Origin of the sequence: Leisingera sp. JC11, from assembly GCF_040704725.1 — a bacterium.
Classification (GTDB): Bacteria; Pseudomonadota; Alphaproteobacteria; order Rhodobacterales; family Rhodobacteraceae; genus Leisingera.
This window is the reverse complement of record NZ_JBFCVS010000020.1, coordinates 1-56,453: the sequence shown is the minus strand read 5'-3', so window position 1 is coordinate 56,453 and position 56,453 is coordinate 1. Positions and strand designations below refer to the sequence as shown.

General features: G+C 64.4%; 49 protein-coding genes (1 of these 49 running past the window's edge). 34 read left to right on the top strand and 15 right to left on the bottom strand.

The features are described from left to right. The 16 genes from AB1A62_RS18335 to nqrF all read left to right on the top strand — a co-directional run. Positions 1-923, top strand: partial view of a glycine betaine/L-proline ABC transporter ATP-binding protein gene (locus tag AB1A62_RS18335; protein WP_366662924.1) — the 3' portion only. Its footprint begins 160 nt before the window's first position; 923 of the gene's 1,083 nt are visible here — the last part of the coding sequence; the start codon falls outside the window, past its left edge; its stop codon occupies positions 921-923. Between the two features lie 12 nt (positions 924-935). Continuing rightward, entirely contained in the window at positions 936-1,871 is a 936-nt protein-coding gene (locus tag AB1A62_RS18330; protein WP_366662923.1) for a proline/glycine betaine ABC transporter permease, read from the top strand. Between the two features lie 39 nt (positions 1,872-1,910). After that, a complete protein-coding gene (gene proX / locus AB1A62_RS18325; RefSeq protein WP_366662922.1) occupies positions 1,911-2,900 on the top strand; it encodes a glycine betaine/L-proline ABC transporter substrate-binding protein ProX in 990 nt (329 codons plus the stop codon). Positions 2,901-2,976: 76 nt separating this feature from the next. Beyond that, positions 2,977-3,927, top strand: coding sequence for a GlxA family transcriptional regulator (locus AB1A62_RS18320; protein ID WP_366662921.1), 951 nt, complete (start codon positions 2,977-2,979; stop codon positions 3,925-3,927). Positions 3,928-4,059: 132 nt separating this feature from the next. Continuing rightward, on the top strand, positions 4,060-4,974 hold the full coding sequence (locus AB1A62_RS18315; RefSeq protein WP_366662920.1) for a LysR substrate-binding domain-containing protein: 915 nt from the start codon (positions 4,060-4,062) through the stop codon (positions 4,972-4,974). 95 nt (positions 4,975-5,069) lie between these two features. Further along, positions 5,070-6,224 (top strand): aromatic ring-hydroxylating dioxygenase subunit alpha, encoded by a 1,155-nt coding sequence (locus tag AB1A62_RS18310; protein WP_366662919.1) that lies wholly within the window; start codon positions 5,070-5,072, stop codon positions 6,222-6,224. After that, entirely contained in the window at positions 6,221-7,672 is a 1,452-nt protein-coding gene (locus AB1A62_RS18305) for an aldehyde dehydrogenase family protein (protein WP_366662918.1), read from the top strand. The genes AB1A62_RS18310 and AB1A62_RS18305 overlap by 4 nt, the downstream gene beginning before the upstream one ends. A 3-nt stretch (positions 7,673-7,675) precedes the next feature. Continuing rightward, positions 7,676-7,915 (top strand): hypothetical protein, encoded by a 240-nt coding sequence (locus AB1A62_RS18300; protein ID WP_366662917.1) that lies wholly within the window; start codon positions 7,676-7,678, stop codon positions 7,913-7,915. A 199-nt stretch (positions 7,916-8,114) separates the two neighbouring features. Continuing rightward, on the top strand, positions 8,115-9,209 hold the full coding sequence (locus tag AB1A62_RS18295; protein ID WP_366662916.1) for an alcohol dehydrogenase family protein: 1,095 nt from the start codon (positions 8,115-8,117) through the stop codon (positions 9,207-9,209). Then, positions 9,206-10,330 carry a mandelate racemase/muconate lactonizing enzyme family protein gene (locus tag AB1A62_RS18290; protein WP_366662914.1) on the top strand — a complete coding sequence of 375 codons (1,125 nt, stop codon included), beginning with the start codon at positions 9,206-9,208 and terminating at the stop codon, positions 10,328-10,330. Before AB1A62_RS18295 ends, AB1A62_RS18290 begins: the two co-directional genes overlap by 4 nt. Before the next feature lie 357 nt (positions 10,331-10,687). After that, on the top strand, positions 10,688-12,031 hold the full coding sequence (locus tag AB1A62_RS18285; protein ID WP_366662913.1) for a Na(+)-translocating NADH-quinone reductase subunit A: 1,344 nt from the start codon (positions 10,688-10,690) through the stop codon (positions 12,029-12,031). 5 nt (positions 12,032-12,036) lie between these two features. Next, on the top strand, positions 12,037-13,245 hold the full coding sequence (locus tag AB1A62_RS18280; protein ID WP_366662912.1) for an NADH:ubiquinone reductase (Na(+)-transporting) subunit B: 1,209 nt from the start codon (positions 12,037-12,039) through the stop codon (positions 13,243-13,245). Further along, complete coding sequence (locus AB1A62_RS18275) at positions 13,238-14,041, top strand: Na(+)-translocating NADH-quinone reductase subunit C (protein ID WP_366662911.1); 804 nt, start codon at positions 13,238-13,240, stop codon at positions 14,039-14,041. Before AB1A62_RS18280 ends, AB1A62_RS18275 begins: the two co-directional genes overlap by 8 nt. Then, complete coding sequence (locus AB1A62_RS18270) at positions 14,041-14,694, top strand: NADH:ubiquinone reductase (Na(+)-transporting) subunit D (RefSeq protein WP_222505390.1); 654 nt, start codon at positions 14,041-14,043, stop codon at positions 14,692-14,694. Before AB1A62_RS18275 ends, AB1A62_RS18270 begins: the two co-directional genes overlap by 1 nt. Continuing rightward, positions 14,694-15,302: an NADH:ubiquinone reductase (Na(+)-transporting) subunit E gene (gene nqrE, locus AB1A62_RS18265; RefSeq protein ID WP_019296950.1), complete on the top strand. Its 609-nt coding sequence runs from the start codon at positions 14,694-14,696 to the stop codon at positions 15,300-15,302. Before AB1A62_RS18270 ends, nqrE begins: the two co-directional genes overlap by 1 nt. A gap of 16 nt (positions 15,303-15,318) precedes the next feature. After that, on the top strand, positions 15,319-16,542 hold the full coding sequence (nqrF, locus tag AB1A62_RS18260; protein WP_366662910.1) for an NADH:ubiquinone reductase (Na(+)-transporting) subunit F: 1,224 nt from the start codon (positions 15,319-15,321) through the stop codon (positions 16,540-16,542). Positions 16,543-16,679: 137 nt separating this feature from the next. On the opposite strand, the gene AB1A62_RS18255 is transcribed toward nqrF, so the two are convergent. Beyond that, complete coding sequence (locus tag AB1A62_RS18255) at positions 16,680-17,258, bottom strand: YceI family protein (RefSeq protein ID WP_366662909.1); 579 nt, start codon at positions 17,256-17,258, stop codon at positions 16,680-16,682. Here AB1A62_RS18255 and AB1A62_RS18250 point away from each other — a divergent pair. After that, positions 17,257-17,403: a hypothetical protein gene (locus AB1A62_RS18250; RefSeq protein WP_366662908.1), complete on the top strand. Its 147-nt coding sequence runs from the start codon at positions 17,257-17,259 to the stop codon at positions 17,401-17,403. The two genes, AB1A62_RS18255 and AB1A62_RS18250, sit on opposite strands and share 2 nt — an antisense overlap. Positions 17,404-17,410: 7 nt before the next feature. Beyond that, positions 17,411-17,854 carry a MarR family winged helix-turn-helix transcriptional regulator gene (locus tag AB1A62_RS18245; RefSeq protein ID WP_366662907.1) on the top strand — a complete coding sequence of 148 codons (444 nt, stop codon included), beginning with the start codon at positions 17,411-17,413 and terminating at the stop codon, positions 17,852-17,854. Positions 17,855-17,880: 26 nt separating this feature from the next. Here AB1A62_RS18245 and AB1A62_RS18240 read toward each other — a convergent pair whose 3' ends face one another. Then, positions 17,881-18,405, bottom strand: a complete 525-nt coding sequence (locus AB1A62_RS18240; RefSeq protein WP_366662906.1) for a CBS domain-containing protein — start codon at positions 18,403-18,405, stop codon at positions 17,881-17,883. A gap of 112 nt (positions 18,406-18,517) precedes the next feature. On the opposite strand from AB1A62_RS18240, the gene AB1A62_RS18235 reads away from it, so the two are divergent. The 3 genes from AB1A62_RS18235 (at position 18,518) to nqrM (ending at position 20,122) form a co-directional block, all read left to right on the top strand. Continuing rightward, a complete protein-coding gene (locus tag AB1A62_RS18235; RefSeq protein ID WP_366662905.1) occupies positions 18,518-18,706 on the top strand; it encodes a hypothetical protein in 189 nt (62 codons plus the stop codon). 101 nt (positions 18,707-18,807) lie between these two features. Beyond that, complete coding sequence (locus tag AB1A62_RS18230; protein ID WP_366662904.1) at positions 18,808-19,842, top strand: FAD:protein FMN transferase; 1,035 nt, start codon at positions 18,808-18,810, stop codon at positions 19,840-19,842. A 34-nt stretch (positions 19,843-19,876) separates the two neighbouring features. After that, entirely contained in the window at positions 19,877-20,122 is a 246-nt protein-coding gene (gene nqrM, locus AB1A62_RS18225; RefSeq protein ID WP_366662903.1) for a (Na+)-NQR maturation NqrM, read from the top strand. A gap of 34 nt (positions 20,123-20,156) precedes the next feature. On the opposite strand, the gene AB1A62_RS18220 is transcribed toward nqrM, so the two are convergent. Further along, on the bottom strand, positions 20,157-21,566 hold the full coding sequence (locus AB1A62_RS18220) for an efflux transporter outer membrane subunit (RefSeq protein WP_366662902.1): 1,410 nt from the start codon (positions 21,564-21,566) through the stop codon (positions 20,157-20,159). 283 nt (positions 21,567-21,849) lie between these two features. Between AB1A62_RS18220 and AB1A62_RS18215 the strand changes: the two genes are divergently transcribed. From AB1A62_RS18215 to AB1A62_RS18195, 5 genes are all read left to right on the top strand, one after another. Further along, a complete protein-coding gene (locus tag AB1A62_RS18215) occupies positions 21,850-23,298 on the top strand; it encodes an aldehyde dehydrogenase family protein (protein WP_366662901.1) in 1,449 nt (482 codons plus the stop codon). Positions 23,299-23,533: 235 nt separating this feature from the next. After that, entirely contained in the window at positions 23,534-25,645 is a 2,112-nt protein-coding gene (locus AB1A62_RS18210) for a hydantoinase/oxoprolinase family protein (RefSeq protein ID WP_366662900.1), read from the top strand. Beyond that, positions 25,645-27,294, top strand: coding sequence for a hydantoinase B/oxoprolinase family protein (locus AB1A62_RS18205; RefSeq protein ID WP_366662898.1), 1,650 nt, complete (start codon positions 25,645-25,647; stop codon positions 27,292-27,294). The genes AB1A62_RS18210 and AB1A62_RS18205 overlap by 1 nt, the downstream gene beginning before the upstream one ends. Further along, on the top strand, positions 27,291-28,358 hold the full coding sequence (locus AB1A62_RS18200; RefSeq protein WP_366662897.1) for a histidinol-phosphate transaminase: 1,068 nt from the start codon (positions 27,291-27,293) through the stop codon (positions 28,356-28,358). Before AB1A62_RS18205 ends, AB1A62_RS18200 begins: the two co-directional genes overlap by 4 nt. Further along, the gene (locus AB1A62_RS18195) at positions 28,355-29,095 is read left to right on the top strand and encodes an Asp/Glu racemase (RefSeq protein WP_366662896.1); all 741 of its coding nucleotides are present in this window, start codon (positions 28,355-28,357) and stop codon (positions 29,093-29,095) included. The genes AB1A62_RS18200 and AB1A62_RS18195 overlap by 4 nt, the downstream gene beginning before the upstream one ends. A gap of 153 nt (positions 29,096-29,248) precedes the next feature. On the opposite strand, the gene AB1A62_RS18190 is transcribed toward AB1A62_RS18195, so the two are convergent. After that, positions 29,249-30,787: a trimethylamine methyltransferase family protein gene (locus AB1A62_RS18190; RefSeq protein WP_366662895.1), complete on the bottom strand. Its 1,539-nt coding sequence runs from the start codon at positions 30,785-30,787 to the stop codon at positions 29,249-29,251. Positions 30,788-30,816: 29 nt separating this feature from the next. Beyond that, entirely contained in the window at positions 30,817-32,169 is a 1,353-nt protein-coding gene (locus AB1A62_RS18185) for an MmgE/PrpD family protein (protein WP_366662894.1), read from the bottom strand. Positions 32,170-32,379: 210 nt separating this feature from the next. On the opposite strand from AB1A62_RS18185, the gene AB1A62_RS18180 reads away from it, so the two are divergent. From AB1A62_RS18180 to AB1A62_RS18170, 3 genes are all read left to right on the top strand, one after another. Beyond that, positions 32,380-33,267 (top strand): LysR substrate-binding domain-containing protein, encoded by an 888-nt coding sequence (locus tag AB1A62_RS18180; protein ID WP_366662893.1) that lies wholly within the window; start codon positions 32,380-32,382, stop codon positions 33,265-33,267. An 80-nt stretch (positions 33,268-33,347) separates the two neighbouring features. Further along, on the top strand, positions 33,348-33,572 hold the full coding sequence (locus tag AB1A62_RS18175) for a transcriptional regulator/antitoxin MazE (protein ID WP_366662892.1): 225 nt from the start codon (positions 33,348-33,350) through the stop codon (positions 33,570-33,572). After that, positions 33,569-33,955 carry a type II toxin-antitoxin system death-on-curing family toxin gene (locus AB1A62_RS18170; protein ID WP_366662891.1) on the top strand — a complete coding sequence of 129 codons (387 nt, stop codon included), beginning with the start codon at positions 33,569-33,571 and terminating at the stop codon, positions 33,953-33,955. Before AB1A62_RS18175 ends, AB1A62_RS18170 begins: the two co-directional genes overlap by 4 nt. 36 nt (positions 33,956-33,991) lie before the next feature. Here the strand turns inward: AB1A62_RS18170 and AB1A62_RS18165 are convergent, their stop codons facing one another. The 6 genes from AB1A62_RS18165 to AB1A62_RS18140 all read right to left on the bottom strand — a co-directional run bounded on the left by AB1A62_RS18165 (position 33,992) and on the right by AB1A62_RS18140 (position 43,270). Beyond that, entirely contained in the window at positions 33,992-36,409 is a 2,418-nt protein-coding gene (locus AB1A62_RS18165) for an FAD-dependent oxidoreductase (protein WP_366662890.1), read from the bottom strand. Positions 36,410-36,553: 144 nt separating this feature from the next. Then, positions 36,554-37,807, bottom strand: coding sequence for an aminotransferase class V-fold PLP-dependent enzyme (locus AB1A62_RS18160; protein ID WP_366662889.1), 1,254 nt, complete (start codon positions 37,805-37,807; stop codon positions 36,554-36,556). A 119-nt stretch (positions 37,808-37,926) separates the two neighbouring features. Next, a complete protein-coding gene (locus AB1A62_RS18155) occupies positions 37,927-38,655 on the bottom strand; it encodes an aspartate/glutamate racemase family protein (RefSeq protein ID WP_366662888.1) in 729 nt (242 codons plus the stop codon). Further along, on the bottom strand, positions 38,652-39,917 hold the full coding sequence (locus AB1A62_RS18150) for an FAD-dependent oxidoreductase (RefSeq protein WP_366662887.1): 1,266 nt from the start codon (positions 39,915-39,917) through the stop codon (positions 38,652-38,654). Before AB1A62_RS18150 ends, AB1A62_RS18155 begins: the two co-directional genes overlap by 4 nt. Further along, complete coding sequence (locus AB1A62_RS18145; RefSeq protein WP_366662886.1) at positions 39,914-42,139, bottom strand: TRAP transporter permease; 2,226 nt, start codon at positions 42,137-42,139, stop codon at positions 39,914-39,916. Before AB1A62_RS18145 ends, AB1A62_RS18150 begins: the two co-directional genes overlap by 4 nt. 120 nt (positions 42,140-42,259) lie before the next feature. Further along, positions 42,260-43,270, bottom strand: coding sequence for a TAXI family TRAP transporter solute-binding subunit (locus AB1A62_RS18140; protein ID WP_366662885.1), 1,011 nt, complete (start codon positions 43,268-43,270; stop codon positions 42,260-42,262). Between the two features lie 151 nt (positions 43,271-43,421). Between AB1A62_RS18140 and AB1A62_RS18135 the strand changes: the two genes are divergently transcribed. From AB1A62_RS18135 to AB1A62_RS18125, 3 genes are all read left to right on the top strand, one after another. After that, a complete protein-coding gene (locus tag AB1A62_RS18135) occupies positions 43,422-44,345 on the top strand; it encodes a LysR family transcriptional regulator (RefSeq protein ID WP_366662884.1) in 924 nt (307 codons plus the stop codon). 132 nt (positions 44,346-44,477) lie between these two features. Continuing rightward, positions 44,478-46,169 (top strand): thiamine pyrophosphate-binding protein, encoded by a 1,692-nt coding sequence (locus AB1A62_RS18130; protein WP_366662883.1) that lies wholly within the window; start codon positions 44,478-44,480, stop codon positions 46,167-46,169. Between the two features lie 115 nt (positions 46,170-46,284). Beyond that, a complete protein-coding gene (locus tag AB1A62_RS18125; protein ID WP_366662882.1) occupies positions 46,285-47,400 on the top strand; it encodes a cystathionine gamma-lyase in 1,116 nt (371 codons plus the stop codon). Positions 47,401-47,450: 50 nt separating this feature from the next. Here AB1A62_RS18125 and AB1A62_RS18120 read toward each other — a convergent pair whose 3' ends face one another. Beyond that, positions 47,451-48,341, bottom strand: coding sequence for a LysR substrate-binding domain-containing protein (locus AB1A62_RS18120; protein WP_366662881.1), 891 nt, complete (start codon positions 48,339-48,341; stop codon positions 47,451-47,453). Between the two features lie 104 nt (positions 48,342-48,445). On the opposite strand from AB1A62_RS18120, the gene AB1A62_RS18115 reads away from it, so the two are divergent. Further along, positions 48,446-50,104, top strand: a complete 1,659-nt coding sequence (locus AB1A62_RS18115; protein WP_366662880.1) for a GMC family oxidoreductase N-terminal domain-containing protein — start codon at positions 48,446-48,448, stop codon at positions 50,102-50,104. Positions 50,105-50,117: 13 nt separating this feature from the next. Continuing rightward, on the top strand, positions 50,118-51,326 hold the full coding sequence (locus AB1A62_RS18110) for a mandelate racemase/muconate lactonizing enzyme family protein (RefSeq protein WP_366662879.1): 1,209 nt from the start codon (positions 50,118-50,120) through the stop codon (positions 51,324-51,326). 15 nt (positions 51,327-51,341) lie between these two features. Here AB1A62_RS18110 and AB1A62_RS18105 read toward each other — a convergent pair whose 3' ends face one another. The 3 genes from AB1A62_RS18105 to AB1A62_RS18095 form a co-directional block, all read right to left on the bottom strand. After that, positions 51,342-52,913 (bottom strand): trimethylamine methyltransferase family protein, encoded by a 1,572-nt coding sequence (locus tag AB1A62_RS18105; protein ID WP_366662878.1) that lies wholly within the window; start codon positions 52,911-52,913, stop codon positions 51,342-51,344. Between the two features lie 70 nt (positions 52,914-52,983). Further along, the gene (locus AB1A62_RS18100) at positions 52,984-54,183 is read right to left on the bottom strand and encodes an aromatic ring-hydroxylating dioxygenase subunit alpha (RefSeq protein WP_366662877.1); all 1,200 of its coding nucleotides are present in this window, start codon (positions 54,181-54,183) and stop codon (positions 52,984-52,986) included. Next, a complete protein-coding gene (locus AB1A62_RS18095; RefSeq protein WP_366662876.1) occupies positions 54,183-56,258 on the bottom strand; it encodes an FAD-dependent oxidoreductase in 2,076 nt (691 codons plus the stop codon). The genes AB1A62_RS18100 and AB1A62_RS18095 overlap by 1 nt, the downstream gene beginning before the upstream one ends. Positions 56,259-56,453: the final 195 nt, after the last annotated feature.

Genomic DNA, 56,453 nt, shown 5'->3' with positions numbered 1-56,453 from the left:
CCTTTACCGTCGGGCGGGGTGAGATCTTCTGCATTATGGGGCTGTCCGGATCTGGCAAATCGACCTTGATTCGCCATGTGAACCGGCTGATCGAACCGACCTCAGGCCAGCTGTTCATCGAAGGCCAGGATGTGAATCAGCTGTCCGCGAAGGATCTGCGCGAGGTGCGCGCCGAGAAAATCGGCATGGTGTTCCAGAACATGGCGCTGATGCCGCACCGCACGGTGCTGGAGAACGTTTCCTTCAGCCAGGAGGTGCGCGGCCATGATGCGCGCGAACGCCGCGAGAACGCGATGCGCGCCATCGACGCGGTCGACCTCAACGGCTGGGACCAGAAATACCCGGACGAACTGTCGGGCGGGATGCAGCAGCGGGTCGGCCTCGCCCGCGCCATTGCCGCCGATCCCTCGATCCTGCTGATGGATGAACCCTTCTCGGCGCTCGACCCGCTGATCCGCCGCCAGCTGCAGGACAAGTTCATGTCGCTGTCTGCAGAGATGAAGAAGACCACCCTGTTCATCACCCACGACCTGGACGAGGCGATCCGCATCGGCGACCGCATCGCCATCATGAAGGATGGCGCTCTGGTGCAGGTCGGCACGCCTGAGGACATCGTGACCAACCCGGCGGACGACTATGTCGCCGATTTCGTCGCGGGCATTTCCAAGCTGGAGCTGATTTCCGCGGGCAAGATCATGGAGCCGGTCGCTTCCTTCGAGCAGCGGCAGGGGCCGATCGACCTGGGCAGCTGGCCGGAGGCGCATCCCGATCATTCGCTCGACGATCTGGTCAACCTGTCCATCGCCACCCAGCACCCGGTGGTGGTCAAGGCCGACGGCAGGCCCATCGGCATTGTCACCAAGAACGCCCTGCTGCGCGGCATCCAAGGCCATGCCGACGACGCGGCCAGCCTGAAGCACTGAGGAGGCAAGACCATGGCAGAGAACACCTACAGCATCCTCGACCCGTTTTCCGCGGTTGATCTGGGGCTCGCGGAATCGGCGGACGGGGTCAAGCAGTGGGCAATTGCCAACCGCGCGCTGATCCAGCCGGTGAAGAAATTCTTCAACGAGATGATCGTCGGCATCGACACCGCGCTGAATGCGGTGCCGCCGCTGGTGATGCTGGCGATCCTGATCCTGATCGCCTGGCAGGCCGCGGGCCGCCGGGTGGCGATCCTGGTCGGCGTTTCGATGTTTGCGCTCGGCTTTCTGTCGCCCAACGCCTGGGGGCTGGCGATGACCACCCTGGCGATTGTGGTCTCGGCGGTGATCCTGTGCTTCGTCATCGGCCTGCCGCTGGGGGTGCTGGCTGGCAAGAACGACCGGTTCGAGGCGGCGATGCGGCCGGTGCTGGACACCATGCAGACGATCCCGGCCTTTGTGTACCTGGTGCCCGTGGTCATGCTGATCGGCATCGGCAACGTGTCGGGCGTGATCGTGACGATCATCTTTGCGCTGCCGCCGCTGATCCGCCTCACCAGCTTGGGCATCCGCGGCGTCAATGCCTCGGTGGTGGAGGCCGCGCGCGCCTTTGGCGCCAGCCCGCGCCAGATCCTGTTCAAGGTCGAGCTGCCGCTGGCCACGCCGACCATCCTGGCCGGCGTCAACCAGACCATCATGCTGTCGCTGTCGATGGTGGTGATCGCCTCTATGATCTCGGTCAAGGGGCTGGGCAACGAGGTGCTGCGCGCCATGGGCCGGCTCGATGCGGGCAAGGCGCTCGTCGGCGGCCTTGGCATCGTGATCCTGGCCATCGTACTGGACCGCATCACCCAGGGCATGGGCCAGTCGGGCCGCGACCGCGGCCACCGCCACTGGTGGCAGGGCGGCCCCGTCGGCGCGGTGCTGCGCCTGGCCGGCAAAAACTGACTTTCTCTTTCATCTGAACACCCAAGGGAGGACTTACTTATGTTCAGGAAAACCGCTCTGGCTGCGCTGGCAGCCTCCACCATGCTGGCGGGCACTGCGTTTGCCAGCGAGAAACCCGGCGAAGGCGTCACCGTCCGCCCGGTGATCCAGTCCTATCTGGAGGAGTTCTTCCAGCACCGCATCCTGTTCCGCGCGCTGGAGGATCTGGGCTATGAGGTCGCCGAGCCGCAGGAAGTCGAGGCGCAGACCGTGCACCTGGCGCTGGGAACCGGCGATGCCGATTTCACCGCGGTGCATTGGAACACCCTGCACCACACCTTCTTCGAGGAATCCGGCGGCGACGCGGTTCTTGAAAAGGTCGGCACCCTGATCGAGGGCGCGCTGCAGGGCTATCTGATCAACAAATCCGCCTATGACGCGGGTATTCAGAACCTGGGCGACCTGACCGACCCGGAAAACGCCAAGCTGTTCGACGCCGATGGCGACGGCAAGGCCGATCTGGCCGGCTGCGTGCCGGGATGGGGCTGCGAGCGGGTGATCGAGCATCAGCTGTCCGAGTTCGGTCTGCGCGACACCGTGAACCACAACCAGGGCGCCTATAACGCCATCATCGCCGACACCATCGCCCGCAACGCGGCCGGCGAAAACGTGCTCTACTACACCTGGACGCCTTACTGGGTCTCCGGCGCGCTGGTGCCGGGCAAGGACGTGGAGTTCCTGGCGGTGCCTTACTCGTCGCTGCCTGATGGCGCCACCGCCGACACTACTTTTGACGGCAAGGACCTGGGCTTTGCGGTCGACAGCATCCGGATTGTTGCCACGGATGAGTTTCTGGCCGCCAACCCGGCTGCGGCCAAGCTGTTCGAGCTGGCCAAGATCGACATCAACGACATCTCGGCCCAGAACAAGCTGATCGCCGACGGCGAGGACAGCTCGGACGATATCGACCGCCACGTTGATGCCTGGATCGAGGCAAACCGCGAAACCTACGACAGCTGGCTGGACGCGGCCCGCGCGGCGGCGGAATAATAGCAGCCAATACCTGTGCCACCGGGCTGCGCGGGGTGAACCCCTCGCGCAGCTCAATCCATTCTGAGGGCAAGCCATGACCAAGACGCAGCATTTTGCCTTTCTCCTGGTGGAGGAATTCTCGCATCTGGCGTTTTCCTGCGCGGTGGAACCGCTGCGGATCGCCAATCTCGTCAGCGGCAAGGATCTCTATGACTGGTCGTTCGGATCGGAGAACGGCGAGACCGCGACTTGCTCCAACGGCTCGGTGACGCTGGTGCACTACGGGTTTGACGCGATCCCGAAATGCGACCGGCTGTTTGCCCTGTCGGGCATCCATATGCGCAACCACGTGACCAAGCCGCTGTTGGCGGCGCTGCGCCGGGAGAAGGCGCGGGGGATTTCCGTCGGCGCGCTGTGCTCCGGCGCCTGGGTGCTGGCAGAGGCCGGGTTTCTCAATGGCATGCAGGCGGCGATCCACTGGGAATACCACGACAGCTTCATGGAGGCGTTCCCGGAGGTGAACCTGGTGCGCAGCGTGTTTGTGGCGGATGAAAAGCATGTGACCGCTTCCGGCGGCACCGCCACGGCGGACCTGATGCTGCACCTGATCGAGCGGGAGCACGGGTATGATCTGGCCGTCGCGGTGGCCGACCAGATGGTCTATAACGCGGTGCGCAACGCCACCGCAGAGCAGCGGGTGTCGCTGCAGTCGCGCAACGGTATGCGCAATGCCCACCTGGCCCGCGCCATCCAGATGATGCACGACCACATCAGCGACCCGGTGTCGCCCTCGGTGATCGCCGAGGAGATCGGCATCTCCACCCGCCAGCTGGAGCGGCTGTTCGGCAAATACCTCAATACCTCGCCCAAGAAATACTCGATGGAGATGCGGCTGGAGCGCGCCCGCAATCTGCTGATCCAGACCGAGGCTTCGGTGACAGACGTGGCGCTGTCCTGCGGCTTTGACAGCCCGGGCCATTTTTCGCGGGTCTACAAGGCGGCCTTCAACGTGACCCCGATGCTGCAGCGCGGACGGATTGATTGAGCAGCCGGGAACCGGTGCGGTTTCCGGCCGAGCAGACGGCGGATACCTGAAATTTTCGCTCTGGCCATCAAAGGCGCATTTCCCATATTGAAATGAGGATCGCTCATCCGAGCCGCCAGCCAGGAGCCGCAGATGTCCCGCCGCCACTACAACCTGCCGCCGCTCACCACCCTGGCCGCGTTCGAGGCCGCGGCCCGGCACCTGAGCTTCAAGAACGCGGCGCAGGAATTGTCCGTGACGCCCGGCGCCGTCAGCCATCAGGTGAAGGCGCTGGAGGCGGAGCTGCAGGCGCCGCTTTTCCAGCGCAAGCACCGCGGCGTGGAGCTGACGGAGGAAGGCGAGGCGCTGTTTGAAACCCTGGCGTCCTCGTTCTCCAAGATTTCCCTCAGCCTCAAGACCATTCGCGACCGTCAGACAGGCGACACCGTGACCATCGGCTCCACCTCCGCCGTTGCCTCGCTTTGGCTGTCGCCCTCGGTGGTGCGCTTCTGGCGGCAGCATCCGGATGTGAACGTCAACCAGATCGTCAACGACCGGCCGCTGCGCAGCATGCCGGATGTGGATTTCTACATCCGTTACGGGCGCGAGCGGGATACCCGGCTGGAGCAGACAGAGCTGTACCGCGACCACCTGGTGCCGGTCGGCAATGCGGATCTGGCGGAGAAACTCACCGGCTGCCCCTTGGAGGAACTGGCCCAGCAGCGGCTGTTGCATCTTGAGTCCGACGACAGGAGCTGGACCACCTGGACCGACTGGTTCCAGCAGCTGGGCTATGACGGCCCCATTGCGCCCGGCGTGCGGGTGAACAACTATTCGGTGGCGCTGCAGGCAGCGCAGGACGGGGCAGGGCTGGCTCTGGGCTGGCAGCGGCTGCTGAATCCGTTGCTGACAACAGGTCAGCTGGTGCCGATCGGCCCGCATGTGCTGGCGGCGCCGCACGGGTTCCACCTGGTGGGCCGGCCGGATGCGGATCTGTCGGAATCCGCCCGTTTGCTTCGCAATTGGGTGATTGACGAGGTCAATCGCAGCTCGGGTGAATCCAGCTAACCCCAGCGCGAAAATTCCTGATATTGAGTGAATCTGCTCTCTCCCTTCAATGGCGCAAAACGCGCACATCTTTTTCCAGCTTGGAGAGACCCCAGATGAACAAGCATGACACGCTTGCCCCGGTGATGGCTCCGGTCAATGTTGCCAACGGCCTGCCGAACGCCCATTACATCGATCCCGCCGTCTTTGCCGAAGAAAAACGCTCGGTTCTGTTCAAGAACTGGTCGGGCATCGGCTTTGGCAAGGACGTGCCGGAGCCGGGCTATGCCAAGCCGGTGGATTTCCTGGGCATGCCGCTGCTGATCGTGCGCGACAAGGACGGCGAGATCGGCGTCTTTCAGAACACCTGCCGCCACCGCGGCATGATCCTGGTCGAGAAGGCCGGCAAGATCCGCGGCGCCATCCGCTGCGCTTATCACAGCTGGTGCTATGGCCTCGATGGCCGCCTGGTCTCCACCCCGCACGTCGGCGGCCCCGGCAACAACAAGCATGAAGACATCAAGCTGGATGAGCTGGGCCTGGTGCGCATCCGCTCTTATGTCTGGCGCGACGTGGTGTTTGTGAACGTCGACGGCACCGCGCCGGAGTTCGAGGAGGCCCACGCCGACCTGCTGGAACGCTGGAAGGAATTCAACACCCCGGTGCATCACGGCGGCGAAGGCTCCGGCTTCAAGCTGGAGGTGAAAACCAACTGGAAGCTGGCGGTCGAGAACTACTGCGAAAGCTACCACCTGCCGTGGGTGCATCCGGGCCTGAACAGCTATTCCCGGCTGGAAGACCATTACAACATCGAGGTGCCGGGCAAGTATTCCGGCCAGGGCACCCTGGTCTACCGCCAGCTGAAGGGCGAAAACGGCGAGCTGTTCCCGGATTTCGAGGGGCTCAGCAGCAAGTGGGACGAAGGCGGCGAATACACCGCCGTCTACCCGAACGTCCTGCTGGGCGTGCAGCGCGACCATGCCTTTGCGATCATCCTGGAGCCGGTCGACACCGAGAACACCGTTGAGCACATCGAGCTCTATTATTCCAAATCCCCGGAAGAGACCCCGGAGCTTGACGGCCTGCGCACCGAGAACGCCAAACTGTGGAAGACCGTGTTCGAGGAAGACGTCTTTGTCGTTGAGGGCATGCAGAAGGGCCGCCATGGCGAGCTGTTCGACGGCGGCCGGTTCTCGCCGGCGATGGACGGGCCGACCCACAACTTCCACGCCTGGGTGGCCGATCAGGTGACCAAAGGCCGCGAGGCATGAGTTCTTTCCTGAAAGACGGGCTGGCCAGGAATTTCCTGGCCGGTGCCTGGGTCGAAGGCGACGGCGGCGCGCGCATCGCGGTCGAGGATCCGGGTAACGGCAGCCATGTGGCCGACTGCGCGCTGGCGGGCGAGGAAACCCTCGCCAAGGCGCTGGACGCGGCGCGGGCGAGTTTCGAGCGCGGCGACCTGGCCGCGATGAAGCCCGCCAAGCGCGGCCAGCTGATGCAGCGCATCGCGGCAGAGATCCGTGGCATTGCCGACGAGGGCGCGGAACTGCTGTGCCTCGAAAGCGGCAAGAGCCTCAGCGCCGCGCATGACGAGTTTGAGGAGGCCGCGCAGTATTTCGAATACTACGGCGGCATGGCCGACAAGATCGAAGGCAAGTCGATCCCGCTCGGCCCCGACTACGCCGATTACACAGTCTATGAGCCCTACGGGGTTTCTGCCCAGATCGTGCCGTGGAACTTCCCGGTGTCGATCGCTGCACGGTCCTTGGCCCCTGCGATGGCGGCGGGCAATTCGGTAATCATCAAATCGCCGGAACTGGATCCGATGGCGCTGGCGATGCTGGGCGTGGCGCTGGAACGCGCCGAGGTCCCCGCGGGGACGGTCTCGATCCTGAACGGCATCGGCTCTGAACTGGGCGCGCGGCTGGTCGAAAGCCCGGCGGTGGATCAGATCGTCTTTACCGGCTCGGTGCCGACCGGCCAGGCCATCCTGCGCGCCGCCGCCAACCCGGTGACGCCCGCGCTGATGGAGCTTGGCGGCAAGTCCGCTGCGGTGGCCTTCGAGGACGCCAATCTGGACACGCTGATGTCCTCCCTGCAAAGCGGCATCTTTTATAACGCCGGTCAGGTCTGCTCGGCCATGTCGCGTGTGCTGGTGCACCGCTCGATTTATGACGAGGCGGTCGAACGTGCCGCTGCGCTGGCAAACGGCCTTAGCGTCGGTCACGGGCTGGAAAACCCCGGCCTGACCCCGGTGATCTCTGCCCGGCAGCTGGATGGCATCGAGACCCTGACCGCCACTGCCCGCCAAAGCGGCGCCCGCGCGGCATCCGGCGGTGCCCGGCTGGAGCGGGAAGGCTATTTCATGGCGCCGACCATTCTGGCGGATGTGGACCCCGCATCCCGTGTCGCGCAGGAGGAGATTTTCGGCCCCGTCACCTGCTTCACGCCCTTCGACACCGAAGCCGAGGCGATTGCCATGGCCAACGGCACCGAGTTCGGGCTGGTGGCGGGTGTCTTCACCCGCGATCTGGCACGGGCGCACCGGGTGGCGAACCGTCTGCGGGCGGGGCAGGTGTTCGTGAACGAATGGTTTGCGGGCGGCATTTCCACCCCGTTCGGCGGGGTCGGCAAATCCGGTTTTGGCCGCGAAAAGGGACTGGAGGCGCTCTATAACTATGTGCGCACCAAGAACATCGCGATCTCGCTGAAAGGCTGACGGATGGAGCGCGCAGATCTCGACCGGGCGCTTCTGCAGGCGCATGAGGACAAGGACAGCGCAGAGCTGGTCCGGCTTTACACGCTGGCCGGTGACATGGCCGAAGAGGCGGGCAGTATTGATGCCGCCTGCTTCTACCTGACCCACGCATTCGTATTTGCGCTGGAGGCCGGACTGCCGGAAGCGAAAGAGCTGAACCGCCGTCTTGCGGAGCGGGGCCGGGCGCATCCGCTGGAGCTCTGACACAAGTTTCAGGCTGTTGTCCCCGCGGGGGCAGTGGTCTGTTATGGCCGGCAGGGGAGGGCCGGCCAATCTGATTACCGGCACATGCCGCGTTCGCTACCGTTCACGCGGCATGTGCCAGAATTTTTGATTTCGCATGTTCAGGGAGCCCAAAACCGGATTCCGTTTGCGGGCAGCATGCTTGGAGGGAGAAAGACTCATGATCCCCAGCAAAATGGCGGCGGTCCTGCTGACCGGCCACGGCGGCATCGAGAAACTGGAATACCGCACCGACGTGCCGGTGCCGCAGCCCGGACCGGGCGAGGTGCTGATCCGCGTTGCGGCGGCGGGCATCAACAACACCGATATCAATACCCGCATCGGCTGGTACTCCAAGGCGGTCGACGCCGACACCAATGCGGGCGGCGCCAGCGGCTTTGACAGTGTGAACGATGATGACGCCAGCTGGTCCGGCAAGCCGCTGGAGTTCCCCCGCATTCAAGGCGCGGACGCCTGCGGGCATATCGCAGCAGTGGGGGAGGGCGTCGATGCCTCCCGCATCGGCGAGCGGGTGCTGGTGCGCAACATGCTGCGGACCTATGTCGACTACCGGCCCTATGAATGCTGGACTTTCGGCAGCGAATGCGACGGCGGCTTTGCGCAGTTTGCGGTGGCCCCTGCGCGCGAAACCCATGCGGTGAATTGCGATTGGTCCGATGCCGAGCTGGCCTCGATCCCCTGCGCCTATTCCACGGCGGAAAACATGCTGCACCGGGTCGGCCTGGGCGCGGAGACCGTGCTGATTTCCGGTGCCTCCGGCGGCGTGGGCTCTGCTGCCGTGCAACTGGCCAAGCGCCGTGGCGCCACGGTGATTGCGTTGTCCTCTGCCGCCAAGGCGGATGAGGTGCTGGCGCTTGGTGCCGACCGGGTGGTGGACCGTAACGCGGATCTGGTCAAAGAACTGGGCGAAGGCTCCATCGACGTGGTGGTCGATCTGGTCGCGGGTCCGCAGTGGCCGTCGTTTCTGGACGTGCTGCGCCGGGGCGGGCGATACACCACCGCCGGCGCCATCGCCGGGCCGATTTCAGAGATCGACGTGCGCACGCTCTACCTCAAGGATCTGACGCTGATGGGCTGCACCTTCCAGGAGGATGAGGTGTTCGCCAATCTGGTCTCCTACATCGAGGCTGGGGAAATCCGCCCGCTGGTGGCCAAGACCTATCCGCTGAGCGAGATTGCCGCCGCGCAGGAGGATTTCCTGAGCAAGAAGCACACCGGCAAGCTGGTGCTGATGATCCCGGAGGTTTCCGAATGAAGATCAGGAAGATCGAGCTGTACCAGCTGGATCTGCCCTATTCCGGCGGCGTCTACATGCTGTCGGGCGGGCGGGAGTACCGCAGCTTTGACGCGTCCTTCGTGCGCATCACCACTGACACGGGCCTCGAGGGCTGGGGTGAAAGCACCCCGTTCGGCTCCACCTACATCGCCTCGCACGCCCTGGGCGCGCGGGCGGGTATTGCCGAGATTGCGCCCTATCTGCTGGGCCGCGATCCGCGGCAGATGGACCGGATCAATGAGGCGATGGATGAGGCGCTCTTGGGCCATAACCATGCCAAGTCTGCAATTGATCTGGCCTGCTGGGACCTGTTCGGCAAATCGGTCAACATGCCGGTTTGCGAGCTGCTGGGCGGTTCGACGGGCAAGCGCCTGCCGGTGATCTCCTCAATCTATGCTGGAACACCGGAGGACATGCGCGCCCGCGTCGCGCAGCACCGGGAGATGGGCTATCTCGGCCATTCGGTGAAAATCGGCGCGCTTGATGCCGAAGGCGGCCCGGCGCTGGACGCCGAGCGCATCCGTGCCTCGCTGGCCGACCGGCAGCCGGGCGAGTTCTTCCTGGTTGATGCCAATGGCGGGCTGACGCCAGAGACTGCGCTGCGCATGCTGCGGATGCTGCCCGAGGGGCTGGACTTCGTGCTGGAGGCGCCCTGCAAAACCTGGCGCGAGACCATGTCGCTGCGCACGCGCTGCAACGTGCCGATCATCCTGGATGAGCTGGTGCAGCAGGATGAGGACATCGCCCTGATGCTGGTGGAGGATGTGGCCGACGGCATCGGCCTCAAGATCTCCAAGGCCGGCGGGCTGACCCACGGGCGGCGGCACCGGGACATGTGCCTGGCCGCGGGCGCGACCGTCAGCGTGCAGGATACCGTTGGGTCTGTGGTCGCGTTCTCCGCCATCGCCCATCTGGGCGCCACGGTGCCTGAGCGCTCCTTGCGCTGCATTCTGGACTGCCGCGATATGGTGACGCTGAAAACGGCGGAATTCGATGCGCCGGTCAAGGACGGGGGTGTACTGGTTCCGGATGCGCCGGGGCTGGGCATCACCGTTGATCGGGATCTGATGGGCGAACCGCAGGCCGTCTGGGACGCCTGACTAAGCAGTATTTGGTAGAATCAGTTTCAACGGCCTGTTGAGACTGACAGGCAGACTGGCCCGCCTAGGCGGCGCCTGCGGGAACGGAGTTGCCGTTTCCGCCTGTCCGCTTTGACGGTTTCCCGGAGGCCGTGAGCGCCAACAGTCTGATAAAAGCGCGCAGTGCACAGGAAATTGGAGGACGGGCCGGGTGGCGGCCTTGCTATTCGGTGCCGAATTTGATTCGAGTGCGCCGGAAATCAGGACAGGCTGTGCGGATGTGCGGAAAACGGCATTTTGTGCGTTTTCTTTGCCGCCGCTGCCGGAACGGGGTAAGAACCGCCTCGGGATTCGGCGTTGGAGGGACGTAGCGCAAATATGAAGACATTCAACTTGAGAAAGGGGCTGGATCTGCCGGTGACAGGCGCACCGGAGCAGGTGATCCACGACGGTCCCGCCATCACCTCGGTGGCCGTGCTGGGCCCCGACTTTGTGGGCCTCAAGCCCCGCATGCTGGTGCAGGAAGGCGAGGAGGTCCGCCGCGGAACTCCGCTGTTCTGCCACAAGGATGCCGAGGCCGCTATGATGGTTGCGCCGATGACCGGCAAGGTCGTGGCGATCAACCGCGGCGCCCGCCGGGTGCTGGAAAGCGTGGTGATCGAAGTTTCGGACGCTGCCGACAAGGGCGCCGACTTCTCTGCCACCGGCAACGCGGACACTGCTGAAGGGCTGGCCGAGAAGCTGTGCGCCGCGGGTCTCTGGACCGCCTTCCGCACCCGTCCCTATTCCAAGATGCCGCAGCCGGGGTCCAAGCCCGCCGCGATCTTTGTGACCGCGATGGACAGCGAGCCGCTGGCCGCTGATGCCGCCGTGATCATCAATGATGCGGCCGAGGCGTTTGAGGCGGGCCTGAAAGCCGTGACGCTGCTGACCGACGGCACCACCTTCCTGTGCCAGAAGACGGGCGACAGCATTCCGGGTGCGAACCTTGCCGGTGTCGAGGCTGCAGGTTTCTCCGGCCCGCATCCCTCGGGCCTGGCTGGCACCCACATCCATTTCCTGCATCCCGTCCGCGCGGACGATCAGGTCTGGACCGTGTCCTATCAGGACGTGATCGCCATCGGCCGCCTGCTGATGACCGGCCACCTGGACCCCTCCACAGTGGTTGCCATTGCCGGTCCCGCTGCGCGCGCACCCCGTCTGGTCCGCACCGTCATGGGTGCCTCCACCGATGAGCTGACCCGCGGCGAGATTGCTGCCGATGCTCCGGTCCGGGTGATCTCCGGCTCGATCCTGTCAGGCCGGCAGGCGGCTGGTGCGCTGGCCTTCCTTGGCCGCTTCGCCCGCCAGGTGGCGATCATCGAGGAAGACCGCAAGCAGATCCCGCTGGGCTGGATCCGTCCGATGGGCGGAAAATACGCGGTGCAGCCGGTGCTGGGCTCGGCGCTCAGCCGCAAGCTGTTTGCCCTGACCAGCAACCTCAACGGCGGCCGCCGGGCGATGGTGCCCACCGGCACCTTTGAGCGGCTGATGCCGCAGGACTACCTGCCGACGCAGCTGCTGCGCGCGCTGCTGGTGATGGACACCGACACCGCACAGGCGCTGGGTGCGCTGGAGCTGGACGAAGAGGACATGGGCCTCGTCGGCTTTGCCTGCCCGGCCAAGTACGAATACGGGCTGGCGCTGCGCGACTGCCTGACCAAGATTGAAAAGGAGGGCTGAGCCGGATGGGATTGCGCAGCTTCTTTGACAGGATCGAGCCGCATTTCGAGAAGGGGGGCAAATACGAAAAGCTCTTCCCCGTCTACGAGATGGTGGAGTCCTTCCTGTATACCCCGAAAACCGTCACCACCGTGGCGCCGCATGCCCGCTCATATGTCGATATGAAGCGGATCATGACCTATGTGGTGATCGCCACCATCCCCTGCATCCTGTGGGGCATGTGGAACACCGGCTATCAGGCCAACTCGGCAATTGCCGCGCTGGGGGCTGATGCGGCCACCGGCTGGCGGATTGCGCTCTTGCAGATGTTCGGGATTTCACTGGATGCGGCAAGCCCGATGGCCAATATCGCGCACGGGTTCCTGTATTTCCTGCCGATCTACATCGTGACGCTGGTTGCGGGCGGTATTTTCGAAGTCATCTTTGCCACCGTCCGCGGCCATGAGGTGAACGAGGGCTTCCTTGTGACCTCGATGCTTTACACGCTGATCATGCCGGCCTCCGCGCCGCTGTGGCAGGTGGCGCTTGGCATCATCTTCGGCGTGGTGATCGGTAAGGAAGTCTTTGGCGGAACCGGCAAGAATTTCCTGAACCCGGCGCTGGTGGGCCGTGCGTTCCTGTATTTCGCCTATCCGGCGAACATGTCGGGCGACGCTGTCTGGACCCCGGTTGACGGCTTTTCCGGCGCGACCGCGCTGGGTGTGACTGCCGCCGAGGGCGTGCAGGCGCTGGCCGCCAAGGGCATCGAATGGTCGGACGCGTTCTTTGGCACCATCCAGGGCAGCTTCGGCGAGACCTCGACGCTGGCCTGCGCCATCGGCCTGGGCTTCCTGCTGTTCACCAAAATCGCCAACTGGCGCCTGATCGTCGGCTGCCTTGTTGGCATGATTGCCTTCTCGATGCTCTTGAACCTGATCGGCTCCGAGACCAACCCGATGTTTGCGATGCCGTGGTACTGGCACCTGGTGCTGGGCGGCTATGCCTTCGGCCTGGTGTTCATGGTGACCGAGCCGGTTTCGGCGTCGCACACCAACGCAGGCCGCTACATCTACGGTGCCCTCATCGGCGTGATGGTGGTGCTGATCCGGGTGCTGAACCCTGCCTTCCCCGAAGGCATGATGCTGGCGATCCTGTTCGGCAACGTCTTTGCGCCGCTGATCGACTACTTTGTCGTGCAGGCCAACATCAAACGGAGGGCGCGCCGCCATGGCTGATACCCAAAGCAAGGGCCTGATTGGCCGCTTCCTCGCCGCATCGCCGGACTCGGTCGGCAAGACCTTGTTCATCGCTGTTGCCGTTTGCCTGGTGGCTTCGATGATCGTGTCCACCGCCGCGGTGTCCCTGCGCCCGGTGCAGGAGATCAACAAGAAACGGGACAAGCAGCTGAACGTTCTTCAGGTCGCGGGCCTTTACGAGCCGGGCCAGAACGTGGCCGAAGCCTTTGCCGCCTTTGAGCCGCAGGTGCTGGATCTGGAAACCGGACAGTTCACCGACCAGTTCGACGCCGCCAGCTTTGATGATCTGGCCGCCGCGCAGGACCCGGAGCTGAGCCGCGCGCTGGACAATGACCCTGCGGGCATTGGCCGCCAGTCGCGCTACAAGACCGTGTACCTGCTGCGCGAGGAAAACGGCGATCTGGACAAGGTGATCCTGCCGATCCACGGCTATGGCCTGTGGTCCACCCTCTACGGCTTTATCGCGGTTGAGGAAAACGGCAACGACATCTTCGGCCTGCAGTTCTATCAGCACGGCGAAACCCCGGGCCTGGGCGCCGAGGTGGACAACCCGCGCTGGAAGTCCCTGTGGAGCGGCAAGAAACTGCATGACGAAGGCGGCGAGCTGCAGATCAGCGTTGCCAAGGCACAAGGCCCGGCCGGGCCGGAGCATCACATCGATGCGCTGGCCGGTGCGACGCTGACCTCTGTCGGCGTGGACAACCTGGTGAAATTCTGGATGGGCGAAGAGGGCTACGCACCCTTCCTGGCCGCCCTTAAAGCGGGAGAGCTCTAATGGCGCAGACCAAGAAAGACATGCTGGTCGACCCATTGGTCGACAACAACCCGATCACGCTGCAGGTTCTGGGCATCTGCTCGGCGCTGGCGGTGACCTCCTCGCTGCAGGTGGCTTTTGTGATGACCCTGGCGGTAACATTTGTGACCGCATTCTCATCGATGTTCATCTCGATCCTGCGGAACCAGATCCCCAGCTCGATCCGGATCATCGTGCAGATGGTGATCATCGCCTCGCTGGTGATCCTGGTGGACCAGGTGCTGAAAGCTTATGCCTTTGAGATCTCCAAGACCCTGTCGGTCTTTGTCGGCCTGATCATTACCAACTGTATCGTGATGGGCCGCGCCGAGGCGTTTGCCATGAGCAATCCGCCGGTGGCGTCGTTCATCGACGGCCTTGGCAACGGCATGGGCTATGGCCTGATCCTGATGCTGGTCGGCATCATCCGCGAGCTGTTCGGCTCCGGCTCCCTGTTCGGCATCACAATCCTGGAAACCGTGAACAACGGCGGCTGGTATGTGCCCAACGGCATGCTGCTGCTGCCGCCCTCGGCGTTCTTCGTGATCGGCCTGCTGATCTGGGGTTTCCGCACCTGGAAGCCGAACCAGGTCGAAGAGCGTGAATATAAAATCCAGAATGTGGAGGCGCACTGATGGAAGGGCTGATTTCACTCGCCGTTAAGGCCATCTTTGTCGAGAACCTCGCGCTCTCCTTCTTCCTGGGCATGTGCACCTTCATCGCGGTGTCCAAGAAGATTTCCACCGCGCTGGGTCTGGGGATTTCGGTGATGCTGGTGCAGGCCATCACCGTGCCGACCAACAACCTGCTGCTGACCTACCTCTTGAAGCCGGGCGCGCTGGCCTGGGCGGGCTTCCCGGATGTGGATCTGACCTTCCTCGGCCTGATCTCCTATATCGGGGTGATCGCGGCGATGGTGCAGATCCTGGAGATGATCCTCGATAAGTATTTCCCGCCGCTCTACAACGCGCTGGGGGTGTTCCTGCCGCTGATCACGGTGAACTGCGCCATCCTCGGCGGCTCGCTGTTCATGGTGGAACGGGACTACAACTTCGCGGAAGCCACCACTTACGGCCTCTCCTCCGGCTTTGGCTGGGCGCTGGCGATCACCGCGATGGCGGGCGTGCGCGAGAAGCTGAAGTATTCCGACGTGCCGGACGGCCTGCAGGGCCTGGGCATCACCTTTATCACCGCGGGTCTGATGGCGATGGCCTTCATGTCCTTCAGCGGCGTCAAACTGTAAGGGAGCGTCTGAAGTTATGGAAACTTTCTCGCTCGGCGTTGTCCTGTTCACGTTGATCGTGCTGGCGCTGGTGGCCATCATTCTGGCTGCCCGCTCCCGCCTGGTCGCGTCCGGCAACGTCAACATCACCATCAACGGTGAAAAAACTATCTCGGTGCCCGCGGGCGGCAAGCTGCTGCAAACGCTGGCGGCAGAGAAACTGTTCGTCCCCTCCGCCTGCGGCGGCGGCGGCACCTGCGCCCAGTGCCGGGTGAAAGTGCATTCCGGCGGCGGCTCGATCCTGCCGACCGAGGAAAGCCACATCACCAAGCGCGAAGCTGCCTGCGGCGACCGCCTGTCCTGCCAGGTTGCGGTCAAGCAGGACATGGAAGTCGAGGTCCCCGAAGAGGTCTTCGGCGTCAAGAAGTGGCGCTGCAAGGTGCGGTCCAACGACAACGTGGCGACCTTCATCAAGGCGCTGGTGCTGGAACTGCCCGAAGGCGAGGACGTGAATTTCCGCGCCGGCGGCTACATCCAGATCGAGGCGCCCGCGCACCAGCTGGCCTATACCGACTTCGACATCCAGGAGGAGTACCGCGAGGATTGGGACCGCTTCAATCTGTGGCAGTACAAATCCGTCGTGGATGAGCCGGTCGAGCGCGCCTATTCGATGGCGAACTACCCGGACGAGAAGGGCATCATCATGCTGAACGTCCGCGTCGCCTCGCCGCCGCCGGGCAGCACCGATATTCCGGCAGGCAAGATGTCGTCTTACATCTTCAACCTGAAGCCGGGCGACGAGGTCACCATCTCGGGCCCGTTCGGCGAATTCTTCGCCCGCGAGACCGAGAAGGAAATGGTGTTCATCGGCGGCGGTGCCGGCATGGCGCCGATGCGCTCCCACATCTTCGACCAGCTGAAACGGCTGGAGAACCGCAACCGCAAGATCAGCTTCTGGTACGGTGCGCGCTCGAAGAAGGAGATGTTCTTTGTCGAGGACTTCGATCAGCTGGCCGAGGAGTTCGACAACTTCGAATGGCACGTCGCCCTGTCCGACGCGCAGCCGGAGGATGACTGGAAAGGCTACACCGGCTTCATCCACAACGTTCTGTACGAGGAATACCTCAAGAACCACCCGGCGCCGGAAGACTGCGAATTCTACATGTGCGGCCCGCCGATCATGAACCAGTCGGTGATCAACATGCTCTTGGATCTTGGCGTGGACCGCGAGGACATCATGCTGGACGACTTCGGCGGCTGAGCCGGAGCACAGAACGGAAAATCAGAAGCCCCGGATGGAAACATCCGGGGCTTTCTTGTGTCTTCCGGCCGGCGCAGGGAAGGGGGGTGCCATCCGTGCACCCGCTGTGCACCGGCTGTGCACCGGACGGCGGGCGCTTACTGCGCTTTCATCTCGGTGACGATCCGGATGCTGATCGGGCCGGTTGAGAACCCGCCCACGCCAAAGGCCTGGTGGTCGATGGTGGTGGTGGCCTCAAACGCGGCCCAGTCGCCCTTGTTGTAGTCGAAAAAGGCACCCATAGGGTGCTCTCCCAAGTGCGTCAGGGTCGTTTCCAGCACAACCGGCTGCGTTGTGCCGTGAATGGTCAGGTCGCCGGTGACGTTGGCCGTGTTTTCGCCGGTTCTTTCCACGCTGGTGCTGACAAAAGTGATTTCCGGGTAAGTGGCTGTTTCAAGGAAATTCGCACTGGCAAGGTCATCGTCCAGCGGTCCGAAACCAGTGGCAAGACTGTCCGTTTGGATTGTCACGTTCAGGGACGCCGCTTCCGGGTTTTCCGGGTCGAGTTCCAAGGTGCCGTCCACTTGGGTGAATTCACCGCTTTGAACCGATACCCCTGCATGGCTCCAGCTGAAGTGGACCTCGGTATGGCCCTGGTCGGATTTGTAGGTTGCGGCCAAGGCGGCGGGGGCTGCCAGCAATGCGGCGGCTGCGAGGGGAGCAATCTTGATCATCATGGCAATTTTCCTGTCGGATGGTGTTGAGGCCAGTAAAGGCTCTAGCAGTGCGCGGATGCAGTTGATCCGGGATGGATGCTATGACATCTATTTCGTTGCATCCACTGGCGATGGCGGAACCGCCGCTCTGCTCACCAACTCGTGAAGACTGAATGACACCAAACAAACGCGAAACCGCAATCTGGATTCTGCTGAACCGCGCGCACCGGCAAACCCACCGGGACATGGAGGCGAAGCTGCGGGAGGCGGGGCTGCCAAGCCTGCGCTGGTACGACGTGCTGTGGGGGATCGAAATGGCCGGGGAGGACGGCGTGCGGGCCTATGAGCTGACCCGCAACCTGCTGTTCGAGCAATCCAACCTGTCGCGCATACTGGCCCAGATGGTGGCCAGGGGGCTGGTCCGCGAAACCGTGTTCGAACAGGACCGCCGCGGCAAGCTGCTGCATCTGACCGAAGCCGGCGCCGCCTTGCGCTTGCAGATGTGGGAGTTCTACGGCGCCGCGATCAAACAGGCAATGGCGCCGCTGGCGGCAGCGGAGGACCTGGAAGTCTTTCTGGATCTGCTTAAGGACACTGGCGGCGGCCCGTTCCCGTAACAGGCCGCCGTGGTTGGAGACCCGGCCTAGCCGACGATCATCTGTTTCATGCGCAGGGCTTCGTATTCCAGCTCCTTCAACCGGAAGTTCACCACGTCGCCGACGGTGATCATGCCGCAAAGGTGGCCGTCCTTCTCCACCGGCAGGTGACGGAAGCGGCCTTCGTTCATCACCTTGGCGACGTCGATCAGCAGGTCGTCAGGCGCGCAGGTCTGCACCTCGCGGGTCATGATGTCCTCGACCAGCTGCGGCAGGGTGTGGCCCGGCGTTTCCGCCAGCCGCCGCACGATGTCGCGTTCCGACAGGATGCCCTGCAGCGCGCCGTTCTGGTCGGTCACCACCAGCGCGCCGATGCGCTTCTCCTTCAGCGCCTCCACCGCGTGGCCGACCGTATCATTCGGGCGGATCGAGAAGATCGCATCGCCTTTGGCCTCCAGCAGCTTGGCGACAGTGGACTGTTCATGCGACAAATTCGACTCGGCCGACTGGCTGTGGCTTTCCTGCCCGGCCTTGTCGCCCCGGGTGGGAGGCTGGTATGAGAACGGTGCCATGCGCGGGGTCTCCTCCTGTATCCTGCATCAGGTCATACCCCCATCTTAGCGGCGGAATATGATCCGGGAAGGGGCGAAATGACGCGAGCGCTAACAACGGCGGGAAAACAACATGTTCGAAACCCTCTACCTGACCCCCGTGACCGGCGCGCTGACCGTGTTCCTGGTGGTGGTCTGCGGCCATCTGTACCGCCAGAACTGGAAGAGTGAAGCGCCGAATGCGCGGCTCAGAGCCTGGCTCTACGGGGTGCCCGCCGCGGTTGGCCTTCTGGCGCTGGCCTTTCTTCCGCTGAAGTTCTGAGGCCTGACGCCGCGCGCGGTTTGACGCAGTTTGACTCTGGCGCGGTGCAGGGGCATAGCTGCGCCAGTTTTGCCGCCGGAGGTTGCCGAATGCTCAGCCAGATGCCCAGAAAGTTCCTGCTTGCCCTGACCCTGCCCGCGGTGCTGGCGGTGTCCGGCTGCTGGTTCGGAAGCGCACCGGAAGAGGTGCGGTTGTCGGGCGAAACCATGGGCACCACCTACAGTGTGATCGCCATTGGCGAGGATCTGGACCAGGAAACCCTGGGCACCACGGTGGAAGGCACCCTGGCGGCGGTCAATGCCAAGATGTCGAACTGGGACCCGGCGTCGGAGGTCTCCACCTTCTCAGCCGAGCGCAGCACTGCGCCGGTGCGGGTGTCGCCGGAGTTTGCCCATGTGCTGGCGGCGGCGAATGATGTGCACGCAAAGACCGGCGGCAAGTTCGATGTGACCCTCGGCCCGCTGATCGAGCTGTGGGGCTTTGGACCGCGTGAACCCGAGGACCCGGTGCCGTCGGAGGAGGCTATTTCTGCCGCTCTGGAGGGCGTTGGGCAGGCGCGGCTGCTGGTGCTGGATGCTGAAGCCGGAACCCTGAAGAAATCCGCCCCGGAGACTGGTATCAACCTGTCGGCGATTGCCAAGGGCTACGGCGTCGATGCTGTGGCAGAAGCGCTGCAGGGCTTGGGGATCGAGAATTACATGGTGGAGATCGGCGGCGATCTGGTCACCAAGGGCGAAAACGCCAAGGGCGAGGCCTGGCGCATCGGCATCGAGAAACCCGACGCGGCGGCGCAGACCGTGCAGCTGATCGTGCCGGTCAGCAATCATGGCTTGGCGACCTCGGGCGATTACCGCAATTACTTCGAGCATGAGGGCAAACGCTATTCCCATATCCTTGATCCGGTGGCCGGGCGGCCCGTGACCCATGCCACCACCTCTGTCACGGTGATTGCGGAAAACGCGATGCTGGCGGACGCCTGGGCCACCGCAATGCTGGTTCTGGGCAGCGAAACCGGGCTGAAGCTTGCGGAAGAGCATAAACTTGCCGTGTTTTTCATTGATCGGGACGTGCAAGCCGGCGCGGATGCCTATATGACAGCGGCTAGCAGCGCCTTTGAGGCGCTGACCGGAAACTGAAGCACGCGCCAAGCCATCCTGCGAGGGACCACCCATGAGCACCTTTCTTCTGGCCTTCATCCTGCTGCTGATCGTCACCCTGGGCATGTCGCTGGGGGTCATTCTGATGGGCAAGAAGATCAAGGGCAGCTGCGGCGGCCTGAATGCAATTTCCGGTGCCGACAAATGCGTGGTCTGCTCCAAGGACATCGACCCCGACAGCCCGCTGCGCGACAAGCTGCAGTGCAAGCGCGCCCGCAAGATGGTCGAGCAGATGGAGCGCGAGGCGCAGCGGGCCTGACCGCGGCCTGCAGCGTTCGCGCCGCAGGCTTTTCCTAGTCCGGTTTCTTGACCAGAACCACCGCGCTTTCCGGATCCTGATGCGGTGCCCAGCCCTTGCCCATTGAAATCTGCAGGCGCGCCCAGGCCAGCGCCAGGTCGCGCCGGGCTGTGATCAGGTTCAGCTCGTTGTCGCGCAGGGCTTCTTCGGTGTTCAAGAGGTCGAACAGGGTGATTTCATTGGCCTTGAAGGTTTCGCGCGCCAGATCGGCGACCTTGGTTCCCAGATTGACTGCCCGCGCCTGGGCAGCGGTGCGTTCGCGGGCGGCGCGCAGGTTGCTTTGCTGCGACTGGACCTCTTCAACCGCAGTGCGCACCGCAGCGCGGTAGTCGTATTCGGTGGCCTTGGCCTCGGCAATTGCGCTCTGGTGGAAAGCGCGCAGCACCGGCCGGTTGAACAGCGGCAGATTCAGGGCCGGGCCGATGGAATAGAGGTCGTCCACACCGCGTATGGCCTGAACCGATCCAGTGATTTCCAGCGAGGGATAAAGCTCTGCCTCGGTGACGCCGATGTTCGCGGTGGCGCCGCGCAGCTGGGCCTCGGCCAGCAGCACGTCGGGGCGGTTGCGCAGCAGGGTGGCGGGCACGCCCAGTTCCGGCTGGGTGGCGGGGTGTGGCTGGCCGTAACTTCCCTGCATCATCGCGAAGACCTCGGAGGCATCGCGGTCCAAGAGCGTGGCCAGGGCATAGACTGAGGATTCGTAGCTGGCGATGAAGTTTGGCAGATCCGCCTTGGCGCTGGCGACCTGCAGTTTGGTGCGCTCCAGGTCCAGCGCCAGGACTGCGCGGGCCGCCTCCAGCTCCTTCACCGTTTGCAGGATCTGCTGGCGCAGCTGGATGGTCTTGCGGGTGACGGCGGCGCCGCGCTGGAAGAAGCGGGCCTGGATATAGGTGCGGGTGATGGCGTCGATCACCGCCAGCCGCGTGGTGGCCAGCTGGTAGAATTGCGCGTCGCGGTCGGCAACGGCCCGTTCGGACCGGCGCTGGAATTCGCCGAACAGGTCAAAGACGTAGGTGGCGCCGATTTCCGCCGTGTCGGTGCTGGTGGAGCCGTCCTGCGATTCGCGGCGCGAGAAGATCGAGCTAGCGTCCAGATCGCCGCTGGCCTGCTGCGGACGGCCGGATCCGCGGCGCAGCGCCTCGGCTGCGATCAGCCGTTCCTTGGCCGCCTTGAGGCCGAGGTTCTGCTGCAGGCCTGCGGCAACCAGCCGGTTCAGGGCGGGGTCGTTCAGGCCCTGCCACCAGCTTTCGGAGGCGCCTTTGGCGGTGGCATAGCTGCGGGACTGGTAATAGCTGACCGGCACCGCGAAATCGGGGCGGTGGTAGTCGATGCCGACAACGGTACAGCCGCACAGGAACGTGCCTGCCAGCAGCACGGACCGTGCTGTCCAATGGGGTATGCTCATGTTCTGCCTCTGGGCGCCCTTTTTGGCGGGCTTTCGGGCAGCATAGCCAGCGCAGCAGCGGGCTGCGAAGCGGTTCCGGCGGTTAACGGTGTCTTTCCGGGCCACTGATGCGTCCATCCCACAGCAGGGGATTGTCGAAAAATGACCCGCGAGGTGGCGGTTTTGGCCTATCCTGTGCGCAAAAAGGCGGGCAGGCTGCCGGATCAAACCCGCCCTTCCAATCCACTGGCAACGGCAGATGCATTCAAGATGCGCTGCGCCTTTGCCTAAACCCCAGCCGCAAATGCGGTGCTACAGCGAGAATAACCTGATGGACCTGCAAAAATTCTATATCGGCGGCGCCTGGGTGACGCCGCATTCCAGCCGTGAATTCCCGGTGCTGAACCCGGCCACGGAAGAGCGGATCGGGACCATTATCCTGGGAGATGAGCATGATGTGAACGCTGCGGTTGCAGCGGCCCGTGCGGCTTTTGAGAGTTTTTCGCAGACCTCCCGCGCTGAGCGGATTGCTTTGCTGGAACGGCTTCTGGAGATCAGCAAGGACCGGCGCGAGGAATTGGCGCGGGCAATGTCTGCCGAAATGGGGGCGCCGATTTCGATGGCCCGCGATGCTCAGGCCGATTCGGGGATCGGGCATCTGGAGGGCATCCTGGAAGCGCTGAAAACCCAGGAGCTGCGCGAGACGCTGCCGAACGGCGACATCCTGGTGCGCGAGCCGATCGGGGTCTGCGGCCTGATCACGCCGTGGAACTGGCCGGTCAACCAGATCGCGCTCAAGGTGCTGCCGGCCCTGGCGACCGGCTCCACCTGCGTGCTGAAACCGTCGGAGCACACGCCGATGTCCGCTGCGGTTTACGCTCAGATGATCCACGATGCGGGCTATCCGGCGGGTGTGTTCAACCTGATCCACGGCGACGGCCCGACGGTTGGCGCGGGGCTGTCGCGGCACCCGGACGTGGACATGATGTCCTTCACCGGGTCAACGCGGGCGGGCATCGCGGTCTCCAAGGACGCTGCGGATACCGTCAAGCGGGTGACGCTGGAGCTGGGCGGCAAGTCCCCGAACCTGGTGTTTGCCGATGCCGACCTTGAAGAGAAGGTCACCGCCTCGGTGCTGGAATGCATGTACAACACCGGCCAGAGCTGCGACGCGCCGACCCGGATGCTGGTTGAGCGGAGCTGCTATGATCAGGTGCTGCAGATCGCCAAGGCGGCAGCCGAGGGTCAGGCCGTGGGCGATCCGTCGCAGGAAGGCGATCACATCGGCCCGATGTTCGACCGCATCCAGTTCGACCGGGTGCAGAGCATGATCCAGAAGGGCATCGGCGAGGGTGCCACCCTGCTGGCGGGCGGTTTGGGCCGGCCCGAGGGGCTGGACAAGGGCTGGTATGTGCGCCCGACGGTGTTTGCCGATGTGACCAATGACATGGCGATCGCCCAGCAGGAGATTTTTGGCCCGGTGCTGGTGATCATCCCGTTTGAGAATGAGGAAGACGCCATTCGCATCGCCAATGACACGCCGTACGGCCTGGCGGCCTATCTGCAGACCGGCGACCCTGAACGGGCCGAGCGTGTCGCCGCCCGCCTGCGCGCAGGCGCGGTGCATATCAACGGCGGCGGCTTCAACTACGGCTCCCCCTTCGGCGGTTACAAACAGTCCGGCAATGGCCGCGAGGGCGGCATGCTGGGGCTGGAGGATTACCAGGAAGTCAAAACCCTGCATTTCGGCTGAGAAGCCCTTCCTCCCGGCGGGGAGCTGCCGGGAGGGATGCCGCTATCTGACTTTGCGTGTGTCGCTATCCGCCAAGCGTGCCGCCCCGCAGCGGCTCAGGATGGGGACATGACACACGCATTCATTCCACAACGCATGGACCGCCGCGCAACCGGGTGCGATCTGGTCGCTGCCTGAGATCCGCCGCCCTTTGCGGGCTTTGACGGATTCTCAACGGCAGACTTTGGAATGACATATGACAGCATCACAGGCGCTGCGCCTTGCCATTGATATTGGCGGCACATTCACCGACACCGTTCTGGTGATCGGGCAAGACACTATTCTGGCCTCTACCAAGACCCTGACCACCCACCGGAATCCGGCAGATGGCGCGATGGAGGGCGCCGCGCGGGTGATGGCGCAAGCCGGGCGCTCCCTAAGCGAGGTCACGGGTTTCATCCACGGCACCACGCTGGCCACCAACGCGCTGATCGAGCGGCGCGGGGCCACGGTGGCGACGGTCACGACCGAAGGGTTCCGCGATATCCTCGAGATCGCCTATGAACGGCGCTATTCCCAGTATGACATCAACCTGGAGAAACCGGACCTGCTGGTGCCGCGCGAGCGGTCGCTGACCATCCGGGAGCGGATGTCTGCGGAAGGCGAGATGCTGATCCCGATGGCGGACAGCGCGGTTGAGGCGCTGATTGCGGAGCTGGATGCCAGCGGGGCCGATGCGGTGGCGGTCTGCCTGATGCATGCCTATGCCAACCCGGATCATGAGCGGCGGCTGAGGGATACTCTGGCAGCGCGGCGTCCCGGGCTGACGGTCTCGATTTCCTCCGAGGTCAGCCCGGAAGCGCGGGAGTTCGACCGGCTCTGCACCACGGTGGCCAACGCCTATATCCAGCCTCTGATGGAAACTTATCTGGCGCGCTTTGCCGAGCGCTTTGCGGCGGAGGGCGTGACCTGCCCGATCCTGATGATGACCGCGGGCGGCGGCATGTGCACGATCCAGACCGCCGCCCGCTTCCCGATCCGGCTGGTGGAAAGCGGACCCGCCGGCGGCGCCATTCTGGCGGCGCGGATTGCGGCGCGGGCGGGACTCGCGCAGGTGCTGTCCTTCGACGTCGGCGGCACCACTGCCAAGCTGTGCCTGATTGACGGCGCCCGGCCGCAGACCTCGCGCCAGTTCGAGATCGCCCGCGCGGCGCGGTTCATCAAGGGGTCGGGGATGCCGGTGCGGATCCCGGTGATCGAGATGATCGAGATCGGCGCGGGCGGCGGCTCGATAGCCGGGGTGGACCGGCTGGGGCGGCTGACCGTGGGGCCGAAGTCCGCAGGCTCCGAGCCGGGGCCGGTGGCATTCGGGCGCGGCGGCACCGAGCCGACGGTGACCGACAGCGACATCACGCTGGGCTACATCGTGCCGGAGACCTTTGCCGAAGGGCATATCCGGATTGACCCGGAGGCGTCGGAGGAGGCTCTGGCGCGGGTGATCGGCAGCAGGCTGGAGCTGGACGGTGTTGGCGCGGCGGATGGCGTCAGCCGCATTGTTGACGAGAGCATGGCCAGCGCCGGGCGGATGCACGCGGTGGAATCCGGCAAGGACCTCGGCCCGCGCACGATGATTGCCTTTGGCGGCAACGGCCCGCTGCATGCGACCCGGGTGGCGCGCTCCGCCGGGGTGGGGCGCATCGTGGTCCCGCCCAATCCGGGCGTCGGCTCAGCCGTGGGGTTCCTGTTTGCGCCGGTCAGCTTTGAAATCGTGCGCTCGCGCTATTCGCTCTTGGAAACCATGGGCATCGGCAGCATCAACGCCCTGTTCGCTCAGATGATCGATGAAGCGCAATCGGTGGTCGCGCAGGGTGCAGGCGGGGCTGAAACACAGGTCCAGCGCAGCGCCTACATGCGCTACAGCGGGCAGGGGCATGAGATCGAAATCTCCCTGCCGGACCGCGACCTGACGGCATCGGACCTTGGTCCGCTGACCGCGGCGTTCGAGGCGGAATACGCCCGGCAGTTTTCGCGCCCCGTGCCGGGCATGAAGATCGAGATCCTGAATTGGGCGGTGCGGGTGGCAACGCCTGATGCCGAGGCGGCTGCGGTGCCAGAGACACCGGAGCTGAAGACCATCACTCCCGCTGCCTTCCGTGTAATCACCTGCGACGTGGACGGCACACCGAAAGAGGCGGCTTTTGTCCCGCGCGACAGCCTGAACCCCGGCGACCGGATCTGCGGCCCGGCGCTGATCACCGAGCCGCAAACCACCACGCTGGTGTCGGCGGATTTCTCGGCCCATGTGGATGCCATCGGCAACATTGTCCTGATCCAGGATCAGAAGCACGACCAGAAAGGAGGCGCATGATGGCTGACCTCTCTCCCGCACGCCTGCAAGTCATGTGGAACCGCCTGCTGGCGGTTGTCGAGGAACAGGGCCAGACCCTGATCCGGGCAGCGTTTTCGCCCATCGTGCGCGAATGCGGCGACATCTCGGCCGGCATCTTCGACGTGCAGGGCCGGATGCTGGCGCAGGCGGTGACCGGCACGCCGGGCCATATCAACACCATGGCCGAAGCGGTGATGCATCTGCGCGAGCGCTTCCCGGTTGAGGTCATGAAGCCCGGCGATATCTACATGACCAATGATCCCTGGCTGGCTTCGGGCCATCTGAATGATTTCCTGCTGATGATGCCCGCCTTCAAGAACGGCAAGGTGGTGGGCTTCACCTCCTGCACCTCGCATCTGGTGGATCTGGGCGGCCTCGGCATGGGGCCGGAAGGCTCCGACATTTATGACGAGGGGCTGCTGATCCCGCCCTGCAAGCTGGTGGACGAAGGCGAGCCCAATGCGCTGCTGATGGACATCATCCGCGCCAACAGCCGTGAGCCCATCGCCAATGAAGGCGACATTTATGCGCTGATCGCCTGCTGCGAAGCGGGGGTGAAGCGTCTGGTTGGCATGATGGAGGAATTCGGCATCGACGACCTGGATGCGCTGGGGGCCTATATCATCGAGACCTCCCGCCGCGGCACGCTGGAAGCGATCGCCGAGGTCCCGGAGGGCGTTTACAGGAACGTCCTCAGGATGGACGGCTACGAGAACGAGCTGGAACTGCACGCCACGCTGACTGTCGGTAAGGACGGCATGCATGTGAATTTCACCGGCACCTCGGGCTGTTCCAGCAAGGGGATCAACGTGCCGCTGAACTATGCCACCGCCTATACCGTCTTTGCCCTGCGCTGCATCGTGGGGCCGGATATCCCGAACAATGCCGGGAGTTTGGAGCCCTTCACCGTGGATGGCCCCAAGGGCTGCATCCTGAACGCGCAGCGGCCGGTGCCGGTGGCGATGCGGCACACGCTGGGACAGGTGACGCCGGATCTGGTGCTGGGCTGCCTGCATCAGGCGCTGCCGGACCAGGTTCCGGCCGAAGGCGCGTCCTGCATGTTCGATCTGCCGATGCGCCACGCGCCGGAGGTGGCTCGCGACGGCGGCCGCGGATTTGCCATCGAGCCGGTCCACAACGGCGGCACCGGTGCGCGGCCCCATGCCGACGGGCTGTCGGCGACGGCTTACCCCTCGGGAGTCTATGGCTCGCAAGTGGAGATTACCGAAGCGGTGGCTCCGGTCATCATGTGGCGCCGAGAGCTGCGGCCCGACAGCGGCGGCGCGGGCAAATACCGCGGCGGGCTGGGCCAGCGGATCGAGATGACGGCCTCGAACGGCGCGCCCTTCATTGTGTTCCTGTCGGTGGAGCGGCTGAAGTTCCCGGCGCTTGGCCGCATGGGCGGTTTGCCCGGCGCCCCGGGCCGCATCCGGTTCCGCGATGGCGGCCAGGATATCCCTGGCAAAGGCGAGTTGCGGGTGGAGGCAGACGACTATCTGATCTTTGAAACCCCGGGCGGGGGCGGCTTTGGCGACCCGTCAGAGCGTGACAGGCAAGCGCTGGCACTGGACGTGAAACGCGGCCTTGTCACTGAAGAAGGCGCTGCTGCCTACGGAGGTGGAGAATGATCCGTGCGGTTCCGCATGTAGCAGCCATGGCGCCTTATGCGCTGGCGGATCTGGGCGGCGGGGGAACCATCTCGTTGGCCCAGAACGAAAGTGCCTTCCCAGCCAGCCCTGCTGCGATCGGGGCGGGCCGGGCGGTGCTGGATCAGATGCCGCTGTACCCGGACCCGGAATGGCCGGAGCTGCGCGCCGCGGTGGCGGAAGTGCATGGGCTGAACCCGGCCAAGGTGCTGTGCGGGGCAGGCTCGATGGAGCTGATCGGCTGCCTGATCCGCGCCTTCGCCGGGCCGGGCGACCAGGTCTTGGGCACCGATTACGGCTATGCCTTTGTGGCCTCGGCCGCGGCCCAGGTGCAGGCGGATTACGTCAAGGCGCGGGAGCGGGAACTGACGGTTTCGGCGGATGATATCCTCGCTGCCGTCACGCCTGAGACCCGCGTCGTTTTCGTCTGCAATCCGGGCAACCCGACGGGGACGCTGATCCCGAACACGGAAATCCTGCGGCTGCGCGCGGGCCTGCCTGCGGATGTGCTGCTGGTGGTGGATCAGGCCTATGCCGAGTTTGCCGATGCGGACAACGATCCGGCAGAAATCTTCACGCTGGCGGAGCGCGGCGATACGGTGGTGATGCGCACCCTGTCCAAGGCCTATGGCCTTGCGGGCGCGCGGGCAGGATGGGGGTACTTCCCACCGGAGATCGCCGGGGAAGTGCGCAAGCTCTTGAACCCCAACAATATCTCCATCCCGTCGCAGGCCATGGCCGCCGCTGCCATGCGCGACCAGGCGCATATACAGGACGTGGTAGCCAAGACCGCCGCCATCCGCGACCGCTTTGCCGCGGGCTGCCGTGCGCTGGGGCTGGAGGTCCCGCAGAGCCACACCAACTTCGTGCTGATGCGGTTTGCCTCGCCGGAGCAGGCGCAGGCCGCGGATGCAGCGCTGCGGGAGCGAAAGCTGCTGATGCGCGGCATGGGCGGCTATGGCCTGGGCGATTGCCTGCGCGCCACCATCTGCAGCCAGGAGGTGATGGACCGCGCGCTGGCCGTGCTGCAAGGAGTTCTTAGATGACGCATGAAACCCGCACCCGCGCGAAGATCGGCGTGCTGGTGCCCTTCACCAACACCAACCTCGAAGCGGACATGATGCTGATGCGCTGCACGGACACCACGGTGCATTTCCAGCGCATAGGCGGCTATGACGTGGAGGAGATCCCCGGCTCCGATCAGATGGCGGGGCTGGGCGCCTCGGATATCAGCCATGACCTGCGGATGATCTCGGGCGTGCGCCCCGATGCGGTGCTTTACGGCTGCACCTCGGCCACATTGACCCACGGGCCAAGCTTTGACGCGGATCTGGCGGCGCGGATCAAGGCGGCGTCCGGCGCGGTTTCCCTCACTGCTGCCGGTTCGCTGGTGGCGGGCATCAAGGCCATCGGCACCGCGAAGGTTGGGTTCTCCTCTCCCTACCTGGGAGAGATCAACACCCAGGCGATGGCGTTTCTGGCGGCAAACGGGATTGAGACGGTCAAATGCGCCGATATCGGCCGCGAACTAGGCAATTACGGGCAGGGAGAGCTGACGCCGCAGGAGGTTTTTGATCTCGCCTGCCAGGCCGACCACCCGCAGGCCGAGGCTATCGTGCTCAGCTGCACCGACATGCGCGCGGTTGAGGCGGTGGAGCGGATCGAGGCGCATCTGGGCAAACCGGTGATCACCTCCAACCAGGCGATGATGTTCTGCCTGATGCGGGCACTTGGCCTGCCGCGCCATGACGCGCTGCCGGGCCGGTTGTTCGACTGTCTTTAATGTGATGAACTAGGGCGTCCAAATGCGCCCTGGTTCCTTCTTCTTTGCGAAAATACTCCGGGGAGCGCGAGCGGCCGGCCCCTCGCACGATTATTTTGCGCCATTGGCCTGACCGGCCAATGGACGGCGGGCCGGCCCCTCGTACCTGGCCTATCAAGGCTCGTTCGAGCCGATTTCTTCCTTCCGCCTGGCCACATAGGCCGCAAGCTCTTCCTTGACCGCCGGATCCATCGCCGGTTCCTCATAATCCCGCAGCGCCTGCTGCCAGAGACCGGTCGCGCGCTGCAGCGCGTCCTTTGCGCCCGCCGCTTCCCAGTTCTCGTAGTTTTGCCAGTCCGACAGCATCGGGCGGTAAAACGCGGTCTCATAGCGGGCCATCGTGTGTTCGGCGCCAAAGAAATGGCCGCCGGTGGGCACCGACTGGATGGCGTCAAAGCCCAGCTCATCGCTGTCGAATTTCATTGGCTTCAGAAACTCGATCATGTTCTGGATGATCTCCACATCCAGAATGAACTTCTCGTAGGACGCGGTCAGCCCGCCCTCCAGCCAGCCGGCCGCGTGATAGACGATATTGGCACCGCCTAGCACCGCACCCCAGCTTGCCATCATGGTTTCATAAGCCGCCTGCAGGTCCACCGCGTTGGAGGCATTGGCGTTGGAGGTCCGGTAGGGGATGCCATAGCGCCGCGCCAGCTGGCCGCCAACGATATTGGCCTTGGCATTCTCCGGCGTGCCGAAGGCCGGCGCGCCGGAGCGCATGTCGACGTTGGAGGTGAAGGAGCCGTACATCACCGGGGTGCCGGGGTTCACAAGCTGTGTCAGCACCACCCCGAAGAGCGCCTCGGCGTTCTGCTGGGCCAGTGCCGCGGGCAGGGTCACCGGGGTCATCGCCCCCATCAGGGTGAAGGGCGTCACCGTCACCGGCTGGCCGTATTCGGCCATCGCAATCAGCCCGTCGCCCATCGCGTCGTCGAACAGCCGCGGCGAGTTCACCGAGATGATGGTGATCACGCCCGGATCGCCTTTCATTTCCTCTAGCGTCTGGCCGCGGGTGATCGCCATCATGTTTATCCCGTCCAGCGCCCGGCCGCGGCCGATGGCGGAGCAGTGGAAGGACAGGTCCGAATAGGTCAGGTTGGCCTGGTAGGTGTCCAGATGGCGGTTGTTGGCGGGCAGCTCCAGCGGTGCGGTCACCTGGTTGCCGATCAGGTGGATGGCGTTGAAATGATGCGCCAGCTTGATGAAGTTCTGGTAGTCGGTCAGGTTGCCCTGCCGCCGCCCGTTGATGCAGTCGTGCACGTTGGGCGGACCGGCCACCAGGCCGAAGGTCACGTTGTTGCCGCCCAGGGTGATCCGCTTGGCGCGGTTGCGGGCGGTCAGGGTGAATTCAGACGGCACCGTTTCCAGCGCCGCGGCGACGATGCTTTCGTCGATGCGGATGGTCTTGGTATCCCGGTCGACGATGGCGCCGGCTGCCTCGAAGAGATCCATCACGTTTTCGCCCATCACCCGGATGCCGGCCTCCGACAGGATCCGCATCGAGGTGGCGTGCAGCTGGTCCATCTGCTCCGGGTTCAGCAGTTCGAACGCCGGATAGGTGTTTTTCACCTGTTGCCAGGGCAGTTGTTCGATACTGCCGCCGGAGCGGGAGGATTTTCCGCGGCGCCCGCCGCCGCGTCTGTCGCGTGCCATGTGTCTGTCTTTCTGGTCAGGTTGGTGGCTTAAACTTCCGGGGCGTCGTAGATCAGCCGCCCCAAATCGGAGAATTTGCTGTCGTCCCCGGTGAAGCCCAGCACCGCGTCGCGGATGGCGGCGGCCCGGGCCTCGCCCAGTGACGGGGATGCGAATTCCATGAACTTCCGCACGATGTCGTCCTGCGAAAACGGCGCTTCGGGGCCGCCGCGGGCGTGAACGTCGCCGGTCTCGAACACCCGCCCGTCGGTCAGCGTCACCACCACATCGGCCACCCGGCAGGCCGGGAAGCGGACCGAGTGGCGCGCGGCCTCCGCAACCGAGATCCGCTCGTGGATCGAGGCAACCAGCGGATCCGCGAGACCCGCGCCGGAGATATGCTCCACTCCGATCCGCCCGTATGCAGCCTGGATGGCAACGGCAAAGCCCAGCGAATACTGCGCCTGGCTGGTGGTCGCGGGGATGCCCGGGTAGAGGCAGGCGCTTTCGTGGAAGGTGTTGATGTGGATCCCGGCGATCTGCTCATGACTCAGGCTGTGCTCCAGCATCACCTGCCGCAGCGCGTCGATCGGGGCATGGGCCCAGCGGCAGATCGGGTAGGGCTTCACGTACTGACGCTCCATTTGCCAGAAGCTGCCGAGATCCTCCCAGTGCTCCGCCACCCGGTCTTCTTCGATGGTGATCGCGGGGGCGCCGGTGAAGCCCTTTTCCGCCAGGATGGCCGAAGACATGCCGACCATCGCGCCCCAGCCGGAGCCGTCATGCAGCATCGAGGGGTTGGCGATTTCGCGCATCATCTGGCTGCGGGGGCCGTGGAATTCGGCAATCCCCAGCGCCTGGCGCAGCTGGTCACGGCTGAGGCCGCGCATGCGGGCAGCCATGGCTGCCACCCCCAGCGCGTTCCAGGCGCCGGAGGTGTGGTAGTCGCTGACGGTGGCGTGCAGCGACAGGGCGGCGCGGCCTGCCAGCTCATAGCCCAGGGTGGTGATCGCCAGCGCCTCGGGGCCCGAAAAGTCCGGCACGGTTTCCGCAAGTGCGGCGATGGCCGGGATCACCACCACGCCGATATGGCCCTTGGTCGGGTAATAGCCGTCGTGGCCGTCCAGATTGTCGGTGGCGGTGGCGGCGGCGTAGGCGGCGCCCGCGACGCTGACCCGGCGGCCGTCGAACATCATGCGCGCGCCCAGCCCGTTCTCGCCGCAGCCATAAAGCGCCGCGGCGGTGTCGCGGGCGATACGCCCGGCCTCCATCGGGGTGGCGCCGATGGTGATACCCAGCGTATCCAGGAACATCAACGCGGCAGCTTTGCGGGTGATCTCCGGCATATCACCGGGGGAAAGGCCGAAGGTGAAGTCGGCGGCGCGGTCAAACGTGGCTGTCATATCAGGCGGTCCATATGGGGGCGTTGGCCAAAGCCTAGGGGCAGCCGCTGCAAGTGACCCGCAAATAAACCGGGGTCATAGGGCCGATATATTTCGCGAAATGCGTGCTAGACGTCGCTTTTTGACCTGGCTGGGGCGCGATCCCTTTGGAATTGCAGCCCAAACCATTGCATGGGAACATGGGCCCCGAAACCGCCAGCGGACTGATTGATGAAGAATCTCCCCCACCTGACTTTCCTGCGCTCTTTCGAGGCCGCCGCGCGCTATCTGAGCTTCACCTCGGCGGCGGATGAGCTGAACTGCACCCAGTCTGCGGTGTCGAACCACGTGCGCAGCCTGGAGGAATTCATCGGCCGGCCGCTGTTCGTGCGCCATCCGCGGTCGCTGTCGCTGACCGATGTGGGGGAGGCCTATCTGCCCTCGGTCCGCCACGCGCTGCAGGAGATTGATTCAGCAACCCAGCTGCTGATTTCGCAAAGCCACAAGCGCGAGGTGGTGATCTCCTGCCCGGTGAGCCTGGCGGAGCGCTGGCTGTTGAAGGTGATTGAGGGGTTTTCGGCGGCGCATCCGGATATCGACCTGACCATTCACAGCACGATCTGGGTCGACGTGGAGACCAATGTCTCCGACATTTCAATCACCATCAACCATGTCGATGACGTAATGGGGCCTGCGGTCAAGCTGTGGGACGAAAAGCTGGCGCTGGTCTGCGCCCCGGATTTCCAAGTGGCGGGAGAGGTGCTGACCCGGCCGGAGCAGCTGGTGCAGGCCAAGCTGATCCACATCCTGGGACGGCCGGTCTATTGGGAGAAGATCGCCAAGCATTTCGGGCTGACCGGGATCGAGCTGAAGGGCGGCTTGCAGACCAATTCCTCCAACATGGGGCTGGAGTTTGCTGCAAACGGGCTGGGTTGCGCAGTGCTGCCGAAGACACTGGTTCGCGCGCATGTGGCAGACGGGCGGCTGGTTGAGCCGTTTGATTTTGATCTGGACTGCCCCTGGACCTATTTCGCAACCTTCAAAGACAAGGCGGCAACGCCGTCGGTCAAGCATTTCAAGGCCTGGCTGCTGAAGGCGGCAGCGGAGATGCAGCTGTAGTTTATCTGTGATTGCCGCGGCGGCATTGAATTTTGGCGGCGCCTCTCGTATATACGGGTATATATACAAGAGGCCTGCCGATGATTGAGACCAAGATCAGGAAAGTCGGAAACTCTGCCGTCATCACCCTGACGACGGAGATGCTGACGATGCTGGACGCCAAGGAAGGCGACACGCTGTTTGTGGTGCGCGGCGATGACGGCAGCCTCAGGGTGATGGCGCACGACCCTTCGGTGGCCGAGGCGCTGGCCGCGGCTGAGGTGGTGATGGACGAGAACCGCGATCTGCTTCAGGCGCTGGCGTGAGCACATACACCTGGGTGCCGCTGGCGGCGGTGACCATTTTCCATGACCGGCAGATTTCCCGCCATGGCGGCGCGGCGGGGCTGCGCGACAAGGCGCTCTTGGAGATGGGGTGTGCGCGGGCGATGAACCTGGCGGCCGATTCCGATGCCGGCGTGGCGGAGGTTGCAGCGGCATATGCGTTCGGCATCGCAAAGGCGCATGCTTTTGTTGACGGCAACAAGCGCACGGCCTTTGTCACGGCTGTGACCTTCCTGCGTCTGAACGGCTATCAGTTCCGCCCGGACCCGATTGAAGGCGTGCGGATGATGGAGGATCTCGCCACAGGGGACGTGGATGAAGCAACCTTTGCGGACTGGCTGACCGCGGGGATGCAGCCGCTGTAAAACAGGCCGCCCCGAAGGGCGGCCTTTGTGGTTTGATCAGGCCCGCAGCCGTGCGCCCGAAGGGTCGAAGGCCGCGGCTTCCAGGATGCGCGCCTTGTGCGGCTTGCCGAGGATATAGACCTCGACCTCATCCCCCGGCCCCGCAACCGCCGGGTTGGCATATCCCAGGGCCAGTGACTTGCCGACCGAGTAGCCATAGGCGCCAGACGTCACCCGGCCCACCGGCTTGCCGTCAGGGGTAAAGATGGGCTCGCCGCCTGAGGCGTCGGCGTCATTCACCGCCTCGATCTCAAAGGCCGAGAGCATTTCGCGCGGGGCGTTGTCCTTGACCTTCAGATAGGCGTCCTTGTTCAGGAAGTCCTTGTCCAGCTTGATGAGACCGGCCAGGCCAACTTCCTGCGGCCAGTATTCCTGGCTGTATTCGCGGCCCCAGGAGCCGTAGCCCTTCTCGATCCGCAGGGAGCCGAGCGCACGTCCGCCGACCGGGCCGCCGCCGAACTCTGCGGCCGCGGCCAGCAGGGCGGCATACAGCTTGACCTGATCAGCCTCAGAACAGTGCAGTTCCCAGCCCAGATCGCCGGTGAAGGACACGCGGATCGCCAGGCACTCGACACCTGCCACGTCAATGGTGCGGGAGCGCATGAAGCGGAAGTTCTCGTTCGACAGGTCCGCATTGGTCAACCGCTGCAGCATGTCGCGCGATTTCGGGCCGGCCACGTTGAAGCCCGCGATGCGGTTGGTGGCGACCTCAAAGGTGGTGCCTTCCGGCAGCTCGATCATGTTGAAGAAGCGCTGGTGATAGCGTTCCGCCATGCCGGAGCCGACCATCATGTATTCGTCATCCGCCACCTTGGTGATGGTGAAATCGCCCGCAACGCCGCCGCGGACCGAGATCAGCGGGGTGAGGCAGGAGCGGCCGACCTCAGTGGGCACCTTGTTGGCGACCAGCTTGTCCAGCCACTCAAAGGCGCCGGGTCCCTTGATCACGTAGTTGGCGAAGTTCGAGATGTCGATTACGCCGACGTTCTCACGCAGCATGTTCACCTCGCGGCCAACCGGCTCCCACCAGTTCTGGCGGGTGAAGCTGTTGGTGTCGGTGGTGCCGGGGGTGCCGGAGAACCACAGTGGATGCTCCCAGCCGCAGTTCAGGCCAAAGACGCAGCCCATTTCCTTTTGCAGCTCATAGGCGGCGCGCACACGGGCCGGGCGGCCGGCGCTGCGTTCCTCGTTCGGGAAATGGATGGCAAAGCGGTGCGCGTATTGGTCCTCGACGCGGGCCTTGGTGAATTTCTTGTCGGCCCAGTCGCCAAAGCGCGCGAGATCCCAGGCGAACATGTCGTACTGGGGCTCGCCCTCGATCATCCATTGCGCTGCCAGCAGGCCAAGGCCGCCGGACTGGGAGAAGCCGGGGATGATGCCGGTGCAGCAGAAGTAGTTCTTCAGCTCCGGAACCGGGCCCCAGATGGCGTTGGAGTCGGGCGACCAGATCATCGGGCCGTTGATGACGCGTTTGACGCCGGCGGTCTCGGCGCAAGGAACACGTTCGGTGGCACGGATCACGTTCTCCATGATCCGATCCAGATCGTCGGGGAACAGCTCATGGGCGAAGTCCAGCGGAGTGCCGTCCTCGGCCCAGAAGCGCATGTCCTTCTCATAGGCGCCGATCAGGAAGCCGTTGCCCTCCTGACGGAAGTAGTATTCGCCATCGCGGTCGGCGATCGAGGGCAGGCGGCGGCCAAGGTTGGCAACCTCGTCAATGGACTCGGTCACGAAATACTGGTGCTCGGTCGGCTGCAGCGGCAGGGTGAGGCCCGCCATCGCAGCCACCTCGCGGCCCCAAAGGCCGCCTGCGTTCACCACCCATTGGGTATGGATATCGCCCTTTTCGGTCTTCACGATCCACGAGCCGTCGGGCTGCTGTTCGGTGCCGATCACCGGGCAGAAGCGTTCGATCTGGGCGCCCATGGCGCGGGCGCCGGCGGCATAGGCCATGGTCACGCCCGACGGGTCGACGTTGCCGCCATCGGGTTCGAACATGATGCAGCGGATGTCGTCGAACTGGGCCAGCGGATGCAACACCTTGGCCTGCTCACGGCTGACTTCATGGAAGTTCAGGCCGTAGTATTTTGCCTTGGCCTCCTGCAGGCGCAGCTGGTGCTCGCGCTCTTCGGTCTTGGCAAGGTACAGGGATCCCGGTTGGAAAACGCCGCAGCCCTGGCCGGTTTCCTTCTCCAGCTCCTTATAGAGATTCATGGTGTAGTGCTGGATGCGGGTCACGTTGTTGTTGTCGTGCAGCCCGTGGATGTTGGCCGCCGCGTGCCAGGTGGAGCCTGCGGTAAGCTCATCGCGTTCCAGCAGGACCACGTCTTTCCAGCCGAGTTTCGCCAGGTGGTAGAGGATCGAGCAGCCGACCAGCCCGCCGCCGATGACAACTGCCTGTGCATGGGTTTTCATGCGTCATGTTCCCTTGCCTGCGTGCCTGAAACAGCGCGCCCTGCAGGCCGGGGCGGGCCGCCAATTCCTTCCTGGCGACCCTAGCGGCGGGGGCGGGTGATGACCCGTGAAGAATTCAAACCCAATGGCCCCGGATTCGATGGGTCATCCGGTGATCTCTTTCATCACGCCCAGGAACTTCGCCACTTCGCCCACGCTGTTGTAGTGGCACATGGAAACGCGCACGCAGCTGTCCATGCCCAGGGGCGCCAGAATGTTGCCGGAATAATGGTCCGCCTTGCGCAGATGGGTGCGGATGCCCTGTTCGTTCAGGCGTTTGACCACCTCCACCGAAGGCACGCCGTTCACGGCCAGCGACACCAGCCCCTCGCGCGCGGGGTTGTCAGCGCCGCCCAGGATGGTGACGCCCGCCATCTCTGCCAGGCCGGGCAGGTTGCCGGTGCCATGGATCATCGCATCGGTCAGGGCTTTCTCGTGGGCATGGATCGCCTCACCCGCGGCCACGAATTTCGCGCGCCGGTCCGTGGAATCGCTGACCTCGCCGCCGAGCCATTCCAGGTAGGCGGCCACATCCGACAGCGTCGCATAGCTGCCGGTGTCGCGGGTGCCCATTTCCCAGTTGTCCGCAGGCCCGTCGATCAGGCTGTCATGCGGCAGCGCGGATAGCCGGTCCGAGATCCAGGCGAGGCCATAGCCATGGCGCGAGAACATCTTGTAGGGCGAGATCACATAGCCATCCACGCCATAGGCGGTCAGATCGATGCGCCCGTGGGCAGCGTGCTGGATGCCGTCGACAATGATATAGCACTCCGGCGCAACCTCGCGGATGGCGGCAGCGCAGGCGGCGACGTCCACGCCCATGCCGGTGACAGGCGAGGTATGCACGATGGTTGCCACAACCGTGTCCGGCGTGACCGCCCCGGCATAGGCATCAGCGGTGATCGTGCCACTGGCATCATCATGCGGGATCAGCACATGGTTCTGCCGCGCCACCCCGGCCCAGCGGGCGCAGGCGGAGCGGGTCGCCGGATGCTCCAGCGTCGAGCCCAGCACAGTCCTGCTTTCGGAGGTGCCAAGGCAGGCGTTCATGATCAGCCGGAACAAAAGTTCGGTACCGCTTTCGCCGACAAAAAACTGGCCGCCGGGCGCGTTCATGAAGACGCGCATGTCGTCCTTGGCCTTGGTGATCACCCGCACCAGCTCATGGCTGCCGGGGTTGTCGCGGCCCTGGTTGTCGGGGATTGCGGCGTAGCGGGCGGAGGTCTCCACCACCGCGTTCAGCGTCAGCGCGCCGCCGGCGTTTTCGAAGAAGATGCGGCAGCCCTGTTCGGGGCAGTTGTCCACCTGGGCAAAACGGGTGCGGATCTGATCCAGCAAGGCGTCGGAGATATGGGGCATGGCACGTCCAGCAGAAGAGGTTTGTTCTGCGCCACAGTAGGGTGGTTGGCCTGCCGGGAGATACAAAAATATCCGGGGCTGAGGGCTGGAAATCTCTGTGCCAGCCTTCAGCGTGTTTGTCAGGTGATGAAGCCGTGGAAAGGAGTACGCAGGGCCGCCCCATGCACCATCTCCGACAGGGTGATGATGTCAAACACGGGCCGCTTCAACTCTGCCTGCAGCGCATGGGCATAGGGCGGCAGGTCGGTGCATTCCAGAACGATCGGCCCGACTTCCGGGTTGCACGCGATCATGCCCTTGGCCGCGGCCAGCAGCTCCGCCTCCACCTTGGCCAGATCCATAGCGGTGCGCTCATTACGCAGGATGACGGCAGAGAATTCCTCGGCATCGTCCAGCCCCTGCACCGCGATGGGTGTGTTCTCCGCGCCAACACCTTGCAGATGCGCATCGGTCAGGCTGCCGGCGGAGGCGGTGATCACCCCCACGGTGCGCCCGGTCATCTGATGCGCCAGCGGCACCTGGATCAGCGAGGAGACAAACACCGGCACATTCACCGCCGCGGCGATCTCCTTCTGGAATATCGCCAGGAACCCGCAGGAGCCGGTGATCGCCCGCACGCCCTTGGCCTCCAGCCGCTTGGCGGCGTCGATCAGCCGGTCCTTCATCTCGCCGGTGGGGTTCGCCAGCAGTTTTGGCACGGTGATCCCGTCCAGCATTTCATAGAGCGTGGTGAAGGGCAGGCTGGAGGGGTTCTTGATATGACCGGGCGGCTTGGGGAAATAACTTTCCAGCGCCAGCACGCCAATGGAGACGCCGCAGATGTTCTGCCCGCCGGGGTGGATGGTCATGCCTTGATCCTTTCGTAACGCCGCGCCCGGAACGGCGAGAGATCTTCATTCACTGGGGTTTTGCTCACGATATCCGCCACCAGCCTCCCGGTTTTCGGCGCCATCATCAGGCCATAGTGGCTGTGGCCGAAGGCGGCGATCAGATCCGGGAAGCCCTCGACCTCGCCGATGCAGGGCAGGCTGTCGGGCAGGCTGGGGCGCTGGCCGGACCAGGTGTCCATATCGTCTGCCCGCAGGTCCGGCAGCAGCGCCTTGGCCAGTTTTACCAGCCCGTCGAGCCGTTTCCGGTTCAGGGGCTGGTCGAGACCCGCAAACTCGGCAGTGCCCGCCACCCGCAACCCTTCCTCCATCGAGGAGGCCACGAATTTCATGTCCATATCCATGATCGAGTTGTTGAGCACGACGCCCGGGGCCGGGAATGACACATGGTAGCCGCGTTCGGATTCCATCGGGATCCTGATGCCCAAGGGCTTCAGCAGTTCACCGGACCAGACCCCCATCGCCAGCACCAGCTTGGGCGTCCATTCCTGGCCCGCCTCGGTGGTATAGGTCCAGCCACCGCTTTGTGCAGGCAGGATGCCCCGCACCGTCCGGGTCAGGATTTCGCCGCCCATCGCCTGGAACTTCTCCGCCAGAACGGTGCCGATCCGGCCGGGCGAGAGCGCCCGGGCCTGGCCCTTGATCAGGATTGCGGCCTGAAACTCCGGCGTCAGCGCCGGTTCCAGATCGCGCAGCTCTGCCGCGCCGATCCGCTCCATGTCGGCCCCGCGGTCGCCGCGCATCCGGTAATCCACCGAGTTCAGATCAGCGGCATCCGCGTTGCGGAAGGCATGGACGTAAAAGCTGTCCTGCACCAAGTCCTCATGCCCGGTGCCCGCCAGATGCTGGCGATACAGCTCGACGCAGTTACGGTTCAGCGTGTCCATCGCGTCGGAGATCTGCTGGATCCGCCCCGCGCGCCCCTCCGACAGGAACCGCAGGCCCCAGGGGGCGACCTTGGGAAGATACGCAGGTTTGACCGTCACCGGCCCCAGCGGGTCCAGCAGCCAGCCCGGCACCTTCTTCCACAGGCCCGGCATGGATTGCGGCACCACCGACCAGGGGGAGATGATGCCGGCATTGCCATAAGACGTTGCCTGGCCCGGCGCGTCCCGGTCGATGAGCCGGACCCGAAGGCCCCGCTCGGCCAGGGAGAGGGCCGAGCAGATGCCGACGATCCCGGCTCCCAGGACCGTGACATCGGGGGAGGCGGGGCCGCTCATTGCGCGGCCTCGGCCTGAAGTTTGCGCTGCTGGCCCAGCTGCTGCACCAGCACCGGTGCCATCACCACCAGCGCTGCGATGTCGGAGCCGCCGGAGGGCGCCACCAGCAGCAGGCCTCCGATGGCCATCAGCAGGCGCCAGATACCGCTGAGCGGCGCCAGGAAATAGGCCGAGACAGCGGTGGCGATGGCAAAGACGCCTGCCGCGCAGGTCAGGGTGACCTGAGTGAAGCTCAGCAGCGTGAAATGCTCCGGCAGCACGATCAGCATGGTGGGCGCGTAGACAAACACCATCGGCACCATCAGCTTGCCCAGACCCAGGGTGAAGGCATTGAGGCCGGTGCGGAACGGGTTGGAGCCCGCAATCCCTGCTGCCGCATAGGCCGAGGCGCAGACCGGCGGGGTGATCTCGGAAATCACACCGTAGTAGAGCACGAACATATGGGTGGCGAGCGGCGGCACGCCCAGCTGGCTGAGGGCCGGCGTCGCAACCGCGACCAGCATGATATAGAGCGCGGTGGTCGGCAGGCCGGCGCCCATCAGGATACAGGCCATGGCGATCAGCACCAGCGACAGGAACTGCTGGATCGACGGCTGGCTGAAGGCCTCGATCGTGGTCCAGTCCAGGAGCGGTGCGATTGCTGATGCCATATCCGCGGCGCCGCCGGTGACCATGAAGCCGAGGCGGAAGCCGACGCCGGTGGTGTTGATCACACCCACCACGATGCCCACCGCAGCAGAGGCCGCGCCCACTGCCAGCGCGTATTGCACGCCGACGTGGAAGCTGTCGAACAGGTCGCGGAAGTTCTGCCGCTCATTACGGTGCAGGCAGCCGATGATGGTCAGCGCCGCCAGCATCCCGGCCATCACCGGCGTGTAGCCTTCGCCGGAATAGGGCGACGCCTTCCACAATATGAAGCCGAGCAGGGCAAAGGGGATCAGCAGCGTGGCAGGTTTGTCAAAGGCGCAGAAGCCAACGACCACACACAGGCTGAGGCCGATGAAGGCCGCCATGTTCGGCGAATAGCCCGAGAACAGCACCAGCAGCAGCGCAATCAGCGGAATGATGGTGTACCAGCCGTCCTTCCAGACCTGCAGGAACTTGGGCAGCTGATCCTTGGGGTAGGCGGTGAGGCCCAGCTTCTTGGCGGTGAAATGCACGATCGAGATCACCCCGATATAGTGCATCAGCGCCGGCACGATCGCCGCAATCACGATGGTGGTGTAGGGCACCTCCAGATATTCCGCCATCAGGAAGGACGCTGCTCCCATGATCGGCGGGGTAATCTGGCCGCCTGCCGAGGCCGCCGCCTCAACCCCGCCTGCGAAATGGCCGGGGTAGCCCAGTTTCTTCATGTTGGGGATGGTGAGCGAGCCGGTGGAAACCGTATTGGCGATGGAGGAGCCGGAGATTGTGCCGAAGAAGGCGGAAGAGACGACGGAAACCTTGGCGGGCCCGCCGGTATAGCGGCCAGCGAGCAGCATGGCGTTGTCGACAAAGAACTGCCCCAGCCCCATCCGCTGCGCCACCACGCCGAACAGCACAAAGTGGAACACCACGGTGGAAACCACCCACAGCGTCACGCCAAAGATGCCTTCGGACGGGAAATACATGTTGTTGACGAACTGCTGCCAGTTGACGCCCGGATGCTTGAGGATCTGCGCGGGCATGTAGGGGCCGAACAGCGCATAGATCATGAACACCAGGATGATCAGCGGCAGCACAAAGCCGATAGTGCGGCGCGCGATCTCCAGCACCGTCAGGATCAGCACCGAGCCGAAGAACACATCGAGGCCCGACGGATTGCCCTGCCGCAGCGCCTGCTCGGCGATGTCAAAGCCGAACATGTCGAAGCCCCGCCAGCTGACCCAGAGGAACAGCGCCGCCGCCATGCTGAGGCCGGTCAGCGCCCAGTCATACAGCGGCACGTTGCCAGGGCGCAGCAGGCTGGGCCCGCGCCAGTCCAGGCTGTGCGCGGTCCGGATCATTGGGAAGCCCACAAAGATGAACAGGAACAGGCCCGCCAGGTGAATGCCCATATGCACATGGTCCACCGGCGTGCCGAAACCGGCCGTCCACAGGTGGTAAAGTGCAAAGGCGATGCTGGCCCAATAGATGACGCCGGTCAGCGTGGGGCCGTTGTCGCGCGTGTTCAGAGCGGAGTCATACTGCTTCTCCAGCTCCTCAAGCGCCTTGTTGTCGAGATGGGTGTCCAGGGACATCGGGGATCTCCAGTCTGGGAGCCTTGCCGGCGCGCGCCGTTCATCCGAGCTGCGGACAGGGGTGCCGGGAAACAAGAGCGGCAGCAGAGCGTACCCTGCTGCCGCAGTTCAGGGGAGGAATTACTTCAGCATGCCGATTTCGCGGTAGAAGCGTTCGGCACCCGGGTGCAGCGGCACGCCGATGCCCTCAACGCCGTCCAGCGCGGTTTCCAGGGTGATCGCCTTGCCCTTGGGGTGGCCGTTGTCCAGGAGCTTGCGGGCGGTATCGGACCACATCGCCTTGGTGATCTGATAAATCAGCTCTTCGTCCATGTTGGCATTGGTGACCAGCATGCCGGAGACCGCCACGGTGTTCACATCATAATCCACACCCGGGTAGGTGCCTGCCGGAATGGTCGACGGGATGTAGTAGGGCACGGTGGTGTTGGCCATCTTGACCTCTTCCGCCGACCAGTTGTGCAGCTCCATGCCCTTGGTGTTGTCGAGCTGGATCATCGCCGCGACAGGCGTGCCCGCGGCATAGAAATAGGCGTCCAGCTGGCCGTCGGCGATGCGCTCGGCGGATTGGGCGTTGTTCAGCTCAGCCTCGTCGATGTTATCGCGGTTGACGCCGTGGTCGCCCAGGATCAGCTCCACCGCGATCTGGGTGCCGGAACCGGCCTGCGCGATCCCGACGCGCTTGCCCTTGAGGTCCGCAAGGCTCTCCAGCTTGTGGCCCTCGGGCAGCACCAGGTGCAGGTCTTCCGGGAACAGGTTGGCAATCACCCGCAGGTCGGGCTTGGCGTTGCCCTCGAACTTGCCCTTGCCGTGATAGGCGAAATGCAGGGTTGCGGCACCGGACAGGCCCGCTTCCATCTGGCCTGCCTGGATCGCGTTCACGTTGTGCGCCGAGGCGTTGGTCGACTGCGCCATCGCCACCAGGCCCGGCACGCCGCAGTTGCCGCCCTCGTCACAGGAGCGCGAGCCCGGCGGGTTGGAAATCGCATTGGCGATGATGCCGCCGATCGGGAAATAGGTGCCGCCCGCGCCGCCGGTGCCGATGCGGAAAAAGGTCATGTCCTGCGCCGCCGCGGCGCCGGTCAGCATGGTGCAGGCCAGTGCGGCCCCGGTCAGTTTCTTGAAAATTCCCATTGTCTCTTCCCTTGGTTTTGGCTGCGGCCTCGCCCGGCAGCTCTCTCCTCCGATTTTTGCATCATGATAAAGGAAAAGCATAAGTACAAATTTAAAATTATACTGTATACATAGATCAGATTTATGTTTTCTTTGCGCCAGAGGACCTTTGATGAACTCTCACCAGCTTGCGGTCTTTCACGAGGTCATGAAGACCGGATCGGTCAGCCAGGCGGCGCGCAACCTGCACCGCACCCAGCCCGCGATCAGCGCCGCCATCAAGACGCTGGAGGAAGAGCTGGGCCTGCCGCTGTTCCTGCGCGAGGGCCGCCGCCTGGTGCCGGTGCCCGAAGCGCAGTATCTGATGGAGGAGGCGACCGAGATCCTGTCGCGGATGGAAACGGCGCAACAGAACCTGGCCAACATGCGCGACCGTGTGCAGGGCTCGATCCGCATCGTGGCGATGCCGGGGCCGTCGACCTATCTGCTGCCGGAATTCATCAGCCGGTTCGTGGCAGGCAAGCCCGAGGTGCGGGTGACGCTGGCTACCCGCTCCTCGCCGCAGGTGCGCAGCCTGGTGGCGGCCAACAGTTTCGACATCGGCTTCTGCGACATGACCCGGTTCCGCGGCGACCGCAAGCTGTACACGGCGGAGGAGCTGCCGAGCAATTGCCTCTGCGCCGTGCCGGCCAGCCACCCGCTGGCGGAGCGCGAGGTGATCACGGCGGCCGATCTGAACGGCCTGCCGATGGGCGCGCTGCAGCCGGATCACAACACCTATCAGGCCACCTCGCAGGTGTTTCTGGCCGCGGGCGCCGAATTCAACCTGCGCTATGACGCGCAGTACTTTCTGCCGCTGTTCCATTTCATCGCCGCGGGCCAGGCCTGTGCCGTGGTTGATGTGCTCAGCGCCGAAAGCTACCGCCGCAGCAACGCGGGCGAGGAGCGGATCAGGTTCCTGCCGTTTGAGCCGCAGATCCCTTTTGGCTATTCGATTCTCACCCCCAGCGAACGTCCGCTGTCGCAGCTGGCCGCCAGTTTTGCCGAGGCTTGGCGAAAGTATGTGACTGAAATCCTCACGGAATCTGCAAGGTAGAAGGGCTTTGGTAGGTCGTTTCAGAAAACTGAAATTCGGTCTTCACTTCTATCTACAAAATTGTATACAGTTCGGAGCACGAATCCCGGGCGTCTTCCGGGAGAGGTTTCACGACGGCTTCAGGGGGCACCCATGAAAAACACGATGAACGGCGCTGAGGCGATGGTGCGCTCCTTGGAGGCGCACGGCGTCACCCATATCTTTGGTCTTTGCGGCGACACCACGCTGCCTTTCTATGACGCCATGAACCGGCTGGAGCATGGCATCACCCATGTCCTTACCCGCGACGAGCGCAGTGCGGCTTATATGGCTGACGGGTTCTCCCGTGTGACCGGCCGGGTGGGGGTGTGCGAGGGGCCGTCCGGCGGCGGCGCCACCTACATCCTGCCGGGGCTGATCGAGGCCAATGAAAGCTCCTATGCGGTGCTGGCGATCACCACTGACATCTCGGTGGGGTCATACGGGAAATACCCGCTGACTGAGGTCAATCAGGAGGTCCTGATGGGACCGCTGACCAAGTTCAACACGGTGATCAAGCGCGCCGATCATATACCGCGCATGGTGCGCCAGGCGTTCCGGGCGATGACCACCGGCCGCTCCGGCTCGGCGCATCTGGGGTTGCCTTATGACATCCAGTATGATGATGTTCCGGCCGATGACATCTGGGGCGACCCCAAGCATCAGAGCTACCCCGCCTACCGCGCGGCGCCGGAACCGGGTGCAGCGGAGGCGGCAGTTGAGGCCATCCTTTCCGCAAAATCGCCGCTGATCGTGTGCGGCGGCGGCGTGGTGATTTCCGGCGCGATGGAGGAGCTGGGCAGGCTTGCCTCACGCCTCGACATCGCTGTGGGCACGTCGATCTCCGGCAAGGGGTCGCTGGCCGATGCGCATCCGCAATCGCTGGGTGTGGTCGGCTCCAACGGCGGCACCAACGAAACCTGGGAGTTGATGGAAGCGGCCGATCTGGTGGTCTTCATGGGCTGCCGGGCCGGCTCCACCACCACCTCGCGCTGGGAGGCGCCGAAGCCGGGCCAGCGTATTGTGCACTTCGACAACGATCCGATGGTGATCGGCGCCAACTACCCGACCGAGGTGGGCGTGGTGGCAGACCTGAAGCTGGCGCTGCAGGCGGTGAACGCCTATCTGGATGGCCGCGAGGGCGAATTGCCCTCATTTGGCGGTGCCGCAAAAATTGCCGACATCAAGCAGCGCAAGTTTGCCAAGTTTGAGGAGCTGGCGCACAGCAAAACCGATCAGGTGCTGCCGGAGCAGATCATCCACGCGCTGAACCAGAACTTGCCGGAGGAAGCCATTGTGGTCTCCGACCCCGGCACCAGCTGTCCCTATTACAACGCCTATTCGCAGCAGAAGAACCCGGGCCGCCAGTACATCACCAACCGCGCGCATGGTGCGCTGGGGTATGCGCTGTCAGCGTCGCTGGGCGCCTGGTTCGGGCGTCCCGGATCCAAGGTGGTGGGGATGATGGGCGACGGGTCCTTCAACTTCACCTGCGGCGAGCTGGAAACCGTGGTGCGCTGCAATGCGCCGATCACCTATGTGGTGTTCTCCAACGCGAACTTCGGCTGGATCAAGGCCAGCCAGCGCGACGACTGTGATAAGCGCTATTACAATGTGGACTTCAACCGCACCAACCACGCCGCAGTGGCTGAGGCGTTTGGGGTCAAGACCTGGCAGGTGGAACGCCCGGAAGATCTGGATCAGGCGATCAAAGAGGCCTTTGCCCATGATGGCCCGACCCTGATCGACGTTGTCTGCCAGGCATTGGAGGAATCCGCCGCCCCGGTCCGTCGCTGGATGGGCTGAACCCCCAAAAACCGGACAAAGCCGAAGGCCGGGAACATTGCGTTTCCGGCCTTGTCTCTTTTGCGGGGCGCCCGCTATGAATTTGCCGAACCCGCATTCAGGAAAGGCGCCGCCAATGGACAACCCCACCGCTCCCAAATCCGGCGCCATGCTGCACTTGCGCGGCAACACGCTGTCCGAAGGCGATCCGGTGGCACTGCCGCTGACGCAAAGCTCGATGTACCACCTGCCGGGCGACTGGACCGGTGGCCCCAGCTATGGCCGGGTGGACAATGCCACCTGGGAGCAACTGGAGCATGTGCTGGGGTACCTGGAGGACGCGCCCGCGCTGGCCTATCCGTCGGGCATGGCGGCGATCTCGGCGGCGCTGTTTGCCACCGTCAAAACAGGCTCGAAACTGCTGATCCCGTCGGACGGCTATTATGTGACCCGGCGCCTGAGCGAGCGGTTCCTGCAGAGCCTCGGCGTGGAAGTTCACCAGCGCCCCACCACCAGTTTTGCCGAGGGCGGCTTCGAAGGCTTTGACGTTGTATTTGCGGAAACACCTTCGAACCCCGGACTGGACCTCTGCGACCTGCGCGCGATTGCGGAGGCGGTGCACGCGGCGGGCGGGCTGCTGATTGTCGACAACACCACCATGACCCCGCTGGGCCAGCGCCCGCTGGAACTGGGTGCGGATGTCGTGGTGGCCTCTGACACCAAGGCGCCGGGTGGGCATTCCGATGTTTTGATGGGGCATCTGGCCACCCGTAATTCGGATGTGCTGCTGGCCGCGCGCGAATGGCGCCAGTTCGGCGGCGGCATCCCCGGTCCGCAGGAGGCCTGGCTGGCGCACCGGGGGCTGGAAACGCTGGAGGTGCGCTTTGACCGGATGTGCAGCACCGCGGAGGTGCTGGCCGAACGGCTGGCGGCGCATCCGCTGGTGCGGGGGATCCGCTTTCCGGGGCTGGAGTCTGACCCCTCGCATGAACTGGCCAAGCAGCAAATGGCCCGGTTCGGCTTCCTGATCTCGATTACCCTCGATAGTGCCGAACTGGCCGATGCCTTCATCAACAGCTGCCCGCTTATCCGCTCCGCGACGTCGTTTGGCGGGGTGCATACCTCGGCTGAACGCCGCGCCCGCTGGGGCGATGCCGTGGCGCCGGGGTTCATCCGCATCTCGGTCGGCACCGAACCGGCAGAGGAGCTGTGGAGCGCGATGGCGGTTTCGCTGGACGGGCTGCAAGGCTAGGGCAAAACGTTTACTGCACTTACCCCGCCGGGAGAGGCGCGGAAACCATGTCAAGTCAGAGCCTGATACAGCGACGCCAGCCAGGCGGCGACGGTTTTAACTTCCTCCCGCTGACCCGCGCGGTCGTTGATCACCATGTAGTGCGAGCGGCGCTTTGGCAGTTTGAATGCGGTGGGGGCAATCACCAGCCCCTGCTCGATGTATTGCCGGGCAAAGCTTTCCAGCACCATCGTCACCCCATGGCCCGCCGCCACTGTTTGCAGCGCCAGCAACGATGAGTCCGCCTTGAGCCAATCGGTGGTCACTTGCAGGGTCAGCCCGTGCAGATCGGCCAAGCGGCCCCAGTCGGTCTCCGAGCCGATGATCTGCACCACGTCGGAACTGGCCAGATCCTCAATAGAAGGGCTCCCGCCAAGGGCTTTGGCATAGGCGGGGCTGCAAACCGGGATGGCGCTTTCGTGACCCAGGTGCAGAATCTGCGCCTCCTGCCAGTCGCCGCCGCCATAGCGGATGTCGATGTCCAGCGCCTCCTCGTCGAACCGGCTGGACCAGACGGTGGAGGAGAGCTGCACAAAGATATCCGGATGCTCGGCCCTGAACCGCGCCAGCTGCGGCGCGATTACCAGCGCCGCGCAGGAAATCGTCGCGCGCAGGTGCACCACCCGCTGGCGTTTCCTGCTGAACAGCCCGCTGGTGGCCCGTTGCATGTCGTCAAAGGATTTTCGGATCGGCTGGGCATAGGCCTGGCCGGTGTCGGTCAGCGCCACCCCGCGGGGAAGCCGTTTGAACAGCTGCGTGTTCAGGTGCGTTTCCAGCAGCCGGATCTGCTGGCTGATGGCGGCAGGGGTCAGGCCCAGCTCCTCGGCGGCGGCAGAAAAGCTGTTCAGCCGCGCAGCGGCTTCGAAGGCCTTGAGCCAGGTGACATGGGGCAGATCGGTCATGGCATAGCTTTAAGCACAGTTAGGTCATAGGGGTAAAACACATTGTTTGATTTGCACCAAGCGCACTGTGCAAGGTCGCCGGGAATAAACGGACTCGGCAAGCCATGGCGCAGACATTTGACTTCATCATCGTGGGCGCCGGATCGGCGGGCTGTGTGCTGGCCGAGCGGCTGACCGCCAATGGCCGCTACAAAGTGCTGATGATCGAGGCCGGCGGCACCGACCGGCGGTTCTGGATCAGGATCCCGGTCGGCTATGGCTTCACCTTCTCTGACCCCGAGGTGAACTGGCGTTACTCTGCCGCGGCGGATCCGGGGCTGAACGGGCGCGAGGCCTACTGGCCGCGGGGAAAGGTGCTGGGCGGCTCCAGCTCAATCAACGCGATGGCCTATGTGCGCGGTCTGCCGCATGATTTCGATGATTGGGAGGCCGCGGGAGCCATTGGCTGGGGCTGGGAGAATGTGCGCCGCAGCTATGAGGCCCTGGAGAGCAACGACGAATGGCATCAGGGCCGCCGCCGTTTGCGCGGGTTGGGGCCGGTGCGGGTCACCGATCTCAGCGAGCGGATGCATCCCTTTGCCAGGAACTTTCTGGCAGCAGGGCAGGACATGGGCTGGCCCTTCCTGCAGGACATGAACGCCGCGGCGGAGGAAGGCGCCAACACGCTGCCCGGCGAGGGCATGGGTTACGTGCGCAGCACGGTGAAAGACGGGCGGCGCTGGTCCTCGGCGGATGCGTTCCTGCGGCCTGCGATGAAGCGCGGCAACCTGACGGTGATCAGCGGCGCGCTGGTGGAGAAGGTGCTGACCAGCGGCAAGCGTGCCACCGGCGTCGCATTCCGGCTGAAGGGCCAGCCGCAAACCGCCATGGCGGCGCGCGAAGTGATCCTGAGCGCGGGTGCGGTGAACTCTCCGCAGCTGTTGCAGCTTTCCGGCATCGGCCCGGCGGCGCTGCTGCAGCGGCACGGGATCGCGGTGGCGCACGACCTGCCGCAGGTGGGGCAGGGGCTGCAGGACCATTTGGCGGTTTCGCATTTCTTCTGGGCCAATACAGCGACGCTGAACGACCGGCTGGGCAGTATTGCCGGGCAAATGAAGGCCGGGCTGCAGTATGTGCTGACCCGCAAGGGGCCGCTGAGCGTGCCGGTCAATCAATGCAGCGGCTTTGTCCGCACCGCGGGCGCGGCGCTGCCGGATGTGCAGGTCTACTGCAACCCGGCATCCTATTCGACGCAGGCCAATGGCAAGCCGCAGATCGACAGGGACAACGGCTTCCTGCTGTGCGTGCAGCCCAGCCGCCCGGCCAGCCGCGGGCAGATCACTATCCAATCCGCCGACCCCGGCCAGGCCCCGCTGATCGAGCCGAACTCGCTGTCGGCAGAGGAAGACAAGATAACCGCCATCCGCGCCAGCCACCTGCTGCAAGCGTTGGCCGCCACCCCGGCCATGAAACGGGTCACGCGGGAACGGCGGGTGCCGGATATAGCCGGGATGGATGATGCTGCACTGCTGGCAAACTTCCGCGAACGCGCGGGCAGCGTGTTTCATGCAAGCTGCACGTGCCGGATGGGGCATAATGCAGCCGACTCGGTGTTGGATGCGCGGCTCAGGGTGCATGGGGTGGCGGGGTTGCGGGTAATCGACGCCTCGTCTTTCCCGAATGTGACCTCAGGCAATACCAATGCCCCCACCATGATGCTGGCCGCCCGCGGCGCGCAGATGGTGCTGGATGACAATGAAAACAGGCCCGTGGCGGCTGAATGACAGGGAATTTCAGATGAAGCTCGACAAGATTGAAACCTTTGTGTTCGGCAACCCGCCGCCGCGCCACGGCGGCCGCTACTTCATCTTTGTGCGCCTGACCACCGCTTGCGGCATTACCGGGGTGGGCGAGATCTACAACGCCACTTTCGGCCCGGATCTGTGCTGCGCGATGGCGGAAGAGATGTTTGCCCGCCAGTTCGCAGGCTGCGACCCGCACCATATCGAGAAGCTGTGGCGCAAGTCATATGGCGCGGGCTACACACTGCGGCCCGACGTGACGGTAATGGGGGTGCTGAGCGGTCTGGAAATGGCCTGCTGGGACATCATCGGCAAAGCAGCGGGCAAGCCGGTTTACGAGCTGATGGGCGGCCAGGTGCATGAACGGCTGCGCAGCTATACATACCTGTATCCGCCGGAAGGCGACGTCTACCCGGACCCGGACACACCCAATGTCTACAACGATCCTGACATCGCGGCGGAGGTGGCGCTGCAGCGGGTGGAGCAGGGATTTACCGCGGTGAAATTCGACCCCGCCGGGCCTTACACGATCTATGATGGCCACCAGCCGCGGCTGGAGGACCTGGAACGCAGCGAGATGTTCGTGAAGCGCATCCGCGAGGCGGTCGGCACCCGCGCGGACCTGCTGTTCGGCACCCACGGGCAGTTCACCGTCTCCGGCGCCAAGCGGATGGCGCGGCGGCTGGAACCCTATGAACCCTTGTGGTTCGAGGAGCCGGTGCCGCCGGAAAACCCCGCCGATATGGCGGAGGTGGCGCGGTTCACCTCGGTGCCGATTTCAACTGGCGAGCGGCTCTGCACCAAGCATGAATTCGCCCGCGTGCTGGAGGCCGGCGCGGCCTCGATCCTGCAGATGGATCTGGGACGGGTCGGGGGCCTCTTGGAGGCCAAGAAGATCGCCTCCATGGCCGAGACCCGGCAAGCGCAGATTGCGCCGCATCTCTACTGCGGGCCGGTGGTGGCGGCGGCGAACATCCAGATTTCCGCCTGCAGTCCGAACTTCCTGATCCTCGAAAGCATCGGCACCTTTGAAGGTCCCTATATGTCCTGCCTCAAGTCCGCGATCACCTGGGAGGACGGCTATGTGATCCCCTCCAAGGAGCCGGGACTGGGGGTGGAGCTGGACGACGTAGCCATCGCCGCCAGCCCCTATACCGGCAAGGAATTGCATCTGGAACTGGCGCAGGAACCGGTGGTTCAGTAAGCGCGGCCCCCGGCATCATTTGCCGGGGCGCATCGCCTCCGGCGGCAGTTTGACCGGGAACTTGGCGCGGACCTCTGCGTCGAGCTTGCTGCCGAGGTAATTCGGATAATGCTCGCCCAGGATCCTGTCCGAAACCTCGCGGGCGCGGTCGAACATGGTCTGCCTGCCCGCCTTTTCCCAGGTGTCCGTCAGTTCCCGGTCCATCAGGTCGGGGTAGACATATTCCGTCTCCATATACTGCAGCGTCTGTGTGTTGCCGAGGAAATGGCCCGGTCCGGTGGCGCAGTCGTGGATCACATCGACAGAGAGGGTGTCGTCGCTGACCTCGATCCCGCGCAGGGTGCGGGAGATCATGCCGGCGGCCTCGTTGTCGATCACCATGGATTCAAACGAGCAGCCCATTAGCGAGCCGACCATGCCGCCGAACTCGCACAGGCGGTTGGCACCGGCATGGGCGGCAAGGGAGAAGGTCAGCGCCTTTTCCAGCCCGTATTGCGCATCCGGGATTTTGGAATCGGTCATGCCGCAGCCGACGGAGGTCGGCAGGTTGTAGAAATTGCCCATCTGGATCGCGGCGGCACCGATCAGCGCCTGCTCGCCCGATCCGCCGGTGAAGGAGCCGGTGCGCAGGTCGGTGATGAAGGGCCAGGCGGCGAACACAACCGGCGTGCCGGGGTTGATCAGGTTGACGATGGCGACGCAGGAGAGCGTCTCCGCCACCGCCTGCGCCAGGGTGCCCGCCAGCGGGGCAGGGGAGGTTGCACCGGCCTGCGGCGGCACTGCCAGATCGCAGGTCAGGCCCAGCTTGGCGGTGTCGATCATGATCTCCAGGTTCTCGCGCCCCAGCCGCAGCGGCGACACGATCGGGCAGCCGCCGAAGATCACCGAAGGCTTCTGCAGGAACTTGCCCTCACCGCCCGAGGCGATGTCGAACATCTCAATCGCCGGCTTGATGTGGGAGCGGTCGCGGAAGGTGAGGCAGGACGGCTTCTCGCTGCCCGCCAGGATGGAATAGAGCATCGACATGTCGTGCTCGAAATCCTGCGGCACGTCGGTGCCCAGCACGGTGTCGCCGGTCATGTGGATGTTGTCGAGCCGGTCCACCAGCCGGGTGAAGTCATAGACGTCGCGGATGATGGAGGGGCGGTAGCTGCGGCTGGCCGCGTCAAAGGTCGTCACCGCGGTGCCGGAATTGGCATAATAGACCTTGTCCTTGGTGCAGTGCATGTCGTCCTTGCCCGCACGGCTGCCGCGGGCGTGGACATAGAATTCATTGGCCGCGCCGGCCAGCAGGTCCTCCATCAGCGCGCGGGGAAAGCAGAGGCGGCCGTGTTCGCTGAGGATGGCGCCCTTGGGCAGCACCAGATCCAGCAATTCCTCTGTCGGATCACCGATACCGGTGCGCTCCAGGATGGTCAGCGCGGCGTTGTGGATCTTCTGCATGTCCGCATCGGACAGCGGCCGGTAGCGCCCGCCGGAAAGGCCGGGCCAGATCGCCTGGCTGGCAGGGGGTTGGGTGCGGGCCGCGGCGCGGGCATCGCGGCCGCCGCTGCGGCGGCGGGAACGGGTCTTGGTAACGTCAACCATATAGCGGTCTCCGGGGCAGGGTCAGGGCAGGCCCCATGCGGGCCTGCGGCAAAGTGTAGGGCAGATCCGGTCAGAGCATGCTGAAATAGCTGCGGTAGAAGCCGGGCAGGCTCCATTCCATCTCGGACAGCGGGCCGGGCGCGAAACGGTGCGAATTCACGCCTTCCTGGTTGTGGCGGATGATGCGCTCGTCATCGAGCGAGGTGACATGCCAAAGCCAGGTGAGGGCTTCCTTGTCAAAGTCGCGCCCTTCCTCGGCATCGCCGCGCACGTACCAGGCGATCTGGATGTCGGTTTCCTGCAGTCCACGGGGAACAAAGCGGTAGCCCACCAGGTGGTCGGCATAGATAAGGAAATAGTTCAGCGTGCCGATGGCCAGATCGGTGGCACCGCCGTCATGACCACTGAGCTGCCCGAGCGGCGGCGCCAGCGGCTCACCGTCCCTGCTGCCGGTCTGGTAGCCGGGGAACAGCGGGTAACGGCGCCAGTAGACGTCGGCGCCGGGCGCCTGCGCATTAGGACCGGTCAGGTCCAGCTCTTCGACCGGCAGCCCGACGGCGGCAGAACGGGCGCGCAGATCCGCGCCGTATTTCTCCACATCCGCCGGATCCTTGAGCGAGTGGCTGCGGGAGTAGTCCTGATGCGAGGGGGCGCAGTGGTAGCATTCCAAGTAGTTTTCCAGTGCCAGTTTCCAGTTGGCGGGTACCGGATAGGAGGCCTCATGCGCTAGTTTCAGGTTTTCCAGTCCCATCGGCGCTGACAGCGGTGCCAGGCTGTCCAGGCTTTCCGCCAGCGGCGGCGGGTTTTCATCGGCGCAGATGAAGATCAGCCCTTGGAAAATCTGCACTTGCACCGGGAACAGCCCGTATTCGGACGGGTCGAAATCCGGCCCCATGGCACGGCCGCCGCGCAGCCGCCCGTCCAGCCCAAAGGTCCAGGCGTGGTAGGGGCAGGAAAACACCCGCGCGGTGCCCTGTTTTTCCAAACACACGCGAGAGCCGCGGTGGCGGCAGATATTCATATGGGCACGGACCTCGCCCTCGCGGTCGCGCACCACGATCACCGACTCCGGGCCGTAGTCGAACAGAAAATAGTCGCCGGGTTCCGCGATCTGGCTGACGTGGCCAACCCAGATCCAATTGCGGTTCCAGAACATCTTGATGTCGTGGTCATAGACCGCTTCCGAGGTGTAAAAATGGCGGTCCAGCGCAAACCCCTCGCGGTGGCTCTCCATCAGCTCGCGCATCACTTGCAGGTCGTCTTTGGGCATCATGCGCCTCCCATATCTTCGAGGGAAATCAGTTCGCGGCGGAACCAATCGGCATCCGCCGCCGCCGGGTCGCGTTCGAAATTGCGGGCCGCCAGATGGCCGGCAAAGACCGCATCGGCAATAAGGCCGGGGGAGGCCGCGTCGCCGATCAGCTCCAGCGTGGTCAGGCTGTCCGCGTGGTTTGCCTTCAGCTCATCAAATAGCGCCGTGTCGCGCCGGCGGGAGGTGACCATCAGTAGGCTGGCGCAATCCACGCGGCGGGTGCGCCCCGTGTAGACGCAGGACAGATCCGCGCCGCTGGCATCCGCCGATTGCAGGGCATGCAGCGGGATGATGTCCACACCCGCCTCCAGCAGTTCCGCCTGCACCCGGTGCTGTTCCAGCGTCAGATCGGTGAACGCCGAAGCGGTGGCGCCCGGCGTCACCAGCTCCACCTTGCGGCCTGCGGCGGCCAGATGGCTGGCCAGCACCCCGCCTATGTAGCCCTGATCGTCATCATAAAGCAGCACCGGGCCGTTGTCCGGCGGCAGAGTGCCCGCCATCACGTCGTCGGGGGTGAAAACGGGGATGTCCTTGATCTCCAAGGGCAGCGGCGAGGTGCGCCCGCGCCCGTCGCGGTGCCAGGTGCTGCCGGTGGCGAGGAAGACATTGGGAATGCCCAGCTCCGCGACCTCCGCGGCGCTGAGTGTGCTGCCGGTGAACATCTGCACATTGCCACGCTGCTGAAGATCCCACAGCCGGTTGTCGGCAACCCGTTTCCAAGCCGAAAGACCTTTCAGCCTGCTCTCCTTCAGCGCCCTGCCGCCGAATTCCTCTGCTGCTTCGGCCAGCGTCACCTGATAGCCGCGCTTTGCCAGCTGCATCGCGCATTCGAGGCCCGCAGGGCCGGAGCCGACCACCAGCGCCGCCTCTTCCTGCTGCTTGGGGGCGATCACTTCCGGGTGCCATTTGCGCCGCCATTCCTCGCCCATCGTGGGGTTCTGAGTGCAGCGGATCGGGACGCCCAGGTTGTCCGCGGAGACACAGATGTTGCAGCCGATGCATTCGCGGATTTCCTCGATCCGGCCTTCCTCGATCTTCTTGGGCAGGAAGGGATCGGCGATCGAGGGGCGGGCGGCGCCGATCAGATCCAGAACGCCCTTGGAGACCAGCGAGGCCATCAGGTCGGGGGAGGTGAAGCGGCCAACGCCGACCACCGGCTTGTTCGTCACCTGCTTCACGAAATCGGTGTAGGCGATCTGATAGCCGTCCTCGGGCTGGAACCGGGTGGTCTGGCTGTCGTTGCTCCAGTCGGCGACATTCACGTCCCAGAGGTCGGGCAGGTCCGCCAGCATTTCGACCACGGCGCGGCCTTCCTCGCTGGCCTGCATGCCATCGGCGCCCATCATCTGGTCAACGGCAAAGCGGAAGGCGACGGCGCAGTGGCCGTCAAGCACCTCGCGGGTGTCCTCCAGCAGTTCGCGGGTCAGGCGGACCCGGTTTTCCAAACTGCCGCCGTATTCATCGCTGCGGGTGTTGTACTGGGGCAGCAGGAAATGATGCGGAAGCGTCATCTGGTGGCCGGCGTAGACATAGACGATGTCAAAGCCCGCCTCCTTTGCACGCAGGGCCGCATCGCGGTGCCAGCGGCGCAGGTCGCGGATGTCCTGCTTGTCCATGGCGCGGGCCTGTTTCGGGTAGACCGCATCAATCGGGCGGTCGCCAACCCCTAGCGCCGGGGCGCGGGTCAGGTGGTTGGTGGCGTGGTGACCGTTGTGCGCCAGCTGGATTGCTGCCAGCGACCCCTTGGCATGGACTTGTTCCGCCATCAGCTGCAGCGCCGGGATGTCATGCTTGTCCCACAACCGGTGTTCCGCATAGGGGCCAAGGTCGGAGGTCGGATGAATCTCGGTCTCCTGGGTCGAAACCACGGACCAGCCGCCCTCGGCCTTCATCGCGCGCACCGCCGCCTCTGCCTGCGGACGGACGTGGCCCAGCCCGGTGCAATGCGGCACCTGGAAAAAGCGGTTGCGGGTGGTGACGGGACCGATCTTCACCGGCTCGAACAGAATGGAATACCCATTTGCGCCTGGCATGCTGGCACATCCTTTTATGTCTTGATTGTTTGGTCTTGACGGTGCGGCGGGCGTTCTGGCCCGCCGCTTTCGGGGATCAGAAGCCGGCCTTGATGCGCTCGAATTCCTTCAGCATCCGGCCTTCCAGCTCCGGGTTGACCGCGTCGAAGAACAGGCTGCCTTCGAAGAACTTGTCGACATCACCAAAGCCGTAGG

Bases quoted from the DNA above. Each gene is read 5' to 3' on its own strand.
- AB1A62_RS18330 (WP_366662923.1), top strand. From the start codon at position 936: ATGGCAGAGAACACCTACAGCATCCTCGACCCGTTTTCCGCGGTTGAT.
- proX (WP_366662922.1), top strand. From the start codon at position 1,911: ATGTTCAGGAAAACCGCTCTGGCTGCGCTGGCAGCCTCCACCATGCTG.
- AB1A62_RS18320 (WP_366662921.1), top strand. From the start codon at position 2,977: ATGACCAAGACGCAGCATTTTGCCTTTCTCCTGGTGGAGGAATTCTCG.
- AB1A62_RS18315 (WP_366662920.1), top strand. From the start codon at position 4,060: ATGTCCCGCCGCCACTACAACCTGCCGCCGCTCACCACCCTGGCCGCG.
- AB1A62_RS18310 (WP_366662919.1), top strand. From the start codon at position 5,070: ATGAACAAGCATGACACGCTTGCCCCGGTGATGGCTCCGGTCAATGTT.
- AB1A62_RS18305 (WP_366662918.1), top strand. From the start codon at position 6,221: ATGAGTTCTTTCCTGAAAGACGGGCTGGCCAGGAATTTCCTGGCCGGT.
- AB1A62_RS18300 (WP_366662917.1), top strand. From the start codon at position 7,676: ATGGAGCGCGCAGATCTCGACCGGGCGCTTCTGCAGGCGCATGAGGAC.
- AB1A62_RS18295 (WP_366662916.1), top strand. From the start codon at position 8,115: ATGATCCCCAGCAAAATGGCGGCGGTCCTGCTGACCGGCCACGGCGGC.
- AB1A62_RS18290 (WP_366662914.1), top strand. From the start codon at position 9,206: ATGAAGATCAGGAAGATCGAGCTGTACCAGCTGGATCTGCCCTATTCC.
- AB1A62_RS18285 (WP_366662913.1), top strand. From the start codon at position 10,688: ATGAAGACATTCAACTTGAGAAAGGGGCTGGATCTGCCGGTGACAGGC.
- AB1A62_RS18280 (WP_366662912.1), top strand. From the start codon at position 12,037: ATGGGATTGCGCAGCTTCTTTGACAGGATCGAGCCGCATTTCGAGAAG.
- AB1A62_RS18275 (WP_366662911.1), top strand. From the start codon at position 13,238: ATGGCTGATACCCAAAGCAAGGGCCTGATTGGCCGCTTCCTCGCCGCA.
- AB1A62_RS18270 (WP_222505390.1), top strand. From the start codon at position 14,041: ATGGCGCAGACCAAGAAAGACATGCTGGTCGACCCATTGGTCGACAAC.
- nqrE (WP_019296950.1), top strand. From the start codon at position 14,694: ATGGAAGGGCTGATTTCACTCGCCGTTAAGGCCATCTTTGTCGAGAAC.
- nqrF (WP_366662910.1), top strand. From the start codon at position 15,319: ATGGAAACTTTCTCGCTCGGCGTTGTCCTGTTCACGTTGATCGTGCTG.
- AB1A62_RS18250 (WP_366662908.1), top strand. From the start codon at position 17,257: ATGGCAATTTTCCTGTCGGATGGTGTTGAGGCCAGTAAAGGCTCTAGC.
- AB1A62_RS18255 (WP_366662909.1), bottom strand. From the start codon at position 17,258: ATGATGATCAAGATTGCTCCCCTCGCAGCCGCCGCATTGCTGGCAGCC.
- AB1A62_RS18245 (WP_366662907.1), top strand. From the start codon at position 17,411: ATGACACCAAACAAACGCGAAACCGCAATCTGGATTCTGCTGAACCGC.
- AB1A62_RS18240 (WP_366662906.1), bottom strand. From the start codon at position 18,405: ATGGCACCGTTCTCATACCAGCCTCCCACCCGGGGCGACAAGGCCGGG.
- AB1A62_RS18235 (WP_366662905.1), top strand. From the start codon at position 18,518: ATGTTCGAAACCCTCTACCTGACCCCCGTGACCGGCGCGCTGACCGTG.
- AB1A62_RS18230 (WP_366662904.1), top strand. From the start codon at position 18,808: ATGCCCAGAAAGTTCCTGCTTGCCCTGACCCTGCCCGCGGTGCTGGCG.
- nqrM (WP_366662903.1), top strand. From the start codon at position 19,877: ATGAGCACCTTTCTTCTGGCCTTCATCCTGCTGCTGATCGTCACCCTG.
- AB1A62_RS18220 (WP_366662902.1), bottom strand. From the start codon at position 21,566: ATGAGCATACCCCATTGGACAGCACGGTCCGTGCTGCTGGCAGGCACG.
- AB1A62_RS18215 (WP_366662901.1), top strand. From the start codon at position 21,850: ATGCGGTGCTACAGCGAGAATAACCTGATGGACCTGCAAAAATTCTAT.
- AB1A62_RS18210 (WP_366662900.1), top strand. From the start codon at position 23,534: ATGACAGCATCACAGGCGCTGCGCCTTGCCATTGATATTGGCGGCACA.
- AB1A62_RS18205 (WP_366662898.1), top strand. From the start codon at position 25,645: ATGGCTGACCTCTCTCCCGCACGCCTGCAAGTCATGTGGAACCGCCTG.
- AB1A62_RS18200 (WP_366662897.1), top strand. From the start codon at position 27,291: ATGATCCGTGCGGTTCCGCATGTAGCAGCCATGGCGCCTTATGCGCTG.
- AB1A62_RS18195 (WP_366662896.1), top strand. From the start codon at position 28,355: ATGACGCATGAAACCCGCACCCGCGCGAAGATCGGCGTGCTGGTGCCC.
- AB1A62_RS18190 (WP_366662895.1), bottom strand. From the start codon at position 30,787: ATGGCACGCGACAGACGCGGCGGCGGGCGCCGCGGAAAATCCTCCCGC.
- AB1A62_RS18185 (WP_366662894.1), bottom strand. From the start codon at position 32,169: ATGACAGCCACGTTTGACCGCGCCGCCGACTTCACCTTCGGCCTTTCC.
- AB1A62_RS18180 (WP_366662893.1), top strand. From the start codon at position 32,380: ATGAAGAATCTCCCCCACCTGACTTTCCTGCGCTCTTTCGAGGCCGCC.
- AB1A62_RS18175 (WP_366662892.1), top strand. From the start codon at position 33,348: ATGATTGAGACCAAGATCAGGAAAGTCGGAAACTCTGCCGTCATCACC.
- AB1A62_RS18165 (WP_366662890.1), bottom strand. From the start codon at position 36,409: ATGAAAACCCATGCACAGGCAGTTGTCATCGGCGGCGGGCTGGTCGGC.
- AB1A62_RS18160 (WP_366662889.1), bottom strand. From the start codon at position 37,807: ATGCCCCATATCTCCGACGCCTTGCTGGATCAGATCCGCACCCGTTTT.
- AB1A62_RS18155 (WP_366662888.1), bottom strand. From the start codon at position 38,655: ATGACCATCCACCCCGGCGGGCAGAACATCTGCGGCGTCTCCATTGGC.
- AB1A62_RS18150 (WP_366662887.1), bottom strand. From the start codon at position 39,917: ATGAGCGGCCCCGCCTCCCCCGATGTCACGGTCCTGGGAGCCGGGATC.
- AB1A62_RS18145 (WP_366662886.1), bottom strand. From the start codon at position 42,139: ATGTCCCTGGACACCCATCTCGACAACAAGGCGCTTGAGGAGCTGGAG.
- AB1A62_RS18140 (WP_366662885.1), bottom strand. From the start codon at position 43,270: ATGGGAATTTTCAAGAAACTGACCGGGGCCGCACTGGCCTGCACCATG.
- AB1A62_RS18135 (WP_366662884.1), top strand. From the start codon at position 43,422: ATGAACTCTCACCAGCTTGCGGTCTTTCACGAGGTCATGAAGACCGGA.
- AB1A62_RS18130 (WP_366662883.1), top strand. From the start codon at position 44,478: ATGAAAAACACGATGAACGGCGCTGAGGCGATGGTGCGCTCCTTGGAG.
- AB1A62_RS18125 (WP_366662882.1), top strand. From the start codon at position 46,285: ATGGACAACCCCACCGCTCCCAAATCCGGCGCCATGCTGCACTTGCGC.
- AB1A62_RS18120 (WP_366662881.1), bottom strand. From the start codon at position 48,341: ATGACCGATCTGCCCCATGTCACCTGGCTCAAGGCCTTCGAAGCCGCT.
- AB1A62_RS18115 (WP_366662880.1), top strand. From the start codon at position 48,446: ATGGCGCAGACATTTGACTTCATCATCGTGGGCGCCGGATCGGCGGGC.
- AB1A62_RS18110 (WP_366662879.1), top strand. From the start codon at position 50,118: ATGAAGCTCGACAAGATTGAAACCTTTGTGTTCGGCAACCCGCCGCCG.
- AB1A62_RS18105 (WP_366662878.1), bottom strand. From the start codon at position 52,913: ATGGTTGACGTTACCAAGACCCGTTCCCGCCGCCGCAGCGGCGGCCGC.
- AB1A62_RS18100 (WP_366662877.1), bottom strand. From the start codon at position 54,183: ATGCCCAAAGACGACCTGCAAGTGATGCGCGAGCTGATGGAGAGCCAC.
- AB1A62_RS18095 (WP_366662876.1), bottom strand. From the start codon at position 56,258: ATGCCAGGCGCAAATGGGTATTCCATTCTGTTCGAGCCGGTGAAGATC.